Source organism: Mycobacterium europaeum (assembly GCF_002102155.1).
GTDB classification, from domain to species: domain Bacteria; phylum Actinomycetota; class Actinomycetes; order Mycobacteriales; family Mycobacteriaceae; genus Mycobacterium; species Mycobacterium europaeum.
Genome location: NZ_LQOU01000015.1, coordinates 172,131 through 214,422 on the forward strand (window position 1 = coordinate 172,131; position 42,292 = coordinate 214,422).

43 protein-coding genes and 1 pseudogene are annotated in these 42,292 nt (G+C 65.2%); 18 read left to right on the forward strand and 26 right to left on the reverse strand.

Annotated elements, in window-relative coordinates; genetic code table 11:
• Nucleotides 1-171: 171 nt before the first annotated feature.
• The 4 genes from AWC03_RS07750 to AWC03_RS07765 form a co-directional block, all read right to left on the reverse strand.
• Nucleotides 172-831: a cysteine hydrolase family protein gene (locus AWC03_RS07750; protein WP_085239926.1), complete on the reverse strand. Its 660-nt coding sequence runs from the start codon at nt 829-831 to the stop codon at nt 172-174.
• Nucleotides 832-907: 76 nt separating this feature from the next.
• Nucleotides 908-1,798 (reverse strand): NADP-dependent oxidoreductase, encoded by an 891-nt coding sequence (locus AWC03_RS07755; RefSeq protein ID WP_249025840.1) that lies wholly within the window; start codon nt 1,796-1,798, stop codon nt 908-910.
• An 88-nt stretch (nt 1,799-1,886) separates the two neighbouring features.
• On the reverse strand, nt 1,887-2,804 hold the full coding sequence (locus AWC03_RS07760; protein WP_158089953.1) for an alpha/beta hydrolase: 918 nt from the start codon (nt 2,802-2,804) through the stop codon (nt 1,887-1,889).
• Nucleotides 2,805-2,888: 84 nt separating this feature from the next.
• Nucleotides 2,889-3,128 carry an SDR family NAD(P)-dependent oxidoreductase gene (locus AWC03_RS07765; RefSeq protein WP_208859406.1) on the reverse strand — a complete coding sequence of 80 codons (240 nt, stop codon included), beginning with the start codon at nt 3,126-3,128 and terminating at the stop codon, nt 2,889-2,891.
• A 136-nt stretch (nt 3,129-3,264) separates the two neighbouring features.
• Here AWC03_RS07765 and AWC03_RS07770 point away from each other — a divergent pair, with 136 nt between their 5' ends.
• Entirely contained in the window at nt 3,265-3,837 is a 573-nt protein-coding gene (locus tag AWC03_RS07770; RefSeq protein ID WP_085239929.1) for a TetR/AcrR family transcriptional regulator, read from the forward strand.
• Between the two features lie 104 nt (nt 3,838-3,941).
• Here the strand turns inward: AWC03_RS07770 and AWC03_RS07775 are convergent, their stop codons facing one another.
• From AWC03_RS07775 to AWC03_RS07785, 3 genes are all read right to left on the reverse strand, one after another.
• A complete protein-coding gene (locus AWC03_RS07775; protein WP_085239930.1) occupies nt 3,942-4,253 on the reverse strand; it encodes a type II toxin-antitoxin system PemK/MazF family toxin in 312 nt (103 codons plus the stop codon).
• Nucleotides 4,243-4,476 carry a hypothetical protein gene (locus AWC03_RS07780; RefSeq protein WP_065446892.1) on the reverse strand — a complete coding sequence of 78 codons (234 nt, stop codon included), beginning with the start codon at nt 4,474-4,476 and terminating at the stop codon, nt 4,243-4,245. The genes AWC03_RS07775 and AWC03_RS07780 overlap by 11 nt, the downstream gene beginning before the upstream one ends.
• Nucleotides 4,477-5,227: 751 nt before the next feature.
• Nucleotides 5,228-5,836: an LGFP repeat-containing protein gene (locus AWC03_RS07785; protein ID WP_085239931.1), complete on the reverse strand. Its 609-nt coding sequence runs from the start codon at nt 5,834-5,836 to the stop codon at nt 5,228-5,230.
• A gap of 224 nt (nt 5,837-6,060) precedes the next feature.
• Between AWC03_RS07785 and AWC03_RS07790 the strand changes: the two genes are divergently transcribed.
• From AWC03_RS07790 to AWC03_RS07800, 3 genes are all read left to right on the forward strand, one after another.
• Nucleotides 6,061-6,450: a TA system antitoxin ParD family protein gene (locus AWC03_RS07790; protein WP_085239932.1), complete on the forward strand. Its 390-nt coding sequence runs from the start codon at nt 6,061-6,063 to the stop codon at nt 6,448-6,450.
• A 22-nt stretch (nt 6,451-6,472) separates the two neighbouring features.
• On the forward strand, nt 6,473-7,051 hold the full coding sequence (locus AWC03_RS07795) for an ATPase (protein ID WP_085239933.1): 579 nt from the start codon (nt 6,473-6,475) through the stop codon (nt 7,049-7,051).
• A gap of 341 nt (nt 7,052-7,392) precedes the next feature.
• Nucleotides 7,393-7,683: a hypothetical protein gene (locus tag AWC03_RS07800; RefSeq protein ID WP_085239934.1), complete on the forward strand. Its 291-nt coding sequence runs from the start codon at nt 7,393-7,395 to the stop codon at nt 7,681-7,683.
• 78 nt (nt 7,684-7,761) lie between these two features.
• Here the strand turns inward: AWC03_RS07800 and AWC03_RS07805 are convergent, their stop codons facing one another.
• Both AWC03_RS07805 and AWC03_RS07810 read right to left on the reverse strand, forming a co-directional pair.
• On the reverse strand, nt 7,762-8,544 hold the full coding sequence (locus tag AWC03_RS07805; protein ID WP_085239935.1) for a PhzF family phenazine biosynthesis protein: 783 nt from the start codon (nt 8,542-8,544) through the stop codon (nt 7,762-7,764).
• Between the two features lie 194 nt (nt 8,545-8,738).
• Entirely contained in the window at nt 8,739-9,338 is a 600-nt protein-coding gene (locus AWC03_RS07810; protein WP_085239936.1) for a TetR/AcrR family transcriptional regulator, read from the reverse strand.
• A gap of 72 nt (nt 9,339-9,410) precedes the next feature.
• On the opposite strand from AWC03_RS07810, the gene AWC03_RS07815 reads away from it, so the two are divergent.
• The 4 genes from AWC03_RS07815 (at nt 9,411) to AWC03_RS07835 (ending at nt 13,969) form a co-directional block, all read left to right on the forward strand.
• Nucleotides 9,411-10,826 (forward strand): ABC1 kinase family protein, encoded by a 1,416-nt coding sequence (locus tag AWC03_RS07815; protein WP_249025842.1) that lies wholly within the window; start codon nt 9,411-9,413, stop codon nt 10,824-10,826.
• Nucleotides 10,813-12,012, forward strand: coding sequence for a cytochrome P450 (locus AWC03_RS07820; RefSeq protein WP_142278340.1), 1,200 nt, complete (start codon nt 10,813-10,815; stop codon nt 12,010-12,012). The genes AWC03_RS07815 and AWC03_RS07820 overlap by 14 nt, the downstream gene beginning before the upstream one ends.
• Before the next feature lie 343 nt (nt 12,013-12,355).
• Nucleotides 12,356-12,784 (forward strand): MarR family winged helix-turn-helix transcriptional regulator, encoded by a 429-nt coding sequence (locus AWC03_RS07825; RefSeq protein WP_085239980.1) that lies wholly within the window; start codon nt 12,356-12,358, stop codon nt 12,782-12,784.
• 444 nt (nt 12,785-13,228) lie between these two features.
• Entirely contained in the window at nt 13,229-13,969 is a 741-nt protein-coding gene (locus AWC03_RS07835; RefSeq protein WP_085239938.1) for an SDR family oxidoreductase, read from the forward strand.
• A 141-nt stretch (nt 13,970-14,110) separates the two neighbouring features.
• Here the strand turns inward: AWC03_RS07835 and AWC03_RS07840 are convergent, their stop codons facing one another.
• The 6 genes from AWC03_RS07840 to AWC03_RS28290 all read right to left on the reverse strand — a co-directional run bounded on the left by AWC03_RS07840 (nt 14,111) and on the right by AWC03_RS28290 (nt 20,686).
• Complete coding sequence (locus tag AWC03_RS07840) at nt 14,111-14,356, reverse strand: hypothetical protein (RefSeq protein ID WP_085239939.1); 246 nt, start codon at nt 14,354-14,356, stop codon at nt 14,111-14,113.
• Between the two features lie 385 nt (nt 14,357-14,741).
• Nucleotides 14,742-14,972, reverse strand: coding sequence for a DUF167 domain-containing protein (locus AWC03_RS07845; RefSeq protein ID WP_085239981.1), 231 nt, complete (start codon nt 14,970-14,972; stop codon nt 14,742-14,744).
• A gap of 115 nt (nt 14,973-15,087) precedes the next feature.
• Entirely contained in the window at nt 15,088-16,521 is a 1,434-nt protein-coding gene (locus AWC03_RS07850) for a sensor domain-containing phosphodiesterase (protein ID WP_142278341.1), read from the reverse strand.
• A 42-nt stretch (nt 16,522-16,563) separates the two neighbouring features.
• The gene (locus AWC03_RS07855; protein WP_085239941.1) at nt 16,564-18,843 is read right to left on the reverse strand and encodes a putative bifunctional diguanylate cyclase/phosphodiesterase; all 2,280 of its coding nucleotides are present in this window, start codon (nt 18,841-18,843) and stop codon (nt 16,564-16,566) included.
• A 195-nt stretch (nt 18,844-19,038) separates the two neighbouring features.
• On the reverse strand, nt 19,039-19,500 hold the full coding sequence (locus tag AWC03_RS28285; RefSeq protein ID WP_085239942.1) for a PE/PPE C-terminal domain-containing protein: 462 nt from the start codon (nt 19,498-19,500) through the stop codon (nt 19,039-19,041).
• A complete protein-coding gene (locus AWC03_RS28290) occupies nt 19,436-20,686 on the reverse strand; it encodes a PPE family protein (RefSeq protein WP_142278342.1) in 1,251 nt (416 codons plus the stop codon). The genes AWC03_RS28285 and AWC03_RS28290 overlap by 65 nt, the downstream gene beginning before the upstream one ends.
• Before the next feature lie 142 nt (nt 20,687-20,828).
• Between AWC03_RS28290 and AWC03_RS07870 the strand changes: the two genes are divergently transcribed.
• Entirely contained in the window at nt 20,829-21,467 is a 639-nt protein-coding gene (locus AWC03_RS07870; protein WP_085239943.1) for a TetR/AcrR family transcriptional regulator, read from the forward strand.
• A 6-nt stretch (nt 21,468-21,473) separates the two neighbouring features.
• Here AWC03_RS07870 and AWC03_RS07875 read toward each other — a convergent pair whose 3' ends face one another.
• The gene (locus AWC03_RS07875) at nt 21,474-22,559 is read right to left on the reverse strand and encodes a methyltransferase (protein ID WP_085239944.1); all 1,086 of its coding nucleotides are present in this window, start codon (nt 22,557-22,559) and stop codon (nt 21,474-21,476) included.
• Nucleotides 22,560-23,048: 489 nt separating this feature from the next.
• On the opposite strand from AWC03_RS07875, the gene AWC03_RS27800 reads away from it, so the two are divergent.
• Nucleotides 23,049-23,348 (forward strand): hypothetical protein, encoded by a 300-nt coding sequence (locus AWC03_RS27800; protein ID WP_085239945.1) that lies wholly within the window; start codon nt 23,049-23,051, stop codon nt 23,346-23,348.
• Nucleotides 23,349-23,369: 21 nt separating this feature from the next.
• On the opposite strand, the gene AWC03_RS07885 is transcribed toward AWC03_RS27800, so the two are convergent.
• The 3 genes from AWC03_RS07885 to AWC03_RS07900 form a co-directional block, all read right to left on the reverse strand.
• Entirely contained in the window at nt 23,370-24,956 is a 1,587-nt protein-coding gene (locus AWC03_RS07885) for a PPE family protein (protein ID WP_085239946.1), read from the reverse strand.
• Nucleotides 24,957-25,165: 209 nt separating this feature from the next.
• On the reverse strand, nt 25,166-25,546 hold the full coding sequence (locus AWC03_RS07890; protein WP_085239947.1) for a DUF4267 domain-containing protein: 381 nt from the start codon (nt 25,544-25,546) through the stop codon (nt 25,166-25,168).
• Between the two features lie 140 nt (nt 25,547-25,686).
• The gene (locus tag AWC03_RS07900) at nt 25,687-26,016 is read right to left on the reverse strand and encodes a hypothetical protein (protein WP_142278343.1); all 330 of its coding nucleotides are present in this window, start codon (nt 26,014-26,016) and stop codon (nt 25,687-25,689) included.
• Between the two features lie 122 nt (nt 26,017-26,138).
• Here AWC03_RS07900 and AWC03_RS07905 point away from each other — a divergent pair, with 122 nt between their 5' ends.
• Both AWC03_RS07905 and AWC03_RS07910 read left to right on the forward strand, forming a co-directional pair.
• Nucleotides 26,139-26,729, forward strand: coding sequence for a TetR/AcrR family transcriptional regulator (locus AWC03_RS07905; protein ID WP_085239948.1), 591 nt, complete (start codon nt 26,139-26,141; stop codon nt 26,727-26,729).
• Between the two features lie 197 nt (nt 26,730-26,926).
• A complete protein-coding gene (locus AWC03_RS07910) occupies nt 26,927-27,907 on the forward strand; it encodes a GGDEF domain-containing protein (RefSeq protein WP_090422114.1) in 981 nt (326 codons plus the stop codon).
• Between the two features lie 127 nt (nt 27,908-28,034).
• On the opposite strand, the gene AWC03_RS07915 is transcribed toward AWC03_RS07910, so the two are convergent.
• Nucleotides 28,035-28,355: a hypothetical protein gene (locus AWC03_RS07915; protein ID WP_085239950.1), complete on the reverse strand. Its 321-nt coding sequence runs from the start codon at nt 28,353-28,355 to the stop codon at nt 28,035-28,037.
• Between the two features lie 83 nt (nt 28,356-28,438).
• On the reverse strand, nt 28,439-30,529 hold the full coding sequence (locus AWC03_RS07920; RefSeq protein ID WP_158089956.1) for a putative bifunctional diguanylate cyclase/phosphodiesterase: 2,091 nt from the start codon (nt 30,527-30,529) through the stop codon (nt 28,439-28,441).
• Nucleotides 30,530-31,247: 718 nt separating this feature from the next.
• Here AWC03_RS07920 and AWC03_RS07925 point away from each other — a divergent pair.
• Both AWC03_RS07925 and AWC03_RS07930 read left to right on the forward strand, forming a co-directional pair.
• Nucleotides 31,248-31,799 (forward strand): FKBP-type peptidyl-prolyl cis-trans isomerase, encoded by a 552-nt coding sequence (locus AWC03_RS07925; protein WP_244275283.1) that lies wholly within the window; start codon nt 31,248-31,250, stop codon nt 31,797-31,799.
• A gap of 99 nt (nt 31,800-31,898) precedes the next feature.
• Nucleotides 31,899-32,534 carry a biliverdin-producing heme oxygenase gene (locus tag AWC03_RS07930; protein WP_085239953.1) on the forward strand — a complete coding sequence of 212 codons (636 nt, stop codon included), beginning with the start codon at nt 31,899-31,901 and terminating at the stop codon, nt 32,532-32,534.
• A 30-nt stretch (nt 32,535-32,564) separates the two neighbouring features.
• On the opposite strand, the gene AWC03_RS07935 is transcribed toward AWC03_RS07930, so the two are convergent.
• Nucleotides 32,565-33,998 (reverse strand): FAD-dependent oxidoreductase, encoded by a 1,434-nt coding sequence (locus AWC03_RS07935; RefSeq protein WP_085239954.1) that lies wholly within the window; start codon nt 33,996-33,998, stop codon nt 32,565-32,567.
• 243 nt (nt 33,999-34,241) lie between these two features.
• Here AWC03_RS07935 and AWC03_RS07940 point away from each other — a divergent pair, with 243 nt between their 5' ends.
• On the forward strand, nt 34,242-34,925 hold the full coding sequence (locus tag AWC03_RS07940; protein WP_085239955.1) for a GAP family protein: 684 nt from the start codon (nt 34,242-34,244) through the stop codon (nt 34,923-34,925).
• A 6-nt stretch (nt 34,926-34,931) separates the two neighbouring features.
• On the opposite strand, the gene AWC03_RS07945 is transcribed toward AWC03_RS07940, so the two are convergent.
• The gene (locus AWC03_RS07945) at nt 34,932-36,167 is read right to left on the reverse strand and encodes an osmoprotectant NAGGN system M42 family peptidase (protein WP_090422104.1); all 1,236 of its coding nucleotides are present in this window, start codon (nt 36,165-36,167) and stop codon (nt 34,932-34,934) included.
• 658 nt (nt 36,168-36,825) lie between these two features.
• Between AWC03_RS07945 and AWC03_RS07950 the strand changes: the two genes are divergently transcribed.
• A complete protein-coding gene (locus tag AWC03_RS07950) occupies nt 36,826-37,569 on the forward strand; it encodes a sensor domain-containing protein (RefSeq protein WP_158089957.1) in 744 nt (247 codons plus the stop codon).
• Nucleotides 37,570-37,594: 25 nt separating this feature from the next.
• Here the strand turns inward: AWC03_RS07950 and AWC03_RS07955 are convergent, their stop codons facing one another.
• Complete coding sequence (locus AWC03_RS07955; protein WP_085239958.1) at nt 37,595-38,476, reverse strand: HpcH/HpaI aldolase/citrate lyase family protein; 882 nt, start codon at nt 38,474-38,476, stop codon at nt 37,595-37,597.
• 165 nt (nt 38,477-38,641) lie between these two features.
• Here AWC03_RS07955 and AWC03_RS07960 point away from each other — a divergent pair, with 165 nt between their 5' ends.
• Nucleotides 38,642-39,565 (forward strand): class I SAM-dependent methyltransferase, encoded by a 924-nt coding sequence (locus AWC03_RS07960; RefSeq protein ID WP_085239959.1) that lies wholly within the window; start codon nt 38,642-38,644, stop codon nt 39,563-39,565.
• An 8-nt stretch (nt 39,566-39,573) separates the two neighbouring features.
• Here the strand turns inward: AWC03_RS07960 and zwf are convergent, their stop codons facing one another.
• Nucleotides 39,574-41,079, reverse strand: coding sequence for a glucose-6-phosphate dehydrogenase (gene zwf, locus AWC03_RS07965; RefSeq protein ID WP_085239960.1), 1,506 nt, complete (start codon nt 41,077-41,079; stop codon nt 39,574-39,576).
• 128 nt (nt 41,080-41,207) lie between these two features.
• On the opposite strand from zwf, the gene AWC03_RS27440 reads away from it, so the two are divergent.
• Nucleotides 41,208-41,378 carry a hypothetical protein gene (locus AWC03_RS27440; protein ID WP_167542722.1) on the forward strand — a complete coding sequence of 57 codons (171 nt, stop codon included), beginning with the start codon at nt 41,208-41,210 and terminating at the stop codon, nt 41,376-41,378.
• Between the two features lie 3 nt (nt 41,379-41,381).
• On the opposite strand, the pseudogene AWC03_RS07970 reads toward AWC03_RS27440, so the two are convergent.
• Nucleotides 41,382-42,176: pseudogene (locus AWC03_RS07970) on the reverse strand (FAD-dependent monooxygenase); the annotation flags it as partial.
• Between the last annotated feature and the right edge of the window lie 116 nt (nt 42,177-42,292).

Genomic DNA, 42,292 nt, shown 5'->3' on the forward strand with positions numbered 1-42,292 from the left:
GCTCGATGTGGGCGGCTGGCAGTGCATTCGCGCGAACGCGCTGGCCGCGTTATGCCGATAAGCGACATTATGTCAAGAACGAAGACGCTAAGCCGACTGACTTCCGTTCCTCACAAATTCGCTAGTGCAGAAGCGTGATTTCGCATCGTGAAACTTCGGCCCCACTTGGGGTTACGTGTGGGCGGGGCTCGCTGCGTCACCGAGTTGAGCTATAAGCGGTCCGGTTTCACACAGGGTCGCGCCGATGTTCGTCATCTCAGCTCGGCCGCGCTCGTCAAGTCCGGAGATCGCGTCTGCGACGACCACGATTCGGTAGTCACGTTCGCTTGCCTCGTAGACCGTCGCGCGGGGGCAGTTTGCATAGTTGCATCCGGCGACCACGACGGTGTCGACGTGGTTGGCGTTCAGGTGCTCTTCGAGTGGGGTGCCGAAAAACGCCCCCCACCGGGGTTTGTAGAGGACGATTTCGCGATCGCCAAGTAATTGGGCGCCCCCGGACAGAAGTAGGGCGTCGTCGAGTTCGACGCCAGGGCGCGGCGTAAGGCCAGTTGCAAGCAACCGGCCCGGTGTTCCGGGCCTCAGGATTGGGATCGGGCCGCTGACGAGATTCTTGCGCACGGGCTCGGCGTTGCTGCCATCGCCGGAGTAGAGCCGCACGATGTGTACTATCGGCAGGCTGGCATCACGAAATGCAGTGCATAGGGAGCCTATCCGCGGTACGGCCGCTGATGTACCCGCAATCTCGATTGTTCCCCCATCAAGCGTGTCGACCTGCACATCGATCGTCACAAGCACCGCCGACTCGAAGTGCGGCTCGATCAACGATGACATCTCTCAAGCTTAAGAAACTGCAGGGCGAGCAACCCAAGCGGGGACGGTTGACCTTGCGGCTTGATCGATGGGTCGTTTATCCGGGCAGGATGATGAGCTTGCCCCGTTTGGCAGTTCCGTGTTGTTCCATTTGGGTCAGTGCTGGAATCGCTTCTGAAAGCGGCACCGCTTGAGCGACGGGTAGTCGGAGGTGACCGTCGGCGGCGGCTTGCGCGATCGCTTCGATATCGGCGGTGACCACTTGCGCGATCACGACTTGGAATGGACCGGGCAGGGCGCTTCTGGCGATGTTGGCTGGACTGGGCTTGACGCTCACGATGCGACCGTGCGGTGCCAATATCTTGCGGGCCTTGCTGATCGGCAGCTTGCCGGCGGCGTCGAGGACGACGTCGAACCGTTGTGTGATCGCGGTCGGGTCGAAGTCGAAGTCGACGATGGGATCGATACCGAGCGCGCGTGCCTCGTCGGCGGAGCCGGCGCGACAGCTTCCGCCCACCGAAGCCCCTTGGGCGGACGCGAGTTGGAGGGCGGAGCGGCCGACGGCCCCCAGGCTCGCGTGTACGAACACCGACTCGCCGGGCCGCAGCTGCGCCTTGGTGAACAGGGCTTGATATGCGGTCCCGGCGGCGATGGGAATGGCGGCTGCCGCCTCGAAGGACAGGCCAGCGGGTTTCTTCACCACAGCTTTTTGTTCGGCGACGACCACGTCGGCGAACGCACCCGACTCCTTGATCGAGGCGCCGCCAAGCACCTCATCACCCGCCTGCAGCCGAGTGACGTTATCGCCGACGGCTTCGACGATGCCGGCGAAGTCATAGCCCATCGCGCGTGGAAAGCTGCGGCCGGTAACCATTTTCATCTTGCCGTTGCGGATCCCGAAGTCCATCGGGTTGACGGAGGCCGCTCGAACCCGAACACGGACGTCGTCGGCGCCCAGCTTTCTGGGCTCGAAGTCTTCGAGCTGCATCACCTCGGGTCCGCCGTATTGGTGGTACTGAATGCGCTGCAGTGTGGGCATCTGGGTTCTCCAATCGGTGATGTCGAACGTGCGGTGTTTAGAGGTGGAGGGGTAGTGCCAGAACGGATGCGAGGAATGCCAGCGTGGTCTGGTGCAGCGGCGCTGCGTTGAAGTGTGGCGATCCGTGATCGCCGCCGGCGATCTCGACCAGCTCCGCTCGGGCACCCGCGTCGGTGAGCGCGCGATACAGGCGACGGCTCTGCTCTATGCCGACACGACGGTCGTGGTCACCGTGCACGATCAGGAAGGGCGGCGCGCCGGGGTGCGCGAGATGGCACAGGTTTGCGCGTTCCACGGCGTCGGGCCGGCTGGAGGGCACGAACCCGAAAAAGCGCGCCAGTGTGCTGTCGGGACCCTCCATCAATTCGATGGCGTCGCGGTGTGCGTCCTGATCGTGTCGAAGAAAATCGGTGGGTGCGTAGTGCTCCACGACGCCGGCGAGTCGGCAGGACACCTTGGCGTACGGTTCGATGCGGCCGACCAAGTCGCTGCTGTCGCCGGCCAATGCGACGGCGCTGATGAGGTAAGCGCCTGCGCTGGAACCGAATCCAACGATGCGCTCGGCATCGAATCCGTAACGGTCGGCGTTGGCCCGCACCCATCGCACGGCGGCGGCGACATCCTGGACGGCGGCGGGAAAGACGGCCTCACCGCTGAGTCGGTACTGAACCGACACCACGGCCAGACCTGCCTCAAGGAGAAATCTCCATGGCCCCATTTGCTTGATACCGGTGAAGAATCCCCCCGGATGCGCGTACACCACAACGGGAACCGGTGTCGTCACCCGACGCGCTGGGATGTGCAGATCCATGGTGAGCGGCCGAAATCCGATAACGGTGGCATACGTGCGATCCAGATGGCTTGCTACCCTGGGGAAGAGCTCGACCGGTGCCAACGTGTCGAATTCGGGTCGGATCAAGGTCGAGATCATCTCATCAGGGATGTCGACGGGCATACCGACAATGTGCATCTCAAGCTTCCTTTCGAAATATGCCGCAGCAGAGTGAATTTCCGTTCGATTGATTGTGCGCTGCGGTCTCTACGAGAGCGCGGCTGAACAGCCAGCCGAACATGTTGACCGACAACGATCTCGGAGTCCGCGAGCGAACTGTGCGCGGCAAAGCTCGGCGGCCAGCGCCTCCAGGCGATCTTTGCGGCGCAACACCAGAACGACGTTGACGCGGGCTGAGTTGAGATGGCGTGCGAATTGCTCTCCAATACCCGAGGACGCCCCCTTCACGACCGCGTAATCCCCATGCACGACGCGAAGATCCTTCATTCCAGTTCCCGTCTGCCTGGTGGGCGATCGCCGCGGGCAACCCCACGACGCTGGGCAGTATGACACCGAGTGTCATCACACTACACCATCACGGCACTTGGTGTCATCCGGTCGGCGTGGACTCTAGAATGCGGATATGAGCCGGTGGGAGCCCAACGCGGCCGCGCGGTTGGAAGTTGCCGCAGTCGAGCTGTTCGCCGACCGCGGATACGACAACGTCACAGTGGTCGAGATCGCTGAGCGCGCGGGATTGACCAAACGCACCTTCTTTCGTCACTTCGCCGACAAACGCGAGATTCTCTTCCGCGGCCAGGACGCCTACCGCGAAATGTTCGCTGCGGCTATCGCAAGTGCCCCTGCTGACGCCACCCCGATGCAAGCGGTGGGCGCAGCACTGACCGGATTCGCAGCAAGCTTCGCCCGCGACCGCCGAGAATTTCTGGCCAAACGTCAGGCGGTCATCGCCAGCAGTTTGGAATTGAAGGAGCGCGACCTCCTTAAGGCCGCCGCTTTGACCGCAGCGATGGCCGAGGCATTGGTCAAACGCGGGGTACAACCGCCCATCGCGAACCTGGCCGCCCAGGTCGGCGCGCTCGCCTACGGCGATGCCTTTCAACGCTGGCTGCAGCCCGGGAATCGCACATCGATGGCCAAGCTGGCCGAGAAGGCGCTGCGAGACCAGGGCTCGGCAATTGACGCGCTGCGCTGAATGCCCTTGGGTCCACGGCGACCGCATGACCCGGAATTCGGCGGAATCGAATGTGGCGGATTACCAGTAATAAACTCTCAGGCGGTCATGATGGCGCCCGGCGCTCATAGAGCGAGGACGACACGCAGGGCCGCATCAACGCGGCGCAATTCGTCGAGGCTTAAGAACCCGACGCTCTTGCCGAGCCGGCCCGGGTCGACCGCTGCGGTCTGCTCGGCAAGTACGCGGGTGTTCACGCCGCCGATTTCAACCCCGGGTCGGAAGCTGGCGGCACGAGCCGACGTAGACGTCGGTGCAACCAGCCAGGTCGACAGCGGTAATTGATCTGACTGGACTACTACGGCGTATCGGGAACCGGACTGCTCATGACCGCGACTCCCCCGCGAGGCATGCAAACGAAAGACCTCACCACGCACGCAGCGTCTCCATATCGCGTAGCACCTGCATGGCCTCAGCACGGTCGGACTCGTCTTCGGCAAGCCTTTCCGCCTCGGCGCGAATCGCCGCGTTGGCCTTCCGGCGTGCGGCATCGATAAGAGCAGATCGCACGGCTGCGGACACAGCCGTGCCGTCTTTGGTCAAAACCTCCAGCGCCCTCGCGGTGTCCTCGTCGGGCCGGAAGGTAATCGTGTCAGCCATAGGAACAGTGTACGACGCTTTGTAAGACAATCACCGGTTCCACGTGAGTGCGGTTTTCACATTGCTGCGGCAGCCCCAGTCAGGGCCACCTCCCCGGCGTCGGGGTGGTGGGTTCGCGGTTAATGCCGGAGGATGAAAAGCCCTACTATTCGGCTAGCGCAACCAGCCGCAGCACAGTGCCGTCGGCTTCGGGAGTAAAGGAGTCCAACGTGAAGGCGAGAGTATTGATAACCACGGTCGGTGGTCTAGCGGCAGCCTTGACCGCTGGTGTCATGTGGGCCGCACCATCGGCCTCGGCTAGCGACTTTTGCGATTCGCTTGGCAATCCCGCGCAAGTTCACGATTGCAACTGCGGTGCCGATAACGTCCCAGGTAGCCCGGAATACCAGCAGTGCCTGCATGGAACTGCGGCTTCGCCCGGAACGGCCAAGTCCCCGGTACCCGCGCCATCCCCCTGATCTACCGCGCTCGGCTCGCCACCGGTGCGGTGAACCGCGAGTGCCCATCCCACCTCCGAGGGCTCGTGGGGAATATGCACGAATCAAATATGGAGGGTTACCGGTGAACTACTCCGTTTTTCCTGATGAATCAGACCATGTGTTGGACGGACGCTGACCACAGAGTCCATACTGCATATTGCATCGCTCCCGTTGCCAGCCGCGGACATATCCACAGATTTCGCTTGGCGCCCAAGGCTTTTCGGTGGCCGTAGACCTGCAATATTTGGAGTTTGATGAACGCCTCATTCGGTCTACAGCCCAGATGGTACGGCCTTGCCGTTTACGGCAACCTTGACCTGGCCGGTCTTGGGGTTGTACTCGATCGTGCCGTGCTCGAAGTTCGACACGAGCAGATCGTCGACGGCGTTCACGTCGCTGGTCGGAAATCCCAGCGGACCTGCCGAACCGTTAGTGCCGGTGATCGCGGGCACGCCGTTCGGGTCGCGCGGGACATTCCATGCCTCCCGGAGCTTGCCCGTGGTGATAAACGCGGGCGTCCCGGGCTTGTCGTTTTTTGCAGTGATCACGCCGCCCTGAAACTGTTGGAATACCAAGCCACTCGCCCGTTTTCCCGCGTTGCGGTCACCCGTCAGCGGCTTGCCGAGGGCCTTCTTCTGATCCTCGGTTGCCGACGAGTACTTGGCGGCGATCGGGCCGGTCAGGGTCACCTCGACATCGCTCTCCCCGATGAGCTTGACCTCGGTGGGCTGCGCCGGGGTTGTAGACGTGGAGATGGGGTGCGCACCGACCTGAGGTGGTGCCGACCCGTCGACGCTCTTGCCATTGCTGCAGCCCACAGCGATTAGCGCGACGGCGGCCAGGCCGACGACTGCCGGGTGGCGGTATGCGATCGTTCTCATAGGCTTCTCCCCCGCGTCTTCCTGTGGTGTGGGTCAAGTTGCGGCTGACCTACGCGCTCGGCCCCGACGTAACCAACCACGTGAGTGGTGCAGGCCGCCGCGGTGTTCGTGGCTCCGAACGAACTTACGCCCGCGGTGATAGACGGCAAGCGGCCGCAGCGAGTGGCCTACGCCTTGTAGCATTCCGCTACGAGGCGTAGCATTTTGCTACAGGAGGTGCGGATATGACGAACGTCGCCGACCGCGTCACGCGGGTCGCCGCCGATCTTGTGGACAGCGCCGCTGCTGAGGGTGCTCGCCAGAGCCGGTCGGCCAAGCAGCAACTCGATCACTGGGCTCGAGTGGGCCGGGCGGTGTCGAGTCATCAGACCGCCTCGCGGCGCCGTATTGAGGCCGCGCTGGCCGGTGATCTGGACACCAACCATCTGTCCGACGATGAGGGGCTTGTCTTCAATGCAGAGATCTCGGCCGCTATCGAGGAGTCGCTAGCGACCGCCCATTACGGTGACCTGCTGTCAGCGCGTGGCATCACGACAGTGGCGCTCAACGACGACGGCGAAATCGTCGAGTACCGGCCCGACGGCACTACCTCCGTGGTCGACGTCGACGGATGAGCCATGACTTCGCGACGCGTCGGTGAAGCGGCTCGACCTCGTCGTCGGCCCGAACGGCGCTGGTAAGTCGACGTTCATCGCGTTCACGCTGGCGCCGTTGTTGCCACGCAGCGTGCTCGTCAACGCCGACGAGATCGCCAAGCAGCGTTGGCCCGACGATCCGGCTACGCACGCCTACGATGCAGCGCGGATCGCGGCGGATACCCGCGCCAAGCTGATCGATGCCGGTGTCTCGTTCATCGCAGAGACCGTATTCTCCCATCCGTCGAAGCTGGAGCTGATCCGCTCCGCCCACGATGCGGGCTACGTCGTCGCTCTGCACGTGATGCTGATCCCCGAGGGCCTCGCCGTCGAACGCGTACGGCGGCGCGTCCGCCACGGCGGTCACGACGTCCCCGAGGGCAAGATCCGTGAACGGCACCGCCGATTGTGGCAATTGGTGGCCGATGCGATCGAGATCGCCGACACCGCAACGATCTACGACAATTCACGCCTCGACGGGCCCCGGATAGTCGCGCAACTGACCGCCGGCACGGTCATTGGCGCACCGACGTGGCCGGCGTGGGCCTCCGAGAAGCTATTCCGACGCTGGCCGGGCTAGGTGCGCTAGCGGCCCGCTTCGACGCGATCGTGTCGTGCAAAAAGGCTTGCCTGGACCAAGACGTACTCGTGAAGATCCGACAGTGCGCGTAGCGCGAAGTCGACGTCGTTGACGGCGTTGTAGAGGTGAATGAGAACCGAGTACGGCCGGCCCGGGCAGTGACGGTGGGTCCCTCGTCGAGCAGTCGACGCCGAGCTTGGTCGGGTAGTTCGACTGAGATGATCGCCGAATATGCAAGCCACGCTAAATACTTGACGACGTCACCACGTAGCTGAAGACCGGAAACGTAAGGTCTTCACATGAGTAGCCGCCGAGCGTTCAATGCCGCACACACTCGGAATGTGTCGCTGACGATGTACGTGTTTTTGTGGCCGCGCCCGGGTATGGATGAAGCCCTATCGGCCTACGAGGACACCGTCCTAGCGCTGGTTCCTGAACACTGCGGGAAGGTTTTGCGCCGGGATCGCACCGACGGCTCGGGTGGTTGGCCGCTGGAGATTCAGCTATTTGAATGGGCGTCGCAGGAGGCGATTGATGGCTACATGGTCGATCCACGACGTACCGAGCTGGCCGCCGAGCGCGCCGCCGCCATCGCCCGCACCGAGATCGTGCCGGTCCAATCCAGCCAATAGAGCAGCCGCCCGCCGCCGGCTCGTCGATGAAGTCAGCGAAGTGATCGGATCCGAGAAGCCGTAGCCTCGCGGCTGCGTTCAAATCGTCAATTCGCCGCGCGTGATGGTTACCGCTTTCCCGGTCAGGTCGACGCGATCGCCTTTTAGGTGCACGTCGATATAACCGCCGCGCGCTGATGCCTGGTGGCCAGTCAGAGCGGTCTTGTTCAGCTTGGCTGACCAGTAGGCCCCAAGTGTGCAGTGAGCTGAGGCCGTCGCAGGGTCCTCGTCGATTCCCGCGGCCGGGGCGAAAAAGCGGGAGACGAAGTCGATGTCAGCCTCTCCAGGTGCGGTGACGATAAGGCCGCGCGCCTCCAGCATGGCCAGTGATGCTAGATCAGGTTTGATGCAGCGAACAGCATCGGCTGAGTCGAGTTCGGCGAGCAGGTCAAGTCGTCCCCGCGCCGCCGCCTGAGGCCTAACACCCAGCGCGTCAACGAGTTCCGGCCCAACTGGAACGGACCTGGGATCGTCACTTGGAAGATTCAACGTGATGCGGTGATCGGGTCGCAGACGTGCTTCCAGCGGGCCCGCGGAGGTCGTGAATCCCAGCGTTTCGGTCCGCTCTCCCAGTTCCCACAAGATATGGGCGGCCGCCAGGGTGCCGCTGCCGCATAGCGTGAGCTCGGTACGCGGGCTAAACCATCGCAAGCCTAGGTGAGGCTGCGCCTGGCGGACGAACGCGGTCGCGGGCAAATTCACTTCCGCGGCCAGCTGTTGCAGCCACTCCGTCGCGGGCCAGTGTGAGTTCAACAGGACCACTGCGTTCGGGTTGCCGGCGAAGGGTCGGTCGGCGAAACAATCGACCTGAAAGAAGCGCACGTGTCAATTTTGCCCCGCGAGCCATCGCGGCGTGTGAGTAGGTGCGCATCCTGCACGCGATCGCCGCCTTGGCGTCCTTTCCCTGGCGACGTCGCGTCGGAACAATATGCGCGAATCGACTATGGAGGATTGCCAGTCATGCGCCCCGTATTGAGGCGCCCTGCCCTCGGTCAATACGCCGGGAGCTGCGCGCATCATCGAACTGTATCGATACGGGTCGCGAGGAGCACGGTCCATTCGCTGAGATACCGATCGTCGGGAATGCGTACTGAGGATTGGTGGAAAATACCTGTGGCGAAGCGTATTCCGAGAATGCCGTTGACGCCGAGCGCGGCGAGGACGGCGCGATCATCCGGCGCCAGCGTTGGCGCCCACGCACCGATCCAGTCGGCCAGTTCGGCGTTCAATCCATCGATGAGTGCGGCGTAAGCGGTGTCCAGGCGAGCCGATCGCCCCGCCGGTGTGCGGGCGGCGATCTGGAGCAGTTGGATCTCTTCGTCGATGACGCTGAGCAGATAGCGCCCCAATACGGTCAGTTCGACGTGTAAGTCGCCCAGTCCGGCGAACAGTGTACGGATGTCGCGCATCGCATGTCGGCGATCGAGCTGGCGATCGATCCCGGCGTCGAGCAATGCGTCCTTCGACTTGAAGTGGCGATAAAGTGCGCCTGAGCCCGCGGCCAAGCCTGCGGCGGCTTCGATCTGGGAGACGCTGGTCGCTTCAAATCCCTTGGCGCTGAACAGTCGCATCGCTTCGGTGACCAGTCGTTCCCGGGTCGACACCGGTGCAGTCATTGACCTCTCCAAAGTGATCACTTACATTTGGTAAGAGCTTACTACAGATCGTGAGCATTGCGAGAGGACCCAATGGCACAGCGCGACAGATCGGTGCCGCACGGGCGCCTCCGGCGCACCATGCTGCTGGCGGGGTTCGCTGCCCGCGCTGCAGGAGGCCGGCTCGCAGCCGGATTACGGGAGAGCACCGGTGATAGCGGCGCTGTCGAGCGGTTTCACGAGCGCACCGCCGAGCGCTACACGGAACTGCTGGGCCATTCCAAAGGCGTATTGATGAAGGCCGGCCAAATCCTGTCGATGGTCGACGCCCGCGCAGTAGGCACCGGCGGATACTGGCCCTATCAAAAAGCCCTGGCCCGGCTACAAACTGACGCACCACCAATGCACCCCACACTGGTCCATGCAGTACTTGAAAAGGAACTCGGTTCTGCTGTACGACATTTCGCCGAATTCTCCGATGAGCCGATGGCCGCGGCATCGGTTTGCCAAGTGCATCGGGCAGTGCTGACGGACCGCCGCGAGGTGGTCGTCAAGATCCAGTATCCCGGTGTCGCTCAGGCGATCCGCGACGATCTCGCCAACACCGAGCTCCTGGCAACGTTCATGCGATTTGTCACGGCGGCATCAGGGATCAAGGTTGACATTCGGACGCTCGCGAGCGAGGCCGCCGCGCGTATTGGCGAGGAGGTCGACTATCGCCACGAGGCGGCCACCATCACCCGGTTCAGCGAGCTCTACCGCTGCCATCCGTTTATCCGCATCCCCCAGGTCGTAGGTGAAGCTTCCAGCGACCGCGTGCTGACAATGACCTATCTGGATGGCATGGACTATCCGGCCGCACAGCAGACCGACCAGGAGCTCAAGAATACTTGGGCGGAGGTGATCACGCGTTTCATCAATGGCAACTACCGGCACGACAATTTGGTGCACGCTGATCCCCATCCGGGCAACTACCGGTTCAACTCTGATGGCAGCGTCGGCTTCCTAGATTTCGGCTGCGTCCAGCATTTCCCCGAGAAGCAGCGGCGGCTCTGGGTAGCAGCCATACGCGCCTCGATGGAGGAACGAAAGGATGACTTTCGTGACCTGCTGGTTCAGCTAGGGATGGTTGGCGCCGACTCGTCCCTGACCGCCGAGGACCTGCAGCAATGGATCATCGACACAGCAGCCGTGGACTATACCGCGGCCGAACCAGCGACCTTCACACCCGACGCCACGGCACGCACGATCAGTGGGATGTTCGACATTCGTGACTCCAATCATGTGGTGGCCCGCATGTCCCCTCCGCCATGGTTGGTTTTCACCAGTCGCATCCAACTCGCCTGGGCCAGTGTGACTGCCGGCTTGCAGGCCACACTGCCGATTCGAGCCATCATGGACGACCTCGACGGTGTCGCCAAACCGATCACCGAGCTGGGAAAACTGCACCACGCCTGGGTGCGCGAGCGCGGCCTGCCCGGGGCCTTGGACCATCATGACCACCCCTGACGTCCAAGCCGCGGTGCGCCTGCCCTGGGATGCCGCGGACCCCTACCCGTTCTATGAGGCGTGCCGCCGCGAGGGCGACGTGGTTTGGAACGACACCGCGGCAGCCTGGCTGATCCTGGGCTACCACTCGGCTCGCCAGATTCTGGCCGGGCCAGGCTGGACCAGCAACCCGCTTGCCAACCCCAACACCCAACCCGCCCTACAGGCAACAGATCCAGACATCCTGCGCCGCAACATGCTGTTTACTGACGGCATCGACCACCGACGACTGCGCGGCTCGGTCCGAGACTTCTTTACCCGCAATTTCATCGCCGGCCTGCGCGACGGCATCGCCACGATGGCCGCAGACGCGATTGATTCCATTCCCGCCGGCGTCGAGTTCGACTTCATGACTGACATCGCATTACCCCTACCCATTGCGGTCGCCGCAGCCTGGATGGGACTCGACGTCGACGCTGCCCGACTCCTCCGCGAGGAGTCCCCTGCAATCACCCGAATGCTTACCGACTCGCAGCACACCATCGCCATCGGGAACGGCGCAGACGCCCTAGCCACGCTGCTCATCGAATTTCTTCCGCTGGCCGCCGACCGCCGCCACTGTCCTGGCGATGACCTGCTCAGCGTCATCGCGACCGACCCCGATCTCGAACTCGACGACGTCGTCACCACCGCGATCATCATTGCCATCGCCGGTCATGAAACCACCGCCAATTTGCTCGGCGCAGCGGCGATCCGCCTCCTCACCCCGGTGCCACACGGCAGCCGGCCCATCGAGAATATCGAGGCCGTCGACGACCAGTTGATCACCGAGCTGATGCGCTTAGATGGCCCTGTGCAGGCCGTGGCGCGCACCGCCACGCGTGACCACCTCATCGGCGATATCGCCATCCACCCAGGCGATTCCGTGCTTGTCGTCTTGGCCGCGGCCAACCGAGACCCCACCGTCTTCGACCAACCCGACCAACTCCGTACAGACCGACCCAGTCCCCCACCGCTCACCTTCGGCCACGGGGCTCACTACTGCCTGGGAGCACCATTAGCCCGCCTCCAAACGGCCATAGCCCTCCAACAACTCCTGGCACGCTATCCCGCACTTTGCGGGGACCCCACGTGGCGAGAAAGCCCAGCCATCCGCGGACCCCAGACACTCCCGTGCACCTTCCGTGCCCGGATTGCGGGTTGTTGAGCCGATCTCCGCGTCCAAAGGCAAAGAGGGATATGCACGAATCGAATATGGAGGATTACCGGGAAGGTACCTCGTTTTCATCTGGTAAATCAGTGCTGGCCCTCGTCTGCCCACCCCCGGGCTGGTGCGCGGATTCGGCCAGGATTGCCGCGTGATGGAGACGTGATCGACGGCGCCAGGTAACGCTAACGGTCTGTGCGGACGTGGCTGGGAAAGCGCCGAATACCCGCACTGAGACCGCAGCGTCATCATACTGTCAACTGTGACGCCAGGACGAGTTCGGGACGTATCACCAAAGCGAGGGTGGCTGACTCCACGACAGCAGCGCGCCTGGGTGGCCTACATGCGCGTGCAGCTCAGGATGAACTACGAGATGAACCGCCAGCTGCAGGCCGACTCTGGGTTGTCGTTGTCCGACTATGACGTGCTGGTCGCGCTCAGCGCCGACCGCGACGCGGCCATGCGCGTCAGCGATCTCGCAGCGCAGATCGGGTGGGAACGCAGTAGGTTGTCACACCAATTGCGGCGCATGGAGGGACGCGGCCTTACCAGACGGCGCCCCAGCGCCGAGGACGGACGCACCACGCTCGTATTAATCACTCCAAGTGGACGGCGGGCCCTTGCCGAGGCCGCTCCCGGCCATGTCGACCTCGTACGCAGCCTGTTTTTTGATCCCCTTCCTGAGAATCTGATCGCACCACTGACCGCCGCACTGGAGCACATTCACGTCAACCTCGATCACAACAGCTCGCTGCCACCCGCAACGAGGTAGCATTCGTTTTAGGTGATATCTCACCTAAAAATGGGAGTATCACGTGAGCGATGTCATTGCCCGTCTGATGGAAGCCAAACCTGCTGGACGTGTTCAACGAGCGTGACCCTCAGCGGCGCTCGGAGGCGATCGCGAGAACCTATGCGGCCAATGTGCAGTGGACCGACGACGAGGGCGTGATCAGCGGCCACGACGCACTTAACAGCAAGGCTTCTGAATTGCAAAAAACCCTGCACGGCCTGCGGTTCATTAAGGCCGGCGGGGTCCGCAAAACCCGTGGACCGGGTTTTCTGGCAGGCTGTGGCATCGGGCTTCGACGTGGCCGAGATATCCGACGAACTGATCCTTCGATTCTGGACGTTGTTGGACCCGACGGAATAGGTGATACGTCATCTGAGTTGCAGCCGAACAAGCGCATGGATCACTTAGGAATGGAGCCCGATCATGGGACAGCTCGACGGCAAAACTGCACTGGTCACCGGTGGGACATCGGGTATCGGTCTGGCTACCGCCAGGCGCTTCGCCGACGAAGGCGCCTACGTCTTTATCACCGGCCGCGACCGCGGACGTCTCGACGAGGCGGCCGCCTCGACCGGCGCCCACGCCGTGCAGAGCGATGTCAGTAAGCTAGACGAACTCGACGCACTGGCCGCTGAGATCTCTGCGCACGGCACGGGACTTGACGTGGTATTTGCCAATGCGGGTGGCGGCAACTTCGCCGCCCTCGTCGACGTGACCCCGGATCACTATCGCGACAACTTCGACCGCAACGTTGCCGGCACCGTATTCACCGTGCAGAAGACCTTGCCGTTGCTCAACGATGGCGCATCGATCATTCTCGCCGGGTCCACTGCGGCCTCGAAGGGCGAAGCCGCCTTCGGTCTCTACGCCGCGTCCAAAGCGGCCATCCGGTCCCTCGGCCGCACCTGGGCTGCGGAACTGGCCGACCGCAAGATCCGGGTCAACACCATCGTCCCCGGCCCGATCGAAACCCCCGGACTGACCGGCCTGGCACCCGCTGACCAGAAACAAGCTCTGCTCGACGGGATGGCGGCTCAGGTGCCGATGAAGCGGCTGGGACGTCCCGAGGAGATCGCGTCGGCGGTGTTGTTCTTGGCTTCGGACCAGAGCAGCTTTGTCACCGGTGCGGAACTCGCTGTGGACGGCGGACAGATCCAGCTCTGACTTCGACGACGGTCTGCATCTGCTGGGCGCAGCTTGTCTGCGGTTCCGCGGCATTTCTCAGACCACCCGGCCATGCCGGTAACTTGCGGTCTCTGAACGAATCCCCTCGTGCGGCCTCAAGGCGACGCGCCGTGTCCGCTGCTAGCCCATCGTCAAGATCGCGCCCGCGGCGACGCCGATCACCGCCACGAGGGCTACCAAAATCACCGTGATCGCCGCGCGGACGATCTCTTCTTCCGTGGCGCGCCAGCGCGGCTTCAATTCGGCGAGAACGGTGTCCCCTCGCCAGGCAATGCCGTTGACTCTGGCAACCGCCAAAGTGAAATCGTCGTGCGCGTGGGACGCGTCTTTCTCGATTGGCTCGTGCGCGGCGATTGCGGTGGTCATATCAGCCCCCCAGGCTTCCGGACGCCGATCGGCGTTAGTTGCGTCGAAAGCTTCCGACTTCTCGTCAATCCAATGATACGAGTGCGAAAATCACGATTGCGGTAACGATCCTTAACGGTCGCAGCACAGAGTCGTGCTCCGCGCCAACCATTCTCGGCTGACGGCGCCGCTGTCGAAGGGGCGACATTGATGCCGTAGGTCGGCCGACCCGGAACCGTACAGCTGAGCGGCATACCCTCCAACGAGCGAATCGACGTGGTGATGGTCTCGCACTGCGATGATGCGCATCAAAGCGATTGGCCAGGGCGGAAAAGCATTGGTCGCCAGACGGAATCGACACCGTCATATGGCGTGGCGGGCGACGGGCCCGGTCGCCCGACATCGATCAACGGCTCACCCGGAAACGTTTGAGCCGTGACGTCGTTCCGGATATCAATTCGACTCGGCTTCTTGGCAATTGAAGGTGGGCCGCCAGTAGCCGGGCGACAGCATCGTTGGCCTTGCCGTCAACCGCTGGCTCCCGAACGTAGATGGTCAGCTGACCATCCGGGCCGACCTCGACCAGGGGCCCCTTGCGACTGCCGGGTTTGACCGTAACGACGACGGACTCGTACATGCCGCGCAACGCTACCGGTCGGCGGGCATGGCTCCCCCGTCGAATCGCCCTGGCGCTCCCTGGCGGTGAATGTCGCCGAAGGCGGTGGTAGATCCCGACGCTGAGTCGGTCGAGTTCAATCGCGGCCGTCTCGGTATGGCCGAGCGCCTGATTGAGGTAGCCCCAGGTGAAAGCCTTGGCCGTATTCGATACCGAGACGAATCAGGGTCTGCAGCTGGCCGGGTGTCTCCACCGCTTCGGCCACCAATTTTGCGTGCAGCTCGGATGCCAGCGAGTTCAGTGCGGTCGCCAACGCACGCTTGACGGGATCGTGGTCGATTCCAGCGATCAACTCCCCGTCGATCTTGATCATGTCTGGATGTAACCGCAGCAGTTGGGCGAAGCTGGCATATCCGGCGCCCGCATCGTCGACTGCCACGCGTATCCCGCGATCACGCAGATGCCTCAGGCCCGGGCCGAGGTCATCGGGAAACGGTTCGTGCTCAGTGATTTCCACGACCAGCGCCCGGTCCTGGGCTGTAAGCACGTCTTGAATCGTCGGCTCGAGTGCGGCGCTCGGGCTCAGGTTGGCCGCGAGTGGGCAATCATCGGGGATGCCGCCGGCAGCGTTGAGGATGGTGGACAACGCGGCATGTTCTAATTCGATACCTCGGCCTAGACGCCGGGCAACGCTGAACCATTGCGTGGGGGTCAACTCCGACGATGCGGGAAAGCGGATCAACCCTTCGTAGGCAATCGTCGTACCGCTTGCCAGATGGACGATGGGTTGAAAGACCGCGCTGAGAGCGTCCGGCCACGCCAATGCTGCGTCCAGTCGATCTTGCAGCCTCTCGGTCTCCACTGCTTCGGGCAGCATCACCGAGGCGATGAATCGCGCCGTAAGGGCGCGTTGCCCGTGATCGTCGCTGTCGCTCATGACGTGGGTCAGCAGCGTGGACAGTTGGGACTGGGCGCCGATCACGGCGGAAACGAACTCACTGATATCGAGCATCGCGTCGACGTCTGTGTCAGTGAAGGCACCGGTGGCTGTCGCGGCCAGCAGCAGTGAACCGATGGCGTCGTCGTTGTACATCAGGGGAATCGCCGCCCACGACCGGGTGCCCCACTGTTTGTTCATCGCTCGAACACGTGCCGACAGCCGTCGGTCCACCCAGGCATCGTCAATCACCTTCGGGTGTTTTTCCCGCGCCGCGAGGCCCTGAAAACTGCTCCGTTTGGGAACCACGAATCCCGGTGTCGTCGCTAGCACGCCGTGTCCAGAGACGGTCACGTACGCGTTATCGGAGGCACGAAGTAGCGTGACGGCCGCCCCATCGGCTTTTTCCATAAACGCACAAGCCTGCTCAGCAATGCGTCCCATCAATGACACTGAGTCCATCGACGCGGCGAGTGCCTGAACCAGGCTGTCCACATTCACTCCCGTTCCGAGCGGCGTGTGCGGGTTGGGAGTTTTACGATACCGACCGTGCAACCCAACCCAGGCGATATTCAATGTCGGACCCAATGTCTGAAAGAGCGGGGTTGCCGCTGATACGCCCCGGTCGATCACGAAGTCTCCGAGGGGTCGGTGCCGTAGATGTTGTCCGGGTGGCTACTTGGCGGTAGAAGGTGTGGCGATATCGACGAGCTCGGACGCTGGCCCGAACAGGTGACCTTGTGCCAATGCGCATCCGGCTTTGAAAACCGTCTCGGCCTGCTCGGCTGTTTCTATGCCTTCGGCGATCACGTTGAGCCCCAGCGCCTCGCACAAGCCGATGACCGACCGGTACAAGGTCAGGTTTCGACCCGGCTCGACGCCCACTGCGAGGCCGCGGTCGAGCTTCACGATTTGCACGGGCAATTCGTGAAGGTAGGTCAGCGAGTTGTAGCCCGCGCCGAAGTCGTCCAAGGCCACCCTGATGCCCAATTCGGACAATCGTCTGATCGCGGCCGCGCCGTCGGCGAGGTCGACAACGGGAACCGTCTCGGTGATTTCCAGGACGAGCCGGCGCGGCGATAAGCGGTGTTTCGCCAGCGTGCGGCTGATGACATGTTCGAATTCAACGCTGCCAAGTCGCGCGGCACCGACATTGATGTGGAGGTCCAGACCGAGTCCCGCGGCCTGGATCTCCGCGCAGGCCAGATCGAGCACCATCGCATCGAGTTGTGCCCCCATGCCATTCGCTTCGGCCAGGGAGACGAATGTCTGGGGAGGAATCTGGATCCCGCTCGGTGTTGTCCACCGGGCAAGCGCCTCTACCGCGACCGGGGGGCCTTGTGGGAGGGACACCACGGGCTGATACTTCAGCCGAAAGCCCTCCGGAATGCGCCCTTTCGCGTGCCGGAGCGCCGTCGAAAAATCTTCCGACACGGTGAATGCCGGGTGGTAAACGACGGCGGTGTCCTTGCCCAGCCGCTTACCCGTGTACATCGAGATGTCGGCCTGCCTGAGCAGGTCGTCAGACGTCGGCGGGAGACCGTCACAATCGGGACTGACCAGGCCCATGCTGGCGCGCACCCGCACCGAACTCCCCTGCACCGAGAACGGGCTCCGTAACGCCACCCGTAGCGTGTCGGCGAAGATCTCGGGTGCCTCGACACCACCTGGGATCAGGATGGCGAACTCGTCTCCCCCGATGCGCGCCAGCGTGTCACCGGGGCGGAGGCAACGCCCTAGGCGCTCGCTGATCGCGCACAGCAGCTCGTCGCCGGCGGCGTGCCCGAATCGGTCATTGACCTCTTTGAAGTCGTCGATGTCGACGAAGATCAAGACGAACGGCCCCTCGCGTATCGCTTCGTCCAGCCGTTGCGCCAACAACAATCGATTCGGAAGTCCGGTCAATGCATCGTGTTGGGCCTGGTGTGCAAGTCGCCGCTTGGCCTCGACGAGCTGTTCGGTCAACATCCGCTGCACACGCATCGCCACCAGGTAGCGGGTCGCGACCAGCAGCGCCATCGCCAGATAAGTGCTGACGAAGATCGGGTCGACCATTCGGCCGATGAGCACGTGGAACGCGAGGAGAGCGGTGCTGCCCATGAAGCCCACGTAGGGCAGGGTCAGCTGCGCCCAGTTGGTGGGTTGCTCCATCTCGTCATGGGGTGGTCGGGGCCGCGGCGGCAGTTCAAGCAGGCTGCACGTGATCAAAACCGGAGCGATGACGAATCCGGTGCCGACCCACAGGTCCAGCGTCGTCACTCCGACGCTTCGGAGGTAGGCCAGCAGCCTGTCCGAGGAGGTGAGGGTAATCACCGCGGCTGCAAGCAGCATGTAGTTCGCCCGGCCCGGCCGATACGGCGGATACCACATCGCAACAAGAACTGCGGCCACCACCACGACGAGCTCGACAGCGGCGATGCCGTAGACGACTGCGGAATTCGTCGACCGCGGCAACGCGGCACCATCCATGGCGCCCAGGCGGGCGACGTACACCAAGTGGCAAAACGCCAGGGTCACCAGCAAGCCATCGAGGACGGTGGTGATGACCCCCGGCCAAATCCGTATCCATGTTCTGTCGTCGACATGGCTCCCGGCACGCACGAGAAGGACCATCGCGGTGCCGAACAACAGTCCGGCGAGGAAGTAGCCGATGACGGCGGATTGCGGCGCGGCTGCCCCGCGGTCCTCGGCGCGAGCCAGCCATGAAAGAAACTCGGCGGTCAAAAAGGTAGCGATCGCCACGAGGAGCGCTACCCGCCACCACCGCCACAGGCCGGTCACCCGGCGCGTGACGACAAGCCCAACGAGTAACGCGCCGAAACAGATCGTTGCTTCGAGGACAAACTGCACGCGTTGCGCCGTCGCTACTCCCCACAGCCCGAGCGCGTTGAACCCCGCCGCGGCGACGACGACCGCGGATAGCCCGCGACACAGGTGGCGACTCCCAAACGGCAACGCGCCCCCTCCAGCCCGCGGCGTTGACGCTCCATATCCTGACAGAACACTCCGGTGGCTGGACCGTTATCGCACGATTACTGCATGCGGTTGCAACCGCAAGACCACCCGTCCGGCGGTCCCCACCGACGGGACCCGCCCGACCCCGTGTAGTCCGGTAACGCGGCGGAATCGCAGACGTTGGGCGTGCAAGGCTTAATCCGGTTGCACACAAACAGGTTTCCGGTGCCGATCATCAGGCGAATCCCTCTCCCCTGAGTTATCGGGAGAAGTGCCATTTCCCGGCGCCGTCATCCGCGCAGTGAGCCAATCGCATCCGGTCACCATTGCCATCAGCGTCTGCTGGAAGGTGCGTCCCGGCAACCTCTCCGGAACGACCGGATCGGCGGCATCAATCGTGAAAGCCGATGCCCGCGTGGCTGATCCGAGCACCGAGGCGATCGGCGTCCAGGACGGGGGCACGGACAGCGACCCAAGCGAGATCGCCTGCCCTGCTCCCCCTGACGGCGCGCCGACACCGGACGAGGGGTGGAACTGCCAACCCACACGGGGGTTGGCAGGTTCGTCCATGCCGCGGCCTACCACGGCTTGCCTAGCCTGAGCCGGCAACTGCCAGGTCGGCACCGGCAACGGTTTGAACCCATTCCAACAGCCCATCCACGTTGAGTTGAGGCTGAATTGCTGCGGTACCCGCGAGGCCCGGCGACGCCAGGCCGACCGCTGCGGGCGCGCCTAATGCGCTCGACGAGCTAGGGATGGGCGTGACGGTGGCGACGGTGACGGTCCCGAAGACGTTGGTGATGGACGCGCCGGCGGGGCCGGCGATGGCGGTGGCGGTGTTTGCAAAGGTCTGGATGGCGACCTGTTCAGTGCCGACGACTGGGAGTGTGGCGGAGCCGTTGACGAGGCTGACCAGAACCTCCTGGAACGATCCGGGGGCAAGGACGATGGGACTCGAGCCGGCGGTGACGTCGACGCCCTGGGGGATCAAAACGCCGCCTTCGGAGCAGTCGATGATCGTATGAACTGTGCTGCCGGGGTTGACGATAACGGTGCCGAAGCTGATGAGGTTGGTGCCGGGGCCGGTGATCGTGATCGAGCCGCTGTTGACGTACATCCCGGTATTGGCCCCGACGCTGATGGTGTCTCCCGGGGCGACGGTGACAGTTTGGCCCGGGGCGACGGGCCCGACGGTGTCGGCCGTGGTGGAGCTGAAGGTGTGCATCGTCGCGTGGGTCGAGGCCACCTGATGTGTCGCGCCGGTGGCGTTGCCGGCGGCCTGTACCACCGTCTGGGCCTGGGTGCCCTGCCCTGCCGGGTTGGTCGTCTGCGGCGGCTCGTCGAACGGGGCCAAGGTGCTCGCCGTCTGGGCGGCAGCGGCATAGCCATACATCGCCGTGGCGTCTTGCACCCACATCTCCATGTACTGGGCTTCAGTCGCCGCGATCGCCGGGGCGTTCTGCCCGAAGAAATTGGTCGCGACCAATACCATCAACTGCGTCCGGTTGGCCGCGATGACCGGCGGGGGCACCGTCATCGCGAACGCCGCCTCATAGGCTGCCGCCGCCGCGTAGGCCTGTGCGGCGGTCTGCGCGGCTTGACCGGCGCCGCTGGACAGCCACTCCACATAGGGCGTGGCCGCGGCCGTCATCAGCACCGACGAGGGGCCGGACCATGCCTGGCCGGTCAGCCCGGCCAGCTCGGCCGCGTAGCCGCTGGCGGTGGCCTCCAATTGGGCGGCCAACGCGTCCCAGCCCGCCGCAGCCGCCAGCATCGGCCCCGCCCCGGGTCCGGCGTACATCAGCCCGGAGTTGACCTCCGGAGGCAGCGACGCGAAGTCCATTTCGTCAGTCCTCTCCGCGGACGGCGGCGGCCGATTCAAGAGCCATCCGGGACTTTTTTCAACGCCCATAGAATAACTCCACCGGCAGCGTACAGCCGACGCGGCAGCTTTTCAATGGAGATTGAAATGATATGGTTCGCCCATGTCGTCACCTGGGGAGATCGTGAAGCGTCGCGGTAGACGCCAAGGCGAACCGGTATCGCGCGACGCGGTCCTGCGCGCGGCGAAGCGGCAGTTCGCTATGCATGGCTATGACAAGACGACGCTGCGGGTGATCGCCGACGACGCGCGAGTAGACCCGTCGATGGTCCTCTATCTCTTCGGCTCGAAGGCGGCATTGTTTCGCGAGTCGATGAAGTTGGTGCTGCCCTCCGACCTGCTGACGACTGAGCTCACCCGAATGGACGACGACTTGGGCTGCCGCGTGGTGCGGGCCTACCTTGGTCTCTGGGAGCAACCCGATACGGCCGCGAGCATGGCGTCGATGGTGCAGTCCGCGACGACGAACAGCGATGCCAACGATGCGTTTCGCGGTTTCCTGCACGATTATCTGTTCACGGCGGTGTCGAGCACTCTGGGCGGCGGCGAAGAAGCGCGACTGCGCGCGATGCTGGCCGCGACCAACCTTGTCGGCACTGCGATGCTGCGGTACATCATGCGCGTGCCGCCTCTGTCGACGCTCGGGGTCGACGAGGTGGTGGGGCTGGTGGGGCCTGCGGTGCACCGGTTCTTGACCGTCCCGGCCGAGGACCTGGGGCTGGATCTGTCGTCGCCGAAGTAGCCGCGACTACACCGCGGACGCTTCGACGATGCTGAGCGGCGATACGGTGTCCACGACGCGGTCCAACCGGAAACCGGCTTGGCTGAACAGCCGACCATATTCGTCCGCGGTGCGTTCGCGCGCGCCGGCGACGACCAGCATTTCGATGTCCACCCACTTGCCGTGGAAGTCGCGGTCGTGGTCGGGAATGACGAACTCGCAGAGCAACAGTCGCGCGCCGGAACGGGCCGCGGTGCGGACATTTTTCAGGATGCGCACCGCGACTTCGTCGGGCCAGTCGTGGATGACGTTCTTGAGCACATACGCGTCGCCGCCCTCCGGCACGGATTCGAAAAACGAACCCTCTTCGATTCGGACGCGGTCGTCGACCCCGTACTTGCGAAGTAATTCAGGGGCGTCCGCCACGACCTTCGGAAGATCGAACAGCACGCCGCGCGAATTCCGAGCCGTCTTCAGGATCGCCGCCAACAGCCGACCGTGTCCCCCGCCGACATCGACGATCGTGCCGAACGAACCGAAATCGTAGGCCGCGGTCAGGGGCGCGGTCGCAAACTCAGACAAATTGGTCATGGCCGAGTTGAAGATCTCCCCCAGCTCCACTTCGTCACTCAGGTACTCAAAAACCGATTTGCCGCGAAGCTCTGGGAGCACCGGATTCCCGGTTCGGATCGCGTCGGTCAGGTGGCTCCAGTGTTCGCGATGCTGAGGCGATCCAACCCACCGCGCCATCCCGGCCATCGAGATGGGCGCGTCGGTGCGCAGGGTCTCCGCGAGGGGCGTGAGTGCGTAACGCCCGTCGCCGCGCCGACGGAAAATCCCGATGCCGATCAGGGCGCGCATGAGCCGCCTCAGGGCGTCGGGGTCCGCACCGAGTCGGTTCGCCAGCTGCTCGCCGGACAGCGGGCCATCCGCCAGAGCATCCGCCACGCCGAGATCCGCAGCAGACGTGATCGCTTGAGCCACCCACGCATTCAGGATCAACTCCATCATCACCGCCGCAGGCGGAGCGAAGCGTTGGCGCAACCGCACCAGGCGGTGGCGGACCCGTTCAACCGCTCGCGCGACCTTGACCGGCGGAAGCTTGGACGTCAAGTGACTACCCTCCTCGTTCGCATTCACCACGATGGACGCGCCTCGCGGCTGCGCTCTTGGAACTATGCCCGCAAACACGCACCTATTTCAATAGCTATTGAAATAGGTGCCCGTTCCGTCTACAGTTCGGACGGGGGCCGGATGAACGGAGTCGTCATGTCACGCCTAGCCACAAAGGTCGTCGTTGCCGTGATCCTCGCGTTGACTGCCGTAACGGCAAGCGGATGCGTTCCCACGGCGAGCTTGGGATCACCCCTCGGCGTCGCGGCGGGGTAGCGCGCGCCGCGCCGAACGGCCTAGCGGCACTTCGTAAGGCCTCCCCTTCCCTCTGGCGCCAACTGCCACAGCGCGGTCATGTCGTGCCCGGTCATCCCCGGGCAGATGGACTGGCCATTGTCTGGCGTGTTGCGTGAGTACGGGGCTACAGTGGGGCTTTCGGTCGCACCAGTAGCGCGCGAATCAACTTCGGTACGGGCGGTGATGACAACAATGACCGGCACAGTGCACAGCGAGCATCTTCAGCACGACCACGAACATGGCGCGGGATGTGGTCACGTCGCGGTCCCGCATGGTGACCACGTCGACTACGTCCACGACGGTCATGTTCACCGGCAGCATGAGAGCCATTACGACGAATGTGAGCCGGCCGGCCACACGGTGCATGAACACCACGATCATCGGCACGGCGACGGGTGTGGCCACGTCGCGATCCCCCATGGGGATCACGTCGACTACGTGCATGACGGCTGTCGGCACGCCGCACACGAGGGACATTACGACGAGCACTGACGCGTAAGCGTCAACGGGAGCTCAGCGTTCGTTGTCCTGCGCGGTTCCGCCGTCCGCCGCGGCCCACGTGCCCGGGACCATCGGCATGCTGGGCCCGCCCCCGAGTTGATCGTCCACGAGGGTCGTCAGTCCCGCCGCGGCACTGGGTTCGTTGCGCGCGATTCCGGCGAATCCCAGATCTCCGGCGCCGTGTTCTGACGCCCTGGTCGACGGTCCATCCCAATCGGGATCGACGTCGACGTTCATGTCCATGAACTCGTCGCCATGGCCGCGCTGCCGGGCCTGCTGGCGCCGACGCACCCGTCCACCCTTCCGCGCGGCCGACGTCGCGGTGGCTGTGGCGGAATCAGGCTCTGCGGCATACCTTTTCGCGCCAGCGGCAGCGCTTGTGCGCATTGCCGAGCCAAACCCGATACCGGGTGGCGCAATGGCATACGGCGGCATGAACGGCGCAGTGCCCGGGGCCGGCGGCGTGGGCAGAGCCGGGCTGACTACCGTGCTGGCCGTCGGGCCGGGCACCGGCGCGGATGCCGGCGCGGGGACCGCCGTGGACGCGGCGATCGGGGCGGTGCCGAGTACTGCCGTCGGGCTGGGTGCGGCCGCAGTGGTTGGGGCTGGCGGCGCTGCGACGGGCGTGGGCGGGGGCGCCAGCCCGGCCAGTCCCACAAATCCGGTCAGCGCTCCGAGGGGAGCCACCGCGACAAGCATCGGCACCAACAGCACCTGCGGCTGGGCCGGGAGCCAGCTGGCGAGCTGCGCCAGGTGAGTCGGCCAGTCGAACAGGACAAGGTTGGTGATGAATTCGAACGCCGCCGCCGGGTTCTCCTGCAACAACGCACCAAACTGTTGAAAGTCCGAGAAGAGTTCGAGCGTTCGAACTACCCACCAAAGCAAGTCCCCCGGATTGGTGTAGGCCTCATATGGAAGCCCGTTGAGCGTCCCCTCGACCGGATCCCAGTCCAGCCCGAATAGGCGGAGGATCTGGGCGACGAACTGATTGAGTGGGCTATCGAACCCGTGCTCATGACCGTGGTGATCGTCGTCTTCGTCGTGGGCCGCGGTAGCGTCGGAGTTCAGGATTGGCGGCGCCGGGTCGGCCCGCGGCGTGGCCGCCACTGCCGCCGCGGAGACGGCTTCATACGTCGTCATCGTGCTGGCCGCCTGCACCCACATCCGCACGTAGTCGGCTTCGTTGACCGCGATCGGAATCGTGTTGATGCCAAAGAAATTCGTTGCCACCAGGGCGCCATGGACGGCGTGGTTGGCGCCTATTTCCGGCAGCGTCGGCATCGCCGCCAACGCGGCGGTGTAGGCCGTTCCCGCGGTGTCGAGCTGTGCGGCGGCCGCAGCGCTGTGCGCGCTGGCCTGGGCCAACCAGGCCAGATACGGGGCATGCGCCGCCGTATAGGACTCCGCGCTCGGCCCCTCCCATGCGCCGGACTGTGTGGATGCCAGGACGGCGCTGAGTTCTTCTGCGGCCGAGGCATATTCGCCGCTCATAGCGCTCCACGCTGCGGCCGCCGTGAACAGTGACGCCGGCCCGGGGCCGCTGCTGAGCAACGTCGAGTGCGCCTCCGGCGGGAAAGCCATCCAGATGGGTGCGGACATCAGCGGAAGCCCGCGCCGCGCGGCCTCGGCAATGGCAGAGATGTGGCGACCAACGTCATCACGGCAACTCCTGGACTGAACGAGTCGAACAAGTCGCAGGAACGGTAATTGAAAGTGATTATCATTATCAATGAGCGCTGGGCGGCCTCATACCATAGGCATATTTTCTTAGTCCTCGCGACTGCGTGGACCGCCGCGGGTCTTGCGCCCTAGGGGGCGAGCAGCAGTGCGGTCGTGAGGAGCATGACGGCGGCGGTGGCGCCGTGGACTCCCCAAGCGATGGACTTGGGGCCACCGTTGCGCAACACGATGGCCGCGTCGGCGAGCGGAATGATGGTGGCCGCCAACATCACCCAGCCCACCAGGTGGGTCGCGCCGGCAACCATCAAGATGATGACGACCAGCCCGGCGGCGATGTCGCGCACGCCCTTGACGCTCAAGTAGGCGCCCGCGCCCGCCCGGTCCAGATCGGGTAGCACCCCGTAGCCCGCGGCGGCCACGCGCGGCGCGACGAGGAAGCGTGCGCCGATGAAGATGATGCCCGCGGCAAGCAATCCGGCGAGGGTGTAGCCGATGACGGTGATGGTCATGTCGAGCGCTCCTGGGTTCGTCAGTGGATTGGTGAAAACGATGTCGGGTCAAGCAGTGTCGTCTCGACATCGACGATGTCGCCGACGTCGAAGCCCGCCATGTCGGCGGTGAATTCCGGGGTGGCCATGGTGATGGGGCGTCAGCCCATCAGTGCCACGCACAGGGCGGCCACTGCCAGGCCTTGCAGCACCGCGCGGGCGTTGATGATCGAGTCCCACTTCGCCTGCAGCACACGCCCACTCGGGAGTGGTCGGCCGGCGTCGGCGGCCGCCGTCAGTTGTCGATTGATGGGAGCGCTCACCTGTGTGTAGAGCGCCGTACGCCGGTCCCCGTATCGATGCACGCTCCCCATGACCGCGACCAACGCATCGTCGTCGATCGACGTCAAGGCCGGCCGCAGCACGATCGCGCAGAACACATCGGTGCCGTAGACCAGCGCGGTGCCCAGCACCGCGAGCAGTGGCTGCACGAATGACGACTTCCAAGGCCACTTCCTGGCTCCCCTCACCGGCAACTGCTAGCAACGCTAACCGGAGGACTAAGCACTGTCAATAGCGATGCTAGATTTACTAGTACTGATACGATTCGGGGATGGCTATCGAGGATCGTCGTGAACGCGAGCGAGCTGCCCGGCGGCGGCTGATCGTCACCACGGCCCGCAGATTGGCCGAGGCCGAAGGGTGGGACGCCGTCACCACCCGCCGGTTGTCGGCCGAGATTGAATACAGCCAGCCCGTGTTGTACAAGCACTTCGCCGGGATGGAACAAATCGCGGACGCGGTCGCCGTCGACGGATTCGGCGAGCTCGCCGACACCCTTCAGGCCGCCCGCTCGGATGCCGGCGCGGCCGACGACGCCCTCATCCGGGTCGCCCACGCCTATCTCGGCTTCGCCCGCGGCAACCCGGCGGTATACGACGCGATGTTCACCCGCGCGACCACCCTGCGGTTCGCCGCCGACGACACACCGCCTGAGCTGGTGGCCGCCTTCGCCGAGCTGCGCCACGCGATATGCCCGGTCGCCGCCGAGCAGGAAGCCGATGCGCTCACCGAAGTGTTGTGGGCCGCGCTGCACGGACTGGTCATCCTCACGCGTACGGACCGACTACGCCCCGGTCACGACTCGGAACGTGTCCAGCTGCTCGTCCGGCAGTTCACCAGCGGGCGAGAAGCGACCTCTTAGGGAATGAAAGCCTCTGCGTAGAAATAGCTTTCAGCAGCTGTGGGTAGGCGTCGCGCAGGCTTTCACGTATACGAGCGCCATGCGGGGCATGGGCTCATCAGCTTGTCCTGTGGTGCGCGTGCTCGTCATGGCTTGAAAAGGTAAGGGCGCAGTACTTTTCCGCACCTCCGACGTCGTGCGGCCATTATCCTGAGCGCGTGCCATGGCGCATCGACCCTCAACCGTCAGCCCCGCGTTTACATGCGCTCGGCTTGACGGCGTTCGTTGGGATGCTCGGACTCTATGCCGCGGCCGGAACGCGTGTCCCCAGTGCTGGTCGCGGTCCTACGCTGGACTGGCTGCTGGGCGCCGCTGCCGTCTCGGCGGCGTTTGTCGCGCTGATTGGCCGGCTCCGAGGCTGGGAAGGGCGCCGCGGTTTGCTCGTCGGCTGGCCGGTGGCGTCGCTCGTCGTCACCCTCCTCGCCGGGGCGATCGAACCCGCCGCCACCCGCGAATTCCCGGGCACGATCACGATCACATTCGCCTACCTCGGCCTCACCGGCCGGCGCTGGCGCTCACTTGCCCTGTTACCACTCGGTGCCGCGGCGTTTGTGGTGGGCTGTGCGAAGCCCCTACCGGGCTCGGCGCTGGCCGTGGTGTTGGCCGCGATCATGTGGGTCCTTGTCGCCGAGGTGCCCGCCTGGCTCATTGCCCGGCTCGTGGAGCAGAGCCTGTTGCTGCGCGACATCGCACAGACCGACGCGTTGACCCAGTTGTTGAACCGGAGCTCATTGGGACACCGGCTCTCGTTGCACGCCGGCACATGCGCCGCAGTGCTTGCCGATCTCGACAACTTCAAGCGCTACAACGACCACCACGGCCACGAAGCCGGCGATGCAGTCCTGGTCGCCTTCGCCGACGCGCTGCGCCGATCGGCCCGCAAGGACGACATCATCTTCCGCATCGGCGGTGATGAATTTCTGCTCCTGCTGATAGGCGCCGACGGCGCCGAGGCCGGGCGGATCCTGGATAAGCTTCGCCGCCGGTGGGCCGAGGTCGGCGCCCCCGTCGACTTCAGCGCGGGGATTGCCGCCGGCGAGCAGGACGTCATGCGCCTGGCGGACGAGCGAATGTACGCCAACAAGCGTGCGCGCGGCTTGGCCGCCGACGACGCGGTGCAAAACGATTCGACCGGGTAGGCGCGTGGTGGCCATGGCTACCCTATCGCCTCAGAGGTGTTGTGCGCCAAGCAGATTCGGATCGTTGCCCATGCCTGGCGAAGGATGGTTTACGTCCCTTGGGTGATCTGCCGCAGCGATGTGCTTTCTAGCCGGCCGGCGGCACCACGGGGGGACGGCATTCGTTGGCGCCCGGGTCCCACCACCAGCCGTTGTCGCACGCAAGCGGTTGCGGCCCGACGCCCAGTGGCCGGCATACGTTAGCCGTCGGGTCCCACCACTGGCCCGGCTCACAAGCCAACGGTTGTGGTCCGACCCCGAGCGGCCGGCAAACCTTTCCCGTCGGATCCCACCACTCGCCGTCCGCACAGTCGGCTGAACTCACCGCCGGCGTCGCGATCGTCACGGCGGCCATCGACGCGAACGCGATCACGGCGGCGACGACGAGCCGGCGAACGAACATCCTCATCGTGGGCCTCCCCTCGTGCTAATCCTCATCGAACCGAGCCCCGGCATGCTGGTCAAGAGCCCGCTCAACGCGCAGGCGCCGACCTACTGCGTCGCGAGTGTCGAGTTCGCGGGGACTCGCGGGATCTCGGAAGCTGGTAGCGGCGGGCAGAAGAAGTTTCCCTGTACGGCGTCGCAACCGTATTCCCTGAGCCGCCGGGCCGTTGCGTAGTCTTCGACGCCCTCGGCAACCGTGGTGATGCCGAACCCCGACGCCAACTCGATCACCGAGCGCACGATGGTGGCGGCGCGGTCGTCGTGCAGGATCGGTGCGATGAATTCATGGCCGAGTTTGACTTCATCGGCCGGCAGCTCACGCAGATACGTCAGGGTGGCGTAGCCACTGCCGAAGTCGTCGATCGCCACCCGGATGCCGTTCTCCCGAAGACGATTGAGCACTGTGCGTGCCTTCGCCAGGTCGGCGACGACCAATTCCTCGGTGATCTCGATCGTGAGGGAACTGGGAGACATAGCGTAGGTGTCGAGCACGGACATGATGCGATCGGGCAGCGAATCCTGGTTGACCGAGGGCGCCCCCAGATTGATCGCGACCGGGATCGCGACGTTCGCCCGGTACCAGGTGGCAGCATCAGCGACGGCTCGTGCGAGCACCAGGTCGGTGAGGGCGTCCATCAGCCCGTGCTCGCGGGCGAGGGGCAAAAACTTGTCGGGCTCCAGCACGCCGAATTGCGGGTGCTGCCAGCGGACGAGCGCCTCTACCCCGCTGATGGAACCGGTCCACATGCTGAACTTCGGCTGGTATAGCAGGGTGAGCGAGCCGTTCTCGATGGCGCGTCGCAGTTCTCCGAGTAGTTGCAGTCGGGCGATGGCGCCCTCGTATGCCGGGGACTCGCCGAGCCCGGCGTCCATCCCAGCGGTGAAGGTCCACACGTTGTTGGCGCTCGCCAGCTGGGCATGGGAGCGAGCCGCTTCGGCCTGCCTGAGGAGATCGCCCGATGTCGGAGCGCCGGTGGTACCTGTTCCGGCCGACGCCACGCCGATGCTCACGCGAACGTCCAGGCGGTGATTGTCGATCTCGACGGGCTCCTGGAACGATCGGGCCAGCTCGTTGGCAACTCGCGCGGCCGCGTCGGGACGGTCTTCGACCAAGACGGCGAATTCGTTGCCGCCGATCCGCGCAACGGTGTGGCTGTCGGTGGTGTTGGCCTGGATCCGCTCGCCGACGCCGTGCAATAGTTGGTCGCCCACGTCCTCGCCGAGCGCGTCGTTGACCAGCTTGAAATCGTCTACACCCACCGCAAGGACGCTGACGGGTACGCCGTGGTGAACGTGTAAGCGCAGCGCGTGCGCAAGGCGGTCGTCGAAGAGTCGGTGATTCGCCAAGCCAGTTGTCGGGTCCCGCAGTGCGGCGTCAGACATCGCGACGAGCAAGCGCTGCTTTCGGTCCAGCAGCGCGATGTGGCGGACGAGGGTGGTGAGGAATAGCACCACACACACCAGGAAGATGAAGGCCTCGCCCCGGTATGCGGGCCAAAAGTGCACAGCGCCAACGACGATGGCCAGCAGCACCGCCAGGTACGGCAGCCACAGTGCCGCCCGCGACGAGGGGCGCGAAAACCCGAGGTCGGGTTCCGGCGTTGGATGAGAAGTGATTCCGGACAGTGCGAAGAAGTACATCCCGCCGGCCCAGCCGAGGAGGACGAAGTCGTCGGGTGTCTGGTCGGCGTAATCCCGGTAGACGTGGACTATGCCGGCCGCCGCGATGACTCCCCAGCCCAGCGTCATCAGCGTTGGTGAAAGCTTGCGGCCCGCCTCGGCCCTCCTCGCGATGATGAAGCTCATGGCGACCAGCCCCATATAGACGCCCGCGGCAGTTGCCAACAGGATCCGCGGAACGCTCAGCATCTCTGAGGGGCGCGCCGGGTGACCCACCGGAAGGAGAACGAAAACAACCAACAGCGACGCGGTGATGAGGATGCCGTCGAGCACGAGGCCGATTCCGAATCGGGAATCGTCCCCACTGGGAATCGCAAAGGCGGCGAGTATCGCGCACACCGGCAAAATGAGGTAGCCGATGTTGGCCGCCGAGAGATCCGCGGCCGAGAGCACGCCATTCAGGGCGACGTAACACCACAACGCTTCGCCGGCCGTCCAACCGACCAAGGCGATCGACATGACGGTCCACGCAAACCGTTGACGGCCTCGAGATCTGCGGGCGGCGCTGATCGAACATCCGGCGGCGAATGCGCCACCGATGACAGTCCCCGCCGACGCGATAACCGCGCGACGCGAGGCGCCGCCCGCGCCGAACAACATGGCCGCGAACACGAGAAGGCCGATAGTCGCCAACACGACCAGCGCTTGTCGGCTTCTTGTCAGTGACAACGTTGCCCTCGATCGGTCGGGTGGCGATGCAAGCAGGATATGGCCATGGCACAGCCCACGAGCGGTTCTGCTCAATGTTGGCGTGTTCGCCAGTCGTCGCTCGACCGGAAGCCCCCTTGCCCCCCGTTGCCTTGTGCGGTCAGCCGCTTCGGCGATCCGAAGTGGTGCCGGTGGCCCGACGGGACCCGGGCGCCGCTAGCGTGCGACAGCCCAGCGCGACAGGGCGTTCTGTGCCCGATGCGCCGTCAGGCGCAAAGGGTGGGGGCATCGCACACGTTGCCGGGGCAATAGACCGAGTGCGCGGCGTTGGCAACCAGAGCGGCGCCGGACATCAGGGAAACGACGAGCGGGGCCGGCCAGCGAGGTGAGGGCACTTCATTCGCTCCGTTCAGCGCAGGCCGCCGATTACTGCCGGGTCCACGGCGGCGCGAACCTGAAGAATAACGAAATCCCGAAAAGGCCGCCCGCACCAGCGGCGCGCACAATCACGGGCTGTAGCGTGACGCCCGTGAAGTCCTCCCTGGTGTATTCCTCCGTCGCGGCCTGCGTCGCGGCGACCGTCCTGGCGATCGCTGCGTCGAACGACGCCACCGCAGCCGGCTCGTGCCCAACCGCGGCACCACCGAGCGGTGGAACCCCCGACTGGACGCTTGCCGGCGCCACCGGCAGCGTCGCGGTCACCGGATCCACGGATACGACGGCTCCTCGGGTGGATGTGACGGTGCCGTTCAGCGTCACGCAGACCCAGGTCCATACGCTGCACGCCGGAAACGGACCGGTGGTGCCGGGCACTGCCACGGTTTCCGTCTGCTACATGGGTGTCAACGGACGTGACGGGTCCGTCTTCGACAGCAGCTACCAGCGGGGCGCCCCCATCGACTTCCCGCTCAACGGTGTCGTGCCGGGCTTCCAGAAGGCCATCGCGGGCCAGAAGGTCGGCTCCACGGTGGCCGTCGCGATGACTCCGGCGGATGGTTACCCGAACGGTCAGCCCAGCGCGGGGATCCGGCCGGGCGACTCGCTGGTTTTCGCGATCAAGATCCTCAGCGCCTCGAGCTAGGTCGACGCACCAAACCCCTTGTCCCCCAATACCGCGGCGCCGTCACGAGCGCGGTACCGGGGCGTGGCCCCCCAGTCACCAAGGTAGGCTGAGCTGGACATGCGCCCTATCGCCGACTCGACACCCCGCCGCTTATCGGTCGCGATGAAGGACGGGTCGGCGGCAGAGCACGTCGCCGCCGAGCAAAGCGCTTTCATATCCGAATTGCTCGCCGGCCGGGTTAACGCTCGCGGCTATTCCGAGTACCTGCTTCGGTTACGGGTGGTCTACGCCGCCCTGGAAGACGCCATCCGGGCCCGCCGCAACGACCCCACGGTCGCCGCCGTCTACGACCCGGCGCTGGAGCGCCTCGGGGCCATCGACGCCGACCTCGAGCATTGGCGGCCCGGAGCCACCCGCGAGGTCGACTCCCCCGCCGCGATGGCATACGGCGAGCGAATCGCCACCCTGACGTGGGGTGGATCGCTGGTGGCGCACCACTACACGCGCTATCTCGGAGACCTTTCCGGCGGGCGGGTCATCGGTAAGGCCCTCGATCGCAAGTTCGGTCTTCGCGGTGCCGGGCTCGCGTTTTACGAATTCCCGGTGCGGGCCAAACCGTACAAAGACTCCTACCGCGTCCGCCTTGATGCACTCGGCCTCAAAGTGAACGACGTCGATCGCATTGTCGACGAGGTGAATGTGGCCTTTGCTTTGAATCGCGCTCTACTCGATGAACTCGCCGACCACATCTGACGGTCATTGCTGTCACGCGTTCGAGCAATGTCAGAAGTTGAGTCCCGAGAACATGATTCGATTGGGATCGTATTTCTGGCGCACGGCGGTCAACCGGGACAGGTTCGAGCTGAAATACCGCGACGCGGGCTGGCTCGCCTCGACGTAGTTCACATAACCGCCGACCGAATATGGTTGCACGGCTTGGTGTGCGGTGCTGAGCCAGTTGGTCGCCGCCGCCGCATCGCCGGTTTCGACGTACCACTGCACCAGTGCGTACTGCCGGCGCCACGGGAATGCCGTCGCGCCCGGCGCCACGTCGGCGAGGGCGCCGTCGAGCGCGTGCATGATCGCCAACATGCGCCCGGCCCCGCGGGGGAATGCCTCGACGGCCCTGGCGATCCCCTGGGCGGTGGCCGCGTTGACGACGGGCAGCACGTCGGATCCGCCGACATACCCGAGTGGTGAGGGGTTGAGGTTGCCGACGGCCAGATACCTCACCAGATCCAGATAGTTGAAGGTGTGGTTTTCGGTCGCCGAGGGTTGCACCCCAACGGCTTTCGTGATGGCGGCCCCGACGCTGCTCCCGGAGCCGACCGGGCAGGTCGTCATGATGCGGCAATGGGTTCCCATCGCGTCGACGGTGGCGTCGGCCAGCGCCCAGCTGTTCCGGTCGGCGGTGCGTAGCCAGTTCTGCCAACCCACCAGAACCTGCGCAAACGACTCGGGTGGAAAGTTGAGGTTCACCACGTCGAGATCGGTGGTCGGGAAGGTCGCAAACGTCAGCGAGGTGGTCACGCCGAAGTTGCCGCCGCCGCCACCGCGCAAGCCCCAGAACAGGTCGGGGTTGCTGGCGTTGGACGCGGTCACCGCCTGACCACCGGGCAGTACCACCGAGGCCGAAACCAATTGGTCGCAGAGCAGACCGGCGCGGCGGGAATTGGCGCCCAGTCCCCCGCCCAGAGCATGCCCTGAGGCGCCGACCGACGGGCAGGTGCCGGTCGGGATGCCCCGGCCCGCGCCGGCCAACGCCTCGTGCATCGCGTACAGACTCGTCGCGGGCGTCACGGTGATGTGCCCGGTGGCGGCGTCGTAGTTGATTCCCCCCGGCAGCTGGCGCAGGTCGAGCACCATGACGCCGTTCGCCGTGGACGCGCCGATGTAGGAATGCCCGCCGCTGCGCGGGGCCACCTTCAGGTTGTGCGCCGCGGCGAACGCCATGGCCTTCTGCACGTCCGCCGGCGAGGTCGGGGTGACGATCGCCGTGGGCGTCGAGCCGTTGTAGTTGGTGTTGAAGACCTGCTTGGCTGCGCCGAACGCGCCGTGGTCCGGCAGGAGCACCTGTCCACCGATGGCGGTGGAAAGACCCTCCCACCCGGTGGGATTCGGGGCGGCCGTCGCCCGTCCCGGGCCCAGGACCGCACCGGCGACCAACGCTCCGGCGGTACCCCGAAGGAAGGTCTGGCGGGAGAATTCACGCGCCACCGACGGCCCCCGGGGTCTGCCTCATGTCTGGCATTCTCGAATGCGCGACATCGAAATCCGTGGTGCCCCATGCCGTGTGACCGGATCGAAACCGAGACGAACCGCGGCGGTGATCTATCCGCCCAGCCCGAGGCGCGCAGCCTCAGACAGACAGGTGGGTCTTTGCCTCGTATTGTCTGCAGCATGATCGCCGCTTGGATGTGCGCGCCGCGCGAGACCGCACGGTAAGCGGGGCTCTGGCACGTGGGTGCTCTGGTGCCGGCGCTTGCCGGCCTGGCGTTTCTCGATTCGTTGAACGTCCTCAACCTGGGTGTGGTTTCGGCGGTCATCTTCGACAGCCGGTTGAGTCGCCGATCGCCGGTTCCGGGCGCCCTGAGCTTCGTCGCGGGCGTGTTCGCCGTGACGACCACGTTCGGGGTGTGCACGGTGCTGGGTCTGAGCTTCTTGACTCACGCCGTCGGCTTCCACGTGACACCGGCCATCCGTTTTCGCGGCGAGCTGGTGCTCGGCGTGGTGCTGGCCGGCCTGGCCTACTTCCCGCTGACCGCGCAATCATCGGCTCCCGGCTGGGCGCTGGCGGCGATGCGCCAGCGCCCGTGGTTGCTCGGATTCCTCGGGTTGGCGGTCGGTAGCGGCCAAGCGCCAACCGCCATCCCCTATCTCACCGCCTTGACCATGCTCGTCGCCCTACACCCGAGGCCGCCGCTCTGGCCGTTGATCATCTTGGTCTACTGGGCGATCGCGCTTTCCCCACCGCTGCTGATCCTCGCCCTCTCGATGAGGAAAACCATGCGAGCCAAGCGCATTCAGCGCAGCCTCGTGCGTGCCCTCACGCGCTACGGCCCGATGTCGGTGCGGCTCTTGTTCCTGGTCTTCGGCATCGGTCTGGTGGCCGACGCGCTGGTCAACCACAGTGCGCTGTGGTGACGCGCCTCAGGCCTGGGGTCCCTCCGAGGGCGGCCACACCGAACCCGGCGACGCCTCGCCGGGTGAATCGTGCTCCCCGCGGGCCAGCGGCACCCACCGCTCGCTCGGCGCGGGCTGTTTGGACGACGGGAAGTCCCGCAGCTTGCCCGACGGCTTGGCGTCCCATTTGGCGAAGGTCAGTGGCGTCTGCAGCCAGGAGTGCAGCAGGCAGTACACCGCCTGCAGCGAGTCCAGATGCGTGCGCTCCCAGCCGTGGCTGCCGTCGAGCCCGAAACCCACGAGCGCGGCCCGCGTGCCCGCGCCCGCCTCGATCGCCGCCGCGGCGTCTGAGCGGTAGAACCTAAACACGTCGCGCGCGTACGGGATGCCCTGCTCATCGGCGAGCCGGCACAACTTCCGGGTCAGGTGGTAGTCGAACGGCCCGTGCAAGTCGGCCATCGGGATCGTCACGCCATCCTCGATGGAGTGCTGGCCCGGCGCGCACACCGCGTTGTCCACCGACACCAACTCGGCCACATCAGCGGGCAGGCCGTGGCTCGCCCCGTGGCCGACCTCCTCGGTGATGGTGATCATGACCATGGTGCGATGCGGCAACACCAGTTTGTTCTCGGCGAAATTCTTGGCCAGCGCGAGCGCGATCGCGACACCCGCCTTGCCGTCGAGGTGGCGGGAAACGATGTAGCCGTCGGCGGTCAGTTCAGGGCTGGCGATGAAGGCGACGAAGTCGCCGATCTGCAGCCCGAGACGGATCAGGTCCTCCCGCGAGGACACCTTGCGGTCGACGCGGACCTCGACGTGTTCCCAATCGGTGGGCTGCAGGTCGATCTCGTCACCGAACGCGTGCCCACTGGCCTTGAGTGGCATCACCGTGCCGGTGATGAATTCGTCGGGGTCATCGGAGAAGATGCGGACCCGGGCGCCCGCGGCGAACCGGGCCGAGAACGTGCCGACCGGAACCACCTCGAGTCGGCCGTTGTCCTTGAGTCGGCGCACCATACAGCCGATCGTGTCGGCGTGAACCACCAGCGCGCGGTCGGTGGTCGCCGATTCTCCGGGCAGTTCGGCGGTCAGCGCGCCGCGGCGCGTGAGCGAGAACGGCACGCCGAAGTCGTCGAAGATGTCGCCGATGAGCTGCATCACCGCGTCCGTCCGCCCCGCCGGACTCGGCGTCTGTAGCAGCGCGAGCAGCGTGTCGACCATCCAGGTGCGGTCGGCCTCGGTCATGGCCGGGGTGTGACGCAAGGTGTCTCCTCTCGGATCGTCCGGGACCGCGTTCAACCTACCGCGTGGTCACCGTTGATCCATCGGCCCGGGCCGCGAGACCGGCGCCGCAAGAGGGCGGCCTGTCCCCCTCGCGATCACGGTAGGGCACTGCGTATGCGAACGCGCGTCGGCGCAACCCATTCGGTCATGCGGAGGTGGCGCGCCCGGCGGATGTGGGTTCGCGTCGGGGCGGACCGGCCTGCGCGTCCGACGGTGCCATTCGAACACCCCGCGGCCTTTTACCGCAACAAAGTGTTTGCTGGGTGCGGCTTATCGGCGGCTTGCAACAGCTGGGCCCACTTTCACTCATGGTTCGCGTCGGAGGCTTTTCGGCGGGGCCGAGTCGAGGGGATTCTTGCCCTCCTCTTTTGTTGACGTAGGAAACCCTTGAACTGCGAATCTTTCTGCGCTGGCGGTGCGCAGAGCCCCATCTTCCCGGCGGGGAATCCGCATGGGCGACCACGTCTGTGGCCCCGACCGCGGGTGCTCCAGCATTGAGTCGACGGTTGTTTTGTGCGAGTTCACGCAATTTGCTGTCGCAGCGGATATGCTTCCGTCCACTCTCGGGCTTCGGCCCGCGCAGGTGGGGGCCGCGCGGAAGTCCGAGGCCCCTACGCGACAACGAAGTGAGAAGCGAATGCGCCGAATACCAACCGCAGTCTCCGCCGCGGCCATCGCACTCCTGGTCGCGGCATGCGGCGGCGGCGGGGGCGGCCCGGGGGCGTCGACCACGACCTCGTCGCGGCCCCCGGTCGCGCAAGCCGCGCTGCCCGGCCTCCTGCTCTCGTCGGCGGATATCGACGGCGCGTTGGGCGTCACCGGATCCAAGACCAAGGAAAAGACCGACAAGCTCCAAGACGACAACGCGAAGCAGCAGTGGCCCGCTGGGTGGAAATTCCCCGACGACTGCATCTTCGCCATCGGCCCCGGGGAAGCGCCCGTCTATGCCGGCAGCGGCTACACCGCGGCCAGCACCGACGATGAGGTCGCCTCGCTACCGCCGAACTCCGACGAGCCGGACCCCGAGGTGAGCCAGGTGTTGGTGCTGTTCCCGTCAGCCAAGGAGGCGAATGCCTTCTTCACCACCTCGGCGCAGCGCTGGCCGGCGTGCGCCAACCGCCAGTTCACCACCCCGGCCGGGCCGGACAGCCCGGAGACGGGGTGGCAGGTGGGGCCGGTCTCGAACACCAACGGCATGCTGAGCACCACTTTGACGATGACACTGCGCGACAACGGCAACGTCCTGCTGACCATGACCTGCCAGCGCGCGCTGACGGTACGCAACAACCTCGCGATCGATGTCGGCGTCGTCCGCAAGAACCCCGTGGACTCGGCGACCAAGCTCGCCGGTCAGCTCGCGGCCAGAGTCGACAAGCAGTGAGCCGCTTGGCTCCTGGGCTCGGCGCCTAGGGGGCGGCGGCCAGTTCCGCGATGAGGTCGGCCAGGGCAAGGATCCGCTCGGCGTTGCGGACGTGCAGGCTTTCGATCATCCGACCGTCCACCGTGATGACACTGGTGCCCGCGGCCCGCGCCTCCTCGTAGGCCGCGACAACCTTGCGGGCGTCGCTGAGCTCCCGTTCCGAGGGCCCGAACAGGTCGTTGGCCGGGGCGATCTGGGAAGGATGGATCAAACTCTTGCCGTCGAAACCCATTTCGCGTCCTTGCCGAGCCTCGGCGCGAAAGCCGTCTTCGTCGGTGATGTCGTTGAACACGCCGTCCAGAATCACCTTGCCGGCCGCCCTGGCTCCCAGCACCGCCAACGCCAGCGCGGGCACGACGGGCGCGCGCCCGGGCACGTGCAAGCCGTGCAAATCGTTCACCAGGTCGTTGGTGCCGACCACCATCGCCGCCAATCGATCGCTCGCCGAGGCGATCTCCTCGACCCTCAGGAAGGACCGCGGCGTTTCGATCATCACCCACAGCCGCAACGATTCCGGCGCGTGCAGCCTGTCCAGCGTCGCGGCCAGCGCTCGAACCTGCTCGCCCGACTCGACCTTCGGCACCAGCACCCCGTCGGCGGTCGAGCCCGCCACGGCCGTCAGGTCCGCGTCGTGCCACTCGGTGTCCACACCGTTGATGCGCACGACGACCTCCCGGGGCCGGTATCCGCCCGACGAGATCGCGTCGCACACCGTCGCCCGCGAATCGGCCTTGGCGTCGGGGCCCACCGCGTCCTCGAGGTCGAAGATGACCACGTCGGCGGCCAGCGATTTTCCCTTCTCCAACGCCCGGGGCTTGTTGCCCGGCAGGTACAAGGCCGAGCGACGCGGGCGCAGCGTGGGTGCCATCAAGTGATTCGCTTCCTGTGGTCGAGCTCGGTGGGTGCGTGGTGAGGCGGCATAGGCAGAAAGTACCCTTCGATTCGGGTGGTTCCGCCGCGCGGCTGGTCTACGGTGAACCGCCCAAACGCGAATCGGCCGCCGCGGCGGCCGAATCCCCGGAGGGAGCGGCGAATGTCAACGCTTGGTTCAGCGCGCACCGAAGGTGACAGCTGGGATTTGGCATCCAGCGTCGGGGCGACCGCCACGATGATTGCCGCGTCCCGAGCGCTGGCCTCCCGGGCCCCGGATCCGCTGCTCGACGACCGGTTCGCCGATCCGTTGGTGCGCGCGGTCGGACACCCGTTCTTCGTCCGCATGCTGGACGGCGAAATCCCGCTCGAGAGCGACGACATGCCGCTGACGCTGCAGCAGCGTCGCGAGCAGATTGCCGTGCGCACCAGGTTTTTCGATGACTTCCTGACGTCGGCGACCGCCGCCGGCATACGTCAGGCCGTCATCCTGGCGGCCGGGCTTGACGCTCGTGCCTACCGGTTGCCGTGGCCGGCGGGCACGGTGGTTTACGAGGTCGATCAGCCCGAGGTCATCGCGTTCAAAGGTGGCACGCTGGCCCGGCTCGGGGCCGAACCGACCGCCGAACGTCGGACCGTCGGTATCGACCTGCGCGACGACTGGCCAAAAGCTCTGCGCGACAATGGCTTCGATCCTGCCGCTGCCACGGCCTGGATCGCTGAAGGTCTGCTCCCCTACCTGCCGCCGCAGGCCCAGGACCGCCTCTTGGACAACATCTCCGCCCTCAGCGCACCGGGCAGCCGGCTGGCCACCGAGAACATCACCGACATGGGCGTGTTCACCGACGAGCGCGCCCGCGCGATGCGCACCACCTGGCGCAAGCACGGGCTGGACATCGACGTCGCCGAACTGGTGTGGCACGGGGAACGCCAACCCGCCGGGGATCACCTCGCCGCCACCGGCTGGGTCGTCACCCCCCACCCCACCGAGCGGCTGTACGCCGACTACGGCTTCGCCGTTCCCGACAATGAGATCGTCAAGGCGTTCCGGCACGCCATCACCTACATCAGCGCCGAACGGGGCTGAACCAGGCCTCAGCAGTCACGACCGCGATCGCGCCACTCCCGCTCGAACGGCAGCCGCCACGCGTTCGGCGCGATCAGTTGATGAATGGCGTTGGGACCCCAGGTGCCGGGCTGATACATCTTCGCCGGCGGAGGGTCGTCGAGCAGCTCCTGCGAACGCTCCCATAACGATTCGATGCCCTCGGCAGTGGTGAACAGCGTGTGATCGCCTCGCATCGCGTCGAGGATGAGTCGTTCGTACGCCTCCAGCACGTCCACCACGGTGTCGATCTCCTGCGAGGAGAACTGCATGGACAGCTTGTCCAGCTTCATGCCCGGGCCGGGGCGCTTCCCGTAGAAAGACAGCGACACCTTCGAGTTGTCGGCGAGGTCGAAGGTGAGGTGATCCGGGCCTTGAGTCCCGACCCCGGAGCCGGGCGGAAACATCGTCCGGGGCGCCTCCCGGAACGCGATCGAGATGATGCGGATGCCCTCGGCCATCTTCTTGCCGGTGCGGAGATAGATGGGCACGCCGGCCCAGCGCCAGTTGTCGATACCGACCTTGAGGGCGATGAACGTCTCGGTGTCGGAGTCCTTCGCCACACCCTTTTCGTCGCGGTACCCGTTGTACTGGCCGCGCACCACGTCGGAAGGCTTGACCGGCAGCATCGAGCGGAACACCTTGTTCTTCTCTTCGCTGATGGCAAAGGGTTCCAGGGCCGTCGGTGGCTCCATCACCACGAACGCCATCACCTGGAACAGGTGCGTCACCACCATGTCCTTGTAGGCGCCGGTCTCCTCGTAGAAGTTCGCCCGCTGATCGAGGCCGAGGGCTTCGGGGATGTCGATCTGGATGTGGTCGATAAAGTTGCGGTTCCAGATCGGTTCGAACAGGCCGTTGGCAAAGCGGAACGCCAAGATGTTCTGGGCGGCCTCCTTGCCCAGGAAGTGGTCGATACGGAAGATCTGGGATTCCTCGAACGTTTCGTGCACGAAGTCGTTGAGCGCCACCGCACTGGCGTAGTCGGTCCCGAACGGCTTCTCCATCACCACCCTGGAGCGCTCGACGAGCTTGGCGTCGCTCAGCATGGTGATGACTTGGCGGGCGGCTTTCGGCGGCACCGACAGGTAATGCAGACGCCGGACGTCCGGACCGAGTTCGGCCTCGGCGTCGGCGACCGCCGCGGCCAGTGCTTCCGGCCCGGCGCCCTGTGGGACGTAGGTGACGATCTTCGCGAAGTTGGTCCACTGGTCGGGCGTGAGCTTGTGCGTGCCGAACGATTCGATCGCGTCTTTGGCGATCTCGCGGAATTCATCGTCACTGAGTTCTTCCAGCGACGTTGCGACGATGTGGATGTCGGGTGCGAGCTCGGACTGGTCCAGATAGGCCAGGCCGGGGATCAGCTTGCGTTTGGCCAGATCCCCCGTCGCGCCGAACAGGACGATGACGTGGGGGTCGAGTCGTTCGGTCTGGTGTCGGCGCGGACGCCCATCAGCCGCCGGATAAGAGATGGTCTGCGGTTTCTTGTCGGCCACAATTTCGATACTTCCATCGCCGCGGCGTTATGTCGCGCCCGTCACTGGCACCGATCGGGTTACCGCCCGGCTGAGGGGGTACTGGATACCGACGGGGCGGTACCCGACCACAGTCAACGGGAAGCGACATGACGAAACCGGACAAAGACCTACGCGGTCATTCTCAGGAGCTGGAGGACATCGTCGACCAGCTCGAGGAGAAGGTGGCCGACGACCGGGAGGCCGAGGGCGTTGCCGGCAGGCCCAGCGACCGGGAACGCGCCCCCACCCGCGGCTCGGGCGATGAACCGCCGGACTAGAACCTAGGAGCCACGCGGGGCGCCGAACCAGGCGGTCAGCGCGTCGCCAAGCGGGGAACCGCTGCACCCTTCCAGCCAGGCCACGTGTCCGTCGGGCCGAATCAGCACCGCGTCGACAGCGGCGACCGCGCCGACCACCGGAAGCTCCCAGGCGCCCGGATATTCCGCGTCGATCCGTCGGACCCGGTCCGCCCAGGGTGCGATGTCGAATCGGCCGGGTTCACCGAGGTTGAGCAACACGGGTCGGGCCCGGTGGAGCAGCGTGAACACGCGCAGCGGGCCGTCGTCGGTCATCAGGTCGAGATCGGGCATGCGGCGTCCGAGCAGCGGGTGCCCGTCGCCCAGGTCGTAGCGGACGTCCAGGCCGGACATCATGCCGGCGAACCGCGTGCGGGGTTCGTCCATCTCGAGGAGATCGGACATCGTGTCGCGCAAGGCCTTGGTGCGGTCGTCCGGGCGAAGAAGCGCCATCTGCGCGATCGCGTTGCGCAGCACCCGGGCGGCGACCGGGTGCCGCTCTGCGTGGTAGGTGTCGAGCAGGCTGTCGGGTGACGTCCCGTTGACCACCTGTCCCAGCTTCCATCCCAGATTGACCGCGTCCTGCAGGCCGGTATTGAGGCCCTGTCCGCCGATCGGGTGATGGACATGCGCGGCGTCACCGGCCACCAGGGTGCGTCCGGCGCGATAGGTTGCGGCCTGCCGCGCCATGTCGGTGAACCTGGAAAGCCAAGCGGGGCTGTGGATCCCGTAGTCGGTCCCATAGACGGCGGTGAGTGCCTCGCTCAGATCGCCTAGTGTCCTGAGTCATAAATTGCAATCTAGTTGTTAGACTGGGTTGTGCCGACGCCTCATGCCGCCGAGATCGTGCTGTCCGCTGGGGAGCGGGTTGAGCTGGAGGGTTGGGCGCGGCGACG

Excerpts from the sequence above, each read along its gene's own strand:
- AWC03_RS07750 (WP_085239926.1), bottom strand. The coding sequence starts at position 831 with ATGTCATCGTTGATCGAGCCGCACTTCGAGTCGGCGGTGCTTGTGACG.
- AWC03_RS07755 (WP_249025840.1), bottom strand. The coding sequence starts at position 1,798 with ATGCAGCTCGAAGACTTCGAGCCCAGAAAGCTGGGCGCCGACGACGTC.
- AWC03_RS07760 (WP_158089953.1), bottom strand. The coding sequence starts at position 2,804 with ATGCCCGTCGACATCCCTGATGAGATGATCTCGACCTTGATCCGACCC.
- AWC03_RS07765 (WP_208859406.1), bottom strand. The coding sequence starts at position 3,128 with ATGAAGGATCTTCGCGTCGTGCATGGGGATTACGCGGTCGTGAAGGGG.
- AWC03_RS07770 (WP_085239929.1), top strand. The coding sequence starts at position 3,265 with ATGAGCCGGTGGGAGCCCAACGCGGCCGCGCGGTTGGAAGTTGCCGCA.
- AWC03_RS07780 (WP_065446892.1), bottom strand. The coding sequence starts at position 4,476 with ATGGCTGACACGATTACCTTCCGGCCCGACGAGGACACCGCGAGGGCG.
- AWC03_RS07785 (WP_085239931.1), bottom strand. The coding sequence starts at position 5,836 with ATGAGAACGATCGCATACCGCCACCCGGCAGTCGTCGGCCTGGCCGCC.
- AWC03_RS07790 (WP_085239932.1), top strand. The coding sequence starts at position 6,061 with ATGACGAACGTCGCCGACCGCGTCACGCGGGTCGCCGCCGATCTTGTG.
- AWC03_RS07810 (WP_085239936.1), bottom strand. The coding sequence starts at position 9,338 with ATGACTGCACCGGTGTCGACCCGGGAACGACTGGTCACCGAAGCGATG.
- AWC03_RS07815 (WP_249025842.1), top strand. The coding sequence starts at position 9,411 with ATGGCACAGCGCGACAGATCGGTGCCGCACGGGCGCCTCCGGCGCACC.
- AWC03_RS07820 (WP_142278340.1), top strand. The coding sequence starts at position 10,813 with ATGACCACCCCTGACGTCCAAGCCGCGGTGCGCCTGCCCTGGGATGCC.
- AWC03_RS07825 (WP_085239980.1), top strand. The coding sequence starts at position 12,356 with ATGCGCGTGCAGCTCAGGATGAACTACGAGATGAACCGCCAGCTGCAG.
- AWC03_RS07835 (WP_085239938.1), top strand. The coding sequence starts at position 13,229 with ATGGGACAGCTCGACGGCAAAACTGCACTGGTCACCGGTGGGACATCG.
- AWC03_RS07840 (WP_085239939.1), bottom strand. The coding sequence starts at position 14,356 with ATGACCACCGCAATCGCCGCGCACGAGCCAATCGAGAAAGACGCGTCC.
- AWC03_RS07845 (WP_085239981.1), bottom strand. The coding sequence starts at position 14,972 with ATGTACGAGTCCGTCGTCGTTACGGTCAAACCCGGCAGTCGCAAGGGG.
- AWC03_RS28285 (WP_085239942.1), bottom strand. The coding sequence starts at position 19,500 with ATGGGCTGTTGGAATGGGTTCAAACCGTTGCCGGTGCCGACCTGGCAG.
- AWC03_RS28290 (WP_142278342.1), bottom strand. The coding sequence starts at position 20,686 with ATGGACTTCGCGTCGCTGCCTCCGGAGGTCAACTCCGGGCTGATGTAC.
- AWC03_RS07870 (WP_085239943.1), top strand. The coding sequence starts at position 20,829 with ATGTCGTCACCTGGGGAGATCGTGAAGCGTCGCGGTAGACGCCAAGGC.
- AWC03_RS27800 (WP_085239945.1), top strand. The coding sequence starts at position 23,049 with ATGACCGGCACAGTGCACAGCGAGCATCTTCAGCACGACCACGAACAT.
- AWC03_RS07885 (WP_085239946.1), bottom strand. The coding sequence starts at position 24,956 with ATGTCCGCACCCATCTGGATGGCTTTCCCGCCGGAGGCGCACTCGACG.
- AWC03_RS07890 (WP_085239947.1), bottom strand. The coding sequence starts at position 25,546 with ATGACCATCACCGTCATCGGCTACACCCTCGCCGGATTGCTTGCCGCG.
- AWC03_RS07905 (WP_085239948.1), top strand. The coding sequence starts at position 26,139 with ATGGCTATCGAGGATCGTCGTGAACGCGAGCGAGCTGCCCGGCGGCGG.
- AWC03_RS07915 (WP_085239950.1), bottom strand. The coding sequence starts at position 28,355 with ATGAGGATGTTCGTTCGCCGGCTCGTCGTCGCCGCCGTGATCGCGTTC.
- AWC03_RS07920 (WP_158089956.1), bottom strand. The coding sequence starts at position 30,529 with ATGTCGATCGCCTTGGTCGGTTGGACGGCCGGCGAAGCGTTGTGGTGT.
- AWC03_RS07930 (WP_085239953.1), top strand. The coding sequence starts at position 31,899 with ATGCGCCCTATCGCCGACTCGACACCCCGCCGCTTATCGGTCGCGATG.
- AWC03_RS07950 (WP_158089957.1), top strand. The coding sequence starts at position 36,826 with ATGCGCCGAATACCAACCGCAGTCTCCGCCGCGGCCATCGCACTCCTG.
- AWC03_RS07955 (WP_085239958.1), bottom strand. The coding sequence starts at position 38,476 with ATGGCACCCACGCTGCGCCCGCGTCGCTCGGCCTTGTACCTGCCGGGC.
- AWC03_RS07960 (WP_085239959.1), top strand. The coding sequence starts at position 38,642 with ATGTCAACGCTTGGTTCAGCGCGCACCGAAGGTGACAGCTGGGATTTG.
- AWC03_RS27440 (WP_167542722.1), top strand. The coding sequence starts at position 41,208 with ATGACGAAACCGGACAAAGACCTACGCGGTCATTCTCAGGAGCTGGAG.